This window comes from Afipia clevelandensis ATCC 49720, assembly GCF_000336555.1.
GTDB lineage: Bacteria > Pseudomonadota > Alphaproteobacteria > Rhizobiales > Xanthobacteraceae > Afipia > Afipia clevelandensis.
The window spans coordinates 455,788-506,816 of the sequence record NZ_KB375281.1; the positions used below are offsets into that span (position 1 = coordinate 455,788).

At 60.0% G+C, this 51,029-nt stretch carries 51 protein-coding genes, 1 tRNA gene and 3 pseudogenes (1 of these 55 running past the window's edge); 30 read left to right on the forward strand and 25 right to left on the reverse strand.

Annotated elements, in window-relative coordinates:
• The 3 genes from moaA to HMPREF9696_RS01965 form a co-directional block, all read right to left on the reverse strand.
• Window positions 1-668 carry the 5' portion of a GTP 3',8-cyclase MoaA gene (moaA, locus tag HMPREF9696_RS01955; protein ID WP_002711263.1) on the reverse strand. Its footprint begins 370 nt before the window's first position, so 668 of the gene's 1,038 nt are visible here — the first part of the coding sequence; it begins with the start codon at window positions 666-668; its stop codon lies beyond the left edge, outside the window.
• A gap of 113 nt (window positions 669-781) precedes the next feature.
• Window positions 782-1,231 carry a hypothetical protein gene (locus tag HMPREF9696_RS01960; protein WP_002711264.1) on the reverse strand — a complete coding sequence of 150 codons (450 nt, stop codon included), beginning with the start codon at window positions 1,229-1,231 and terminating at the stop codon, window positions 782-784.
• A gap of 159 nt (window positions 1,232-1,390) precedes the next feature.
• Complete coding sequence (locus HMPREF9696_RS01965) at window positions 1,391-2,068, reverse strand: HAD-IA family hydrolase (protein ID WP_002711265.1); 678 nt, start codon at window positions 2,066-2,068, stop codon at window positions 1,391-1,393.
• A gap of 165 nt (window positions 2,069-2,233) precedes the next feature.
• Between HMPREF9696_RS01965 and rpiA the strand changes: the two genes are divergently transcribed.
• From rpiA to HMPREF9696_RS01995, 6 genes are all read left to right on the forward strand, one after another.
• Window positions 2,234-2,932, forward strand: a complete 699-nt coding sequence (rpiA, locus tag HMPREF9696_RS01970; protein WP_002711266.1) for a ribose-5-phosphate isomerase RpiA — start codon at window positions 2,234-2,236, stop codon at window positions 2,930-2,932.
• A 33-nt stretch (window positions 2,933-2,965) separates the two neighbouring features.
• Complete coding sequence (locus HMPREF9696_RS01975) at window positions 2,966-3,472, forward strand: DUF2059 domain-containing protein (protein WP_002711267.1); 507 nt, start codon at window positions 2,966-2,968, stop codon at window positions 3,470-3,472.
• A 15-nt stretch (window positions 3,473-3,487) separates the two neighbouring features.
• Entirely contained in the window at window positions 3,488-4,873 is a 1,386-nt protein-coding gene (gene gor, locus HMPREF9696_RS01980) for a glutathione-disulfide reductase (RefSeq protein WP_002711268.1), read from the forward strand.
• A 172-nt stretch (window positions 4,874-5,045) separates the two neighbouring features.
• The gene (locus HMPREF9696_RS01985) at window positions 5,046-6,434 is read left to right on the forward strand and encodes a class II 3-deoxy-7-phosphoheptulonate synthase (RefSeq protein WP_002711269.1); all 1,389 of its coding nucleotides are present in this window, start codon (window positions 5,046-5,048) and stop codon (window positions 6,432-6,434) included.
• Window positions 6,435-6,448: 14 nt separating this feature from the next.
• Complete coding sequence (locus tag HMPREF9696_RS01990) at window positions 6,449-6,802, forward strand: diacylglycerol kinase (protein WP_040301747.1); 354 nt, start codon at window positions 6,449-6,451, stop codon at window positions 6,800-6,802.
• Window positions 6,803-6,857: 55 nt separating this feature from the next.
• Window positions 6,858-8,609: an NAD+ synthase gene (locus HMPREF9696_RS01995; protein ID WP_002711271.1), complete on the forward strand. Its 1,752-nt coding sequence runs from the start codon at window positions 6,858-6,860 to the stop codon at window positions 8,607-8,609.
• A 6-nt stretch (window positions 8,610-8,615) separates the two neighbouring features.
• On the opposite strand, the gene HMPREF9696_RS02000 is transcribed toward HMPREF9696_RS01995, so the two are convergent.
• Together HMPREF9696_RS02000 and HMPREF9696_RS02005 are read right to left on the reverse strand one after the other, a co-directional pair.
• A complete protein-coding gene (locus HMPREF9696_RS02000; protein ID WP_245259185.1) occupies window positions 8,616-9,677 on the reverse strand; it encodes a DUF2865 domain-containing protein in 1,062 nt (353 codons plus the stop codon).
• A gap of 207 nt (window positions 9,678-9,884) precedes the next feature.
• A complete protein-coding gene (locus HMPREF9696_RS02005) occupies window positions 9,885-10,178 on the reverse strand; it encodes a hypothetical protein (protein WP_002711273.1) in 294 nt (97 codons plus the stop codon).
• A gap of 290 nt (window positions 10,179-10,468) precedes the next feature.
• On the opposite strand from HMPREF9696_RS02005, the gene cysS reads away from it, so the two are divergent.
• The 4 genes from cysS to HMPREF9696_RS02025 all read left to right on the forward strand — a co-directional run bounded on the left by cysS (window position 10,469) and on the right by HMPREF9696_RS02025 (window position 14,518).
• Window positions 10,469-11,881, forward strand: coding sequence for a cysteine--tRNA ligase (cysS, locus tag HMPREF9696_RS02010; RefSeq protein ID WP_002711274.1), 1,413 nt, complete (start codon window positions 10,469-10,471; stop codon window positions 11,879-11,881).
• Window positions 11,882-11,996: 115 nt separating this feature from the next.
• On the forward strand, window positions 11,997-12,521 hold the full coding sequence (locus HMPREF9696_RS02015; RefSeq protein WP_040301086.1) for a GNAT family N-acetyltransferase: 525 nt from the start codon (window positions 11,997-11,999) through the stop codon (window positions 12,519-12,521).
• Window positions 12,518-14,116, forward strand: coding sequence for a citramalate synthase (cimA, locus tag HMPREF9696_RS02020; RefSeq protein WP_002711277.1), 1,599 nt, complete (start codon window positions 12,518-12,520; stop codon window positions 14,114-14,116). Before HMPREF9696_RS02015 ends, cimA begins: the two co-directional genes overlap by 4 nt.
• 15 nt (window positions 14,117-14,131) lie before the next feature.
• Complete coding sequence (locus tag HMPREF9696_RS02025; RefSeq protein ID WP_002711278.1) at window positions 14,132-14,518, forward strand: VOC family protein; 387 nt, start codon at window positions 14,132-14,134, stop codon at window positions 14,516-14,518.
• A 15-nt stretch (window positions 14,519-14,533) separates the two neighbouring features.
• Here HMPREF9696_RS02025 and HMPREF9696_RS02030 read toward each other — a convergent pair whose 3' ends face one another.
• Window positions 14,534-15,139 carry an LOG family protein gene (locus tag HMPREF9696_RS02030; protein WP_002711279.1) on the reverse strand — a complete coding sequence of 202 codons (606 nt, stop codon included), beginning with the start codon at window positions 15,137-15,139 and terminating at the stop codon, window positions 14,534-14,536.
• A gap of 213 nt (window positions 15,140-15,352) precedes the next feature.
• Between HMPREF9696_RS02030 and HMPREF9696_RS02035 the strand changes: the two genes are divergently transcribed.
• The 9 genes from HMPREF9696_RS02035 (at window position 15,353) to HMPREF9696_RS02075 (ending at window position 25,695) form a co-directional block, all read left to right on the forward strand.
• Window positions 15,353-17,326: an ABCB family ABC transporter ATP-binding protein/permease gene (locus tag HMPREF9696_RS02035; protein WP_002711280.1), complete on the forward strand. Its 1,974-nt coding sequence runs from the start codon at window positions 15,353-15,355 to the stop codon at window positions 17,324-17,326.
• 33 nt (window positions 17,327-17,359) lie between these two features.
• Window positions 17,360-18,058: a phosphatidylserine decarboxylase gene (locus HMPREF9696_RS02040; protein ID WP_002711281.1), complete on the forward strand. Its 699-nt coding sequence runs from the start codon at window positions 17,360-17,362 to the stop codon at window positions 18,056-18,058.
• An 80-nt stretch (window positions 18,059-18,138) separates the two neighbouring features.
• A complete protein-coding gene (gene pssA / locus HMPREF9696_RS02045) occupies window positions 18,139-19,023 on the forward strand; it encodes a CDP-diacylglycerol--serine O-phosphatidyltransferase (RefSeq protein WP_040301087.1) in 885 nt (294 codons plus the stop codon).
• A gap of 246 nt (window positions 19,024-19,269) precedes the next feature.
• The gene (locus HMPREF9696_RS02050) at window positions 19,270-20,043 is read left to right on the forward strand and encodes a motility protein A (RefSeq protein WP_002711283.1); all 774 of its coding nucleotides are present in this window, start codon (window positions 19,270-19,272) and stop codon (window positions 20,041-20,043) included.
• A 22-nt stretch (window positions 20,044-20,065) separates the two neighbouring features.
• Window positions 20,066-20,893 (forward strand): OmpA/MotB family protein, encoded by an 828-nt coding sequence (locus HMPREF9696_RS02055; protein ID WP_002711284.1) that lies wholly within the window; start codon window positions 20,066-20,068, stop codon window positions 20,891-20,893.
• Between the two features lie 155 nt (window positions 20,894-21,048).
• Complete coding sequence (locus HMPREF9696_RS02060) at window positions 21,049-22,950, forward strand: potassium transporter Kup (protein ID WP_002711285.1); 1,902 nt, start codon at window positions 21,049-21,051, stop codon at window positions 22,948-22,950.
• Window positions 22,951-23,069: 119 nt separating this feature from the next.
• The gene (locus HMPREF9696_RS02065; RefSeq protein ID WP_002711286.1) at window positions 23,070-23,414 is read left to right on the forward strand and encodes a rhodanese-like domain-containing protein; all 345 of its coding nucleotides are present in this window, start codon (window positions 23,070-23,072) and stop codon (window positions 23,412-23,414) included.
• Complete coding sequence (locus tag HMPREF9696_RS02070; RefSeq protein WP_002711287.1) at window positions 23,375-24,571, forward strand: aminotransferase; 1,197 nt, start codon at window positions 23,375-23,377, stop codon at window positions 24,569-24,571. Before HMPREF9696_RS02065 ends, HMPREF9696_RS02070 begins: the two co-directional genes overlap by 40 nt.
• Before the next feature lie 23 nt (window positions 24,572-24,594).
• Window positions 24,595-25,695: a polyamine ABC transporter substrate-binding protein gene (locus tag HMPREF9696_RS02075; RefSeq protein WP_040301088.1), complete on the forward strand. Its 1,101-nt coding sequence runs from the start codon at window positions 24,595-24,597 to the stop codon at window positions 25,693-25,695.
• On the opposite strand, the gene HMPREF9696_RS02080 is transcribed toward HMPREF9696_RS02075, so the two are convergent.
• The 11 genes and pseudogenes from HMPREF9696_RS02080 to HMPREF9696_RS21530 all read right to left on the reverse strand — a co-directional run bounded on the left by HMPREF9696_RS02080 (window position 25,696) and on the right by HMPREF9696_RS21530 (window position 35,184).
• Entirely contained in the window at window positions 25,696-26,628 is a 933-nt protein-coding gene (locus HMPREF9696_RS02080; protein ID WP_002711289.1) for a lipid A biosynthesis lauroyl acyltransferase, read from the reverse strand. It lies immediately after the preceding gene.
• Window positions 26,628-27,650: a zinc-binding dehydrogenase gene (locus HMPREF9696_RS02085; RefSeq protein ID WP_002711290.1), complete on the reverse strand. Its 1,023-nt coding sequence runs from the start codon at window positions 27,648-27,650 to the stop codon at window positions 26,628-26,630. Before HMPREF9696_RS02085 ends, HMPREF9696_RS02080 begins: the two co-directional genes overlap by 1 nt.
• 98 nt (window positions 27,651-27,748) lie before the next feature.
• On the reverse strand, window positions 27,749-29,026 hold the full coding sequence (locus tag HMPREF9696_RS02090) for a beta-ketoacyl-ACP synthase (RefSeq protein WP_002711291.1): 1,278 nt from the start codon (window positions 29,024-29,026) through the stop codon (window positions 27,749-27,751).
• 15 nt (window positions 29,027-29,041) lie between these two features.
• The gene (locus HMPREF9696_RS02095) at window positions 29,042-30,226 is read right to left on the reverse strand and encodes a beta-ketoacyl-ACP synthase (RefSeq protein ID WP_002711292.1); all 1,185 of its coding nucleotides are present in this window, start codon (window positions 30,224-30,226) and stop codon (window positions 29,042-29,044) included.
• Window positions 30,219-30,689, reverse strand: a complete 471-nt coding sequence (locus HMPREF9696_RS02100; RefSeq protein ID WP_002711293.1) for a 3-hydroxyacyl-ACP dehydratase FabZ family protein — start codon at window positions 30,687-30,689, stop codon at window positions 30,219-30,221. Before HMPREF9696_RS02100 ends, HMPREF9696_RS02095 begins: the two co-directional genes overlap by 8 nt.
• Before the next feature lie 11 nt (window positions 30,690-30,700).
• Window positions 30,701-30,982, reverse strand: a complete 282-nt coding sequence (locus tag HMPREF9696_RS02105) for an acyl carrier protein (RefSeq protein WP_002711294.1) — start codon at window positions 30,980-30,982, stop codon at window positions 30,701-30,703.
• A gap of 162 nt (window positions 30,983-31,144) precedes the next feature.
• Window positions 31,145-31,459 carry a hypothetical protein gene (locus tag HMPREF9696_RS02110; protein WP_002711295.1) on the reverse strand — a complete coding sequence of 105 codons (315 nt, stop codon included), beginning with the start codon at window positions 31,457-31,459 and terminating at the stop codon, window positions 31,145-31,147.
• A gap of 137 nt (window positions 31,460-31,596) precedes the next feature.
• Window positions 31,597-32,060, reverse strand: a pseudogene (locus HMPREF9696_RS02115) (MgtC/SapB family protein).
• A 28-nt stretch (window positions 32,061-32,088) separates the two neighbouring features.
• Window positions 32,089-32,670, reverse strand: coding sequence for a peroxidase-related enzyme (locus tag HMPREF9696_RS02120; RefSeq protein WP_002711297.1), 582 nt, complete (start codon window positions 32,668-32,670; stop codon window positions 32,089-32,091).
• 99 nt (window positions 32,671-32,769) lie between these two features.
• Entirely contained in the window at window positions 32,770-34,551 is a 1,782-nt protein-coding gene (locus tag HMPREF9696_RS02125) for an ATP-binding protein (protein WP_002711298.1), read from the reverse strand.
• 333 nt (window positions 34,552-34,884) lie between these two features.
• Window positions 34,885-35,184, reverse strand: a complete 300-nt coding sequence (locus HMPREF9696_RS21530) for a hypothetical protein (protein ID WP_157133473.1) — start codon at window positions 35,182-35,184, stop codon at window positions 34,885-34,887.
• 235 nt (window positions 35,185-35,419) lie between these two features.
• Between HMPREF9696_RS21530 and HMPREF9696_RS02130 the strand changes: the two genes are divergently transcribed.
• A tRNA-Gln gene (locus HMPREF9696_RS02130) sits at window positions 35,420-35,493 on the forward strand.
• A 391-nt stretch (window positions 35,494-35,884) separates the two neighbouring features.
• Here HMPREF9696_RS02130 and HMPREF9696_RS02135 read toward each other — a convergent pair.
• From HMPREF9696_RS02135 to HMPREF9696_RS21120, 4 genes are all read right to left on the reverse strand, one after another.
• Window positions 35,885-37,510 (reverse strand): recombinase family protein, encoded by a 1,626-nt coding sequence (locus HMPREF9696_RS02135; RefSeq protein ID WP_002711299.1) that lies wholly within the window; start codon window positions 37,508-37,510, stop codon window positions 35,885-35,887.
• Window positions 37,507-38,016, reverse strand: coding sequence for a DUF2924 domain-containing protein (locus HMPREF9696_RS02140; RefSeq protein ID WP_002711300.1), 510 nt, complete (start codon window positions 38,014-38,016; stop codon window positions 37,507-37,509). Before HMPREF9696_RS02140 ends, HMPREF9696_RS02135 begins: the two co-directional genes overlap by 4 nt.
• Window positions 38,013-38,465, reverse strand: a complete 453-nt coding sequence (locus HMPREF9696_RS21115) for a DUF3489 domain-containing protein (RefSeq protein ID WP_002711301.1) — start codon at window positions 38,463-38,465, stop codon at window positions 38,013-38,015. The genes HMPREF9696_RS02140 and HMPREF9696_RS21115 overlap by 4 nt, the downstream gene beginning before the upstream one ends.
• 104 nt (window positions 38,466-38,569) lie before the next feature.
• The gene (locus tag HMPREF9696_RS21120; protein ID WP_245259279.1) at window positions 38,570-38,833 is read right to left on the reverse strand and encodes a hypothetical protein; all 264 of its coding nucleotides are present in this window, start codon (window positions 38,831-38,833) and stop codon (window positions 38,570-38,572) included.
• A gap of 86 nt (window positions 38,834-38,919) precedes the next feature.
• Between HMPREF9696_RS21120 and HMPREF9696_RS02150 the strand changes: the two are divergent.
• Together HMPREF9696_RS02150 and HMPREF9696_RS02155 are read left to right on the forward strand one after the other, a co-directional pair.
• Window positions 38,920-39,711, forward strand: a pseudogene (locus tag HMPREF9696_RS02150) (patatin-like phospholipase family protein); the annotation flags it as partial.
• 76 nt (window positions 39,712-39,787) lie between these two features.
• The gene (locus tag HMPREF9696_RS02155) at window positions 39,788-40,570 is read left to right on the forward strand and encodes a TetR/AcrR family transcriptional regulator (RefSeq protein WP_245259186.1); all 783 of its coding nucleotides are present in this window, start codon (window positions 39,788-39,790) and stop codon (window positions 40,568-40,570) included.
• A 214-nt stretch (window positions 40,571-40,784) separates the two neighbouring features.
• On the opposite strand, the gene HMPREF9696_RS02160 is transcribed toward HMPREF9696_RS02155, so the two are convergent.
• A protein-coding gene (locus tag HMPREF9696_RS02160; protein ID WP_085946800.1) for an IS3 family transposase occupies window positions 40,785-41,887 on the reverse strand; the annotation gives its coding sequence in 2 pieces (ribosomal slippage) (window positions 40,785-41,641 and window positions 41,641-41,887; 1,104 coding nt in all).
• 79 nt (window positions 41,888-41,966) lie between these two features.
• Between HMPREF9696_RS02160 and HMPREF9696_RS02170 the strand changes: the two are divergent.
• A pseudogene (locus HMPREF9696_RS02170) lies at window positions 41,967-42,182 on the forward strand (transposase); the annotation flags it as partial.
• A 54-nt stretch (window positions 42,183-42,236) separates the two neighbouring features.
• Here HMPREF9696_RS02170 and HMPREF9696_RS02175 read toward each other — a convergent pair.
• Complete coding sequence (locus tag HMPREF9696_RS02175; RefSeq protein WP_002711306.1) at window positions 42,237-42,710, reverse strand: hypothetical protein; 474 nt, start codon at window positions 42,708-42,710, stop codon at window positions 42,237-42,239.
• 155 nt (window positions 42,711-42,865) lie between these two features.
• On the opposite strand from HMPREF9696_RS02175, the gene HMPREF9696_RS02180 reads away from it, so the two are divergent.
• The 6 genes from HMPREF9696_RS02180 to HMPREF9696_RS02200 all read left to right on the forward strand — a co-directional run bounded on the left by HMPREF9696_RS02180 (window position 42,866) and on the right by HMPREF9696_RS02200 (window position 48,668).
• On the forward strand, window positions 42,866-43,336 hold the full coding sequence (locus HMPREF9696_RS02180; protein WP_002711307.1) for a MarR family winged helix-turn-helix transcriptional regulator: 471 nt from the start codon (window positions 42,866-42,868) through the stop codon (window positions 43,334-43,336).
• Complete coding sequence (locus tag HMPREF9696_RS02185) at window positions 43,329-44,546, forward strand: HlyD family secretion protein (RefSeq protein ID WP_002711308.1); 1,218 nt, start codon at window positions 43,329-43,331, stop codon at window positions 44,544-44,546. Before HMPREF9696_RS02180 ends, HMPREF9696_RS02185 begins: the two co-directional genes overlap by 8 nt.
• Window position 44,547: 1 nt before the next feature.
• Window positions 44,548-46,089 carry a DHA2 family efflux MFS transporter permease subunit gene (locus HMPREF9696_RS02190; RefSeq protein WP_002711309.1) on the forward strand — a complete coding sequence of 514 codons (1,542 nt, stop codon included), beginning with the start codon at window positions 44,548-44,550 and terminating at the stop codon, window positions 46,087-46,089.
• 576 nt (window positions 46,090-46,665) lie between these two features.
• Window positions 46,666-47,358 carry a TetR/AcrR family transcriptional regulator gene (locus HMPREF9696_RS02195; protein ID WP_245259187.1) on the forward strand — a complete coding sequence of 231 codons (693 nt, stop codon included), beginning with the start codon at window positions 46,666-46,668 and terminating at the stop codon, window positions 47,356-47,358.
• 24 nt (window positions 47,359-47,382) lie between these two features.
• Window positions 47,383-47,796 carry a hypothetical protein gene (locus tag HMPREF9696_RS21995; RefSeq protein ID WP_245259188.1) on the forward strand — a complete coding sequence of 138 codons (414 nt, stop codon included), beginning with the start codon at window positions 47,383-47,385 and terminating at the stop codon, window positions 47,794-47,796.
• A gap of 212 nt (window positions 47,797-48,008) precedes the next feature.
• Window positions 48,009-48,668, forward strand: a complete 660-nt coding sequence (locus HMPREF9696_RS02200; protein ID WP_430642280.1) for a patatin-like phospholipase family protein — start codon at window positions 48,009-48,011, stop codon at window positions 48,666-48,668.
• A 482-nt stretch (window positions 48,669-49,150) separates the two neighbouring features.
• Here HMPREF9696_RS02200 and HMPREF9696_RS02205 read toward each other — a convergent pair whose 3' ends face one another.
• Window positions 49,151-49,450 (reverse strand): PilZ domain-containing protein, encoded by a 300-nt coding sequence (locus HMPREF9696_RS02205; protein ID WP_051053198.1) that lies wholly within the window; start codon window positions 49,448-49,450, stop codon window positions 49,151-49,153.
• A 166-nt stretch (window positions 49,451-49,616) separates the two neighbouring features.
• On the opposite strand from HMPREF9696_RS02205, the gene HMPREF9696_RS02210 reads away from it, so the two are divergent.
• Window positions 49,617-50,093, forward strand: a complete 477-nt coding sequence (locus tag HMPREF9696_RS02210) for a MarR family winged helix-turn-helix transcriptional regulator (RefSeq protein WP_157169985.1) — start codon at window positions 49,617-49,619, stop codon at window positions 50,091-50,093.
• 243 nt (window positions 50,094-50,336) lie between these two features.
• Here the strand turns inward: HMPREF9696_RS02210 and HMPREF9696_RS02215 are convergent, their stop codons facing one another.
• Window positions 50,337-50,642 carry a baeRF12 domain-containing protein gene (locus HMPREF9696_RS02215; protein ID WP_002711313.1) on the reverse strand — a complete coding sequence of 102 codons (306 nt, stop codon included), beginning with the start codon at window positions 50,640-50,642 and terminating at the stop codon, window positions 50,337-50,339.
• Window positions 50,643-51,029: the final 387 nt, after the last annotated feature.

Genomic DNA, 51,029 nt, shown 5'->3' on the forward strand with positions numbered 1-51,029 from the left:
GATAGCGGCAGGTACTGATCAATACGTCCTTCACCGATTTCGCCCATGGGCATCACCTCGATCAGGGTAAGGTCCATGTCCTTGCGATGGGCCCACTCCATGAGCGAGGGGATTTCCTCCTCGTTCATGTTCTTCAGCGCGACGGCATTGATTTTGACCTTGAGGCCCGCGTCCTGTGCGGCTTCGATACCGTGCAGCACTTTATCAAGGTCCCCCCAACGGGTGATCGCGCGGAATTTTTCGGCATCGAGCGTGTCGAGCGAGACATTGATCCGCCGGACGCCGTGAGCCTTGAGGTCAGACGCAAATCGCTCGAGCTGCGAGCCGTTTGTCGTCAGCGTGAGTTCGTCCAGTGCGCCGCTGTCGAGATGGCGGGAGAGGGACTGGACCAGCGACATCACATTGCGGCGGACCAGCGGCTCGCCGCCCGTGAGCCGCAGCTTGCGCACGCCCTTGGAAATAAAGGCCGAGCACAGCCGGTCAAGTTCCTCGAGGGTGAGAAGGTCGGATTTCGGCAGGAAGGTCATGTCTTCCGACATGCAATAGAAGCAGCGCAGGTCGCAGCGATCGGTGACAGACACACGCAGGTAACTGATCGACCGTCCGAACGGATCAATCATGGACGAAGTCACCGGGATGACCGTGGAACTTGAAACGGGTCCGCTCATGTCGCGCCTTGGTCTTGCTCACCCCGAGCCGGTTACGACGGCTGTGGCATGCCAGACCTCAATCTAGGCACGAAGCTGCACCGATACAATCCAATCTGTCCCCAAACCCCGGGTTAGCGGCCGGGCGGCGGCGGGAATGGTGAGTTGGCAGGTTCAGCAGGTGCTGCAGCAGCAGGCGCGGGCTTCGGCTTCTTAGCCTTTGGCGGCGCATGCCGCACGGCGCGCTTGGGCGGAGGGGCGATCTGCAATTCCGCGTAGACCGGATTCGGATCGACAGCGCTCGATGCCGGGCTTGCCGGGTCGCGGATGACCTGAACCGGCACGGTCTCGGGCTGATACTTCGGCAGTGTGAAAGTTACAGTGAAATCACTTTCGATCGGCACGGCGACCGCACACGGTGTTTTGCAGGTCTGACCGGTCGAGGTGCGCGCCTCTGCTCCGGCGGGGAGCGATTCCATCTGCACCGTTACCATCGGCGGCGCCGACTTGAACATTTCGGGCATGGAAAAAGATGAGCAGCCTGCGAGGCCAAGGCTCGCCGCAACAACAACGATGATACGCATGGTGCATCCGTCTTGTGATGCGGTGGTAGCCGCATAGTCCCCGCGCGGACCTTAGAAGTGTCGTATGCCACGCGCAACGGGGCGCGCCGGATTCGTTAAGTGAAGGTTAACGCGGTGCGCGAAACGATCTGTAGAAAATTAGTATTATATTTCAATGGTTTAAATAAGGGGCAGCAACGTTTCGACCGCGCCGGGCAACTCGCGCATGTGACCAATGAGGACATCAGGCTTCAGTTCGGCAATCGGCGTTTCCGTATAGCCGAAGGTCACTCCGATCACGGGGACACCGGCGCGCCGCGCCACGCCGACGTCCGGACCGGAGTCGCCAACCATGATGGCCCGCGACATGTCCCCGCCGGCTTGCGCGACGGTTTGGCGAAAAATGGTGGGATCCGGTTTCGCCACCCCAAACGTATCGGCACCGCAGATCGCGGCAAAGCGGCCGGTCATCTCCAACTGCGCGAGCAGGAGCCTTGAGAGGCCTTCCAGTTTGTTGGTGCAGACAGCGAACCGGAAGCCCCGATCCTCAAGCGTGTCGAGGGCCGCGTGCAGACCCTCGAACGGCAGCGAAGCGTCGGCGATATGGTCCTTGTAGTAGGCGATAAAATCCGCTGTGAGCCGATCCAGTTCCGCCACGCTGACCGTGCGGCCGTCCACTTCCAGACCGCGTTCGATCAATTTGCGCGCGCCGGCTCCGATCATGTTGCGGGCGGACGCCACCGGCACGAGCGGCAGACCCTCACGCTGAAGAACGAAGTTCAACGCTCCGACGAGGTCGGGGGCGGTATCGACGAGAGTGCCGTCGAGATCGAAGACAATGAGGGGGGACTTGGCCATGCCGGATCGCTACCGGGCAGGATGGGATCAGGCAAGCCCTGCGGTCGAATTGGTCTTATGTCGGCTCATTTTAGCTGTTTTTCGCCAGGAAGGCGGGTATCCACCGCCGCGAAAACCGCGCTATATGCCTCGCGTTCCCAAGGGAACGGAACATCGAGGGCCATGATGTCGATGGACGACTTGAAGCGGCAGGCGGCGGCGCGCGCGCTTGAACAGGTGCAGGACGGTATGAAACTGGGGCTCGGCACCGGTTCGACCGCGAAGCATTTCGTTGAACTGCTGGGCGAGCGCGTGAAGGCAGGCCTGAAGGTTGTCGGCGTCCCGACCTCGGAAGCGACCCGGGCGGATGCGGAGCGCTGCGGTGTCCCGCTGACCACGCTGGAAGACGTTGATCGCCTCGATCTCACGGTGGACGGGGCCGATGAAGTCGACCCCCATCTCGAATTGATCAAGGGCGGCGGCGGCGCACTGCTGCGCGAAAAAATCGTCGCAGCGGCGTCCGACCGGATGATCGTCATCGCCGACGACTCAAAGTGGGTTGACGCCCTCGGCCGCTTTCCGCTGCCGATCGAGGTCATTCCGTTTGGCCTCGGCGCGACGCGCCGCGCCATCGAGGCGGCCTTCGCGCAAAATGGCGTTTCCGGGCCCATGGATATTCGCAAGACAAAGGACGGCCACGTTTTCGTCACCGATGGCGGCCACTGGATTATCGACGCCAGGCTCGGCCGAATCCCGGACCCACCGAAGCTGGCGGCGTCGCTGAATTCGATTCCGGGGGTTGTCGAGCATGGCCTGTTTATTGGTCTCGCGCGCACGGTCGTACTTGCCGGAGCGCAAGGTATTCGCGTTGTTGATCGGCCCTAGGGATACTAGGCGCTGCAATCGAGGAGAATTGAGATGAAGAAGTTTTCGCATGTGTTGTTCGCGGTCGGCGCCGCGCTTGTCCTCACGATGGGCAGCGCAATGGCGCAGGCCCCGAAGCCGCCATCCCCGGCCGCCATCGGCTATGCCAAGGAAATCCTGGCGTCCAAGAATGTCAGCGCGATCTATCAGGGTGCGGTGCCCGGTCTCGTGCAACGGACCAAGGACGTGCTCCTGCAGTCGAACCTGAACTACCAGAAGGACCTCAATGAGGTTGCGGTGGTGGTCGCGAAGGAATTGGCCGGGCGCGAAAAGGAAATTGGCGAGGAAATGGCCCGCATCTACGCCAGCTCCTTTACCGAGCAGGAGCTGAAGGAGCTTGCTGCGTTCTACAAGTCGCCGCTGGGCGCAAAGGTCATCGCACAGGAGCCTGTGGCATTCACCACCGCGCGCCAATATATGGATCAGTGGGCGCAGAAGTTCGGCGAGGAAATCAATGCGAAATTCCGTGCCGAGATGAAGAAGCGCGGCAAGGACATTTAAGCGATCGGACACTCCATGGCGGACCGGGACGTTGACCTGTTTGTGATCGGCGGCGGATCGGGCGGCGTTCGTGCTGCCCGCATCGCGGCCGGCCACGGCGCGAGCGTTCTGGTCGCCGAGGAATACCGGATGGGCGGCACCTGCGTGATCCGCGGGTGCGTCCCCAAGAAGCTGATGGTCTATGCCTCCCATGTCCGGCATGAACTGGACGATGCCGCCGGCTTCGGCTGGACCATTCCGGAGGCGACCTTCGACTGGTCCACATTGATTGCCAACAAGGACAAGGAAATCGCACGGCTTGAAGCGGCGTATACGTTCAACGTCGAAAAGGCCGGCGCAAAAATCATCAAGGCGCGGGCCACCTTCGAGGACGCGCATACGCTTCGCCTGTCGACCGGTGAAACCGTCAATGCGAAGTATGTGCTGATCGCCACGGGCGGAACGCCAAATCACGGCGCGCCAATACCGGGCATCGAGCATGTGATTTCGTCCAACGAGGTGTTTCACCTCAAGACGTTTCCCAAGCGCATCGTGATCCAGGGTGGCGGTTATATCGCGCTCGAGTTCGCCTGCATCTTCGCCGGGCTTGGCGCCGACGTCACCGTGATCTATCGCGGCGAGAACATCCTGCGCGGGTTCGACGAGGACGTGCGCAAGCATGTCCGCAGCGAAATGGAGAAGTCCGGCATCACGATTCTGACCGGCTGCATTGTCACGAAGGTCGAGAAGCACGGCGAAGGATTCACCGCGCATATGTCGAACGGATCGAGCGTCGCCGGCGATCAGGTGATGTTCGCCGTCGGCCGCCATCCAAATGTCAAAGGTCTTGGACTGGAGACGGCCGGCGTCGCCCTCAATCCGGTCAATGGCGGCATCGCGGTCAACGAGTTCTCGCAGACCAGCGTCCCGAACATCTATGCCGTCGGCGACGTGACCCACCGGATCAATCTCACGCCGGTCGCCATCCGCGAAGGACATGCCTTCGCCGACACCGTATTCGGCAATCGGCCGGTGAGTGTCGATCATGCCGACATCCCGACGGCGGTCTTCACACAGCCCGAAGTCGGCACCGTGGGGCTGACCGAGGCGGAGGCGAGGGCGCAGTACACCCATGTCGATATCTACAAGACCGATTTCCGGTCATTGAAATCCACGATGTCGGGCAGCCAGTCCCGCGTGATGATGAAGCTGATCGTCGATGCATCGACCGACCGCATCCTCGGGTGCCACGTCGTGGGACCGGAGGCGGGTGAATTGATCCAGGTCGTCGGCATTGCGGTGAAGATGAAGGCCACCAAGGCCGACTTCGACGCCACCATGGCCGTTCACCCGACGGCGGCGGAAGAACTCGTGACCCTGCGCACGCCAAGTGCCCGCCACGTCCGCGAGGCCGCGGAATAGCGCGACGGCCCGATCCGCGCCGGGGAGGCCCGGCCCCGGGGGCTGGCCGAACAGTCCTGTTTGCCCGGCCAAGTGCCTGATCCGGCGTGCTGATTTGCAACTGGCAAGACCGTACCCACCTGTGTATAACCCGGCGCATTGTAGGATTGCCGTTTCCTGAGGAGTTTCAGTCATGTCCGAGCGGTGGACGCCCGATAGCTGGCGCAAGAAGCCAGTCATGCAGGTGCCGGAATATCCCGATGCGAAAGCATTGGCCGATGTCGAGGCGCAGCTTGCGACGTTTCCGCCGCTGGTTTTTGCCGGTGAGGCGCGCAATCTGAAGAAGGCGCTCGCCCGAGTCGCAAACGGCGAGGCTTTTCTCCTGCAGGGCGGCGATTGCGCCGAGAGCTTTGCCGAGCACGGCGCGAACAACATCCGCGACTTCTTCCGCGTGCTGCTGCAGATGGCGGTGGTGCTGACCTATGCCGGCGCGCTGCCGGTGGTGAAGGTCGGCCGCATCGCCGGCCAGTTCGCCAAGCCGCGTTCATCGCCGATGGAAAAGCAGGGCGATATCGAACTGCCGAGCTATCGCGGCGACATCGTCAACGACACGGCGTTCACGAAGGAAGCGCGTACGCCCGATCCGCAGCGCCAGTTGATGGCGTACCGCCAGTCGGCGGCGACGCTGAACCTGTTGCGCGCATTCGCGACCGGCGGCTTCGCCAACCTCGGCAGCGTGCATCAGTGGATGCTCGGCTTCCTGAAGGACTCGCCGCAGTCCCGCCGTTACAAGGAACTGGCCGACCGCATTTCCGAGGCGCTCAACTTCATGCGCGCCTGCGGCCTCGATCTGGAAAGCCATCCGGAACTGCGCGCGACCGATTTCTATACCAGCCACGAAGCGCTGCTGCTCGGTTACGAGCAGGCGTTCACGCGCGTCGATTCCACCACCGGCGACTGGTACGCGACCACGGGGCACATGATCTGGATCGGTGACCGCACCCGCCAGCTCGATCACGGTCACATCGAATACTTCCGCGGCATCAAGAATCCGATCGGCCTGAAGTGCGGCCCGTCGCTGAAGCCGGACGAACTGCTCAAGCTGATCGACGTGCTCAATCCCGACAACGAGCCCGGCCGGTTGACGCTGATCAACCGCTTCGGTTCGGACAAGGTCGATGCGCATCTGCCGCAGCTCATCCGTGCGGTGAAGCGGGAAGGGCGCTCCGTGGTCTGGTCGTGCGATCCGATGCACGGCAACACCATCACGTCCACATCCGGCTACAAGACCCGGCCGTTCGACCGCGTGCTGTCGGAGGTGAAGTCGTTCTTCACCATCCACGCAGCCGAAGGCACCCATGCCGGCGGCGTCCATCTGGAAATGACCGGACAGGATGTCACCGAATGCATTGGCGGCGCGCGCGCAATCACCGACGAGGATCTCAACGACCGTTACCACACGGTCTGCGATCCGCGCCTGAACGCCGAGCAGTCCATCGACATGGCTTTCCTGATCGCCGAACTCCTCAAGCAGGAGCGCGCGGGCAAGGTGAAGCCGATGCCGGCCGTCGCGGGATTCTGATGCTCCGCAAGGTGCTGTCGCGAATGTGGAGCGCCACAATCAATAGCCGGAACGGGCTGGCCTTTGCCTTCCGTTCCGAGCAGGCCTTCCGTGAAGAGGTCGTCGCGCTTGTTATCGCCGTGCCGCTGGCTCTTCTGGTCGGCGTTTCGCCGGAACGCAAGGTCCAGCTCATTTGCATCGTGCTGCTGTTGATGGTGGTCGAACTGTTGAATACCGCCATCGAGAAACTGGCCGATCGCCTGACCACGGACCATGACAAGCAGATCGGCCGGGTGAAGGACATGGGGTCGGCGGCCGTCGGCGTCACCTTGCTGATCGCCGGAGGGGTTTGGCTGTTCGCCATCGCCGAGCGCATAGGTCTCATCTGAATTGTGCTCATGTTGAGCAATTGCGGACATCCCGCCGGGCGGGCTAAATAAGGTCATGACCAAATCCCAGCTCACGATCACGCTCGCCCAGCTCAATCCCGTCGTCGGCGATGTCACGGGGAACGCAGCGAAGGCCCGCGCCGCCCGGAAGCAGGCGAAGGCAGACGGCGCCGATCTGCTGGTCCTCTCCGAGCTTTTTATCGCGGGCTACCCGCCGGAAGATCTCGTCCTCAAGCCGGCCTTTCAGGCGGCCTGCCGCGCGGAGATCGAGGCGCTGGCACGGGAAACCTCCGATGGCGGCCCGGCGGTGCTGATCGGCACGCCATGGGTCGAGGACGGCAAGCTCTACAACGCCTGCGCTTTGCTGGACGACGGGCGGATCGCGGCGCTGCGCTTCAAGGCCAATCTGCCGAACTACGGCGTGTTTGACGAAAAGCGCGTGTTCGCGCGCGGGCCTGCCGCGGGACCCGTGACGATCCGCGGTGTGCGGGTCGGCGTTCCCATCTGTGAAGACACCTGGATGGAAGAGTCCGGGGAATACGAGAATGTCGTCGAATGTCTCGCCGAGACCGGCGCTGAAATCCTGATCGTGCCGAACGGCTCGCCCTATACCCGCGAGAAGAACGACATGCGGCTGTCCGTATCCGTCGCGCGCGTGGCGGAGAGCGGGCTGCCGCTGGTTTATCTCAATCAGGTCGGCGGGCAGGACGAACTGGTGTTCGACGGTTCGTCATTCGGCCTGAATGCGGACCGCTCGCTGGCGTTCCAACTGCCGGGTTTTGAAGAAAACATCACCACGCTTCGCTTCGCCAAAGGCGAGGGCGGCTGGACCTGCAAGGGGCCTATCTCGCCTGTGCTCGATGGTGACAAGGGCGATTACGCAGCCTGTGTTCTCGGCCTGCGTGACTATGTGGGCAAGGCTGGTTTTCCGGGCGTGCTGCTTGGTGTCTCAGGCGGCATCGATTCAGCGCTGTGCGCCGCCATCGCGGTGGATGCGCTTGGCGCGGACAAGGTGCGCGGCGTGATGCTGCCGTTCCGCTTCACTGCGCAGGAATCGCTCGACGATGCGGCGAAGCTGACAAAACAGCTCGGCATCCAGTACGACGTGTTGCCGATCGCTGCGGCGGTTCATGGCTTCGAGGACATTCTCAAGCCGGTGTTCGAGGGCCGCGAGAGGGATGTCACCGAGGAAAACCTGCAGGCACGCACACGCGGCGTGCTGCTGATGGCGATTTCCAACAAGTTCGGTTCGATGGTGGTGACCACCGGCAACAAGTCCGAAATGTCCGTCGGCTATGCCACGCTCTATGGCGACATGAACGGTGGCTACAACCCGATCAAGGATATCTACAAGACGGAAGTGTTCCGGTTGTCGACCTTGCGCAATTCATGGAAGCCTGAGGGCGCGCTCGGTCCGTCGGGCGAAGTCATTCCGCCCAACATCATCACGCGCCCGCCGACGGCGGAATTGCGTGAGAACCAGACCGACCAGGACTCACTGCCGCCATATGATATTCTTGACGGCATTCTCGAGAGGCTGGTGGAGCGCGAGGAGTCCGTCGCGTCGATTGTGGCTGAAGGCTTCGACTACGACACGGTGACCCGCATCGCGCGCCTGCTCAACATCGCGGAATACAAACGCCGGCAGGCCGCGCCGGGCGTGAAGGTGACGCGGAAGAATTTCGGCCGCGACCGCCGCTATCCGATCATCAACAAGTTTCGCGATACCGGAAAGGCATTGCCCGCGCCGGATCATGCGCTGGTGACGCGGTCCAGCCGCGGTTCGGCGGAAGCCTTTGAAGGGTGAAGCGCCTTAGCGCGCCGGAATGAAGGTCGGTCCCACCGAGCGGATCGGCTTGTCGCCGTTGGTGGACGATGACGAGGCGGGTGGTGTGCCGGTTGGCAGGGCCTGCGCGTTCGGCGGCGTGGCGACGGAGCCCGCTTTCTTCTGTGCTGCGGGCGCGCCCTTCGGCTGCGACATCCGCTTCGAGCTTTCGTCGGTGACGATGATATCGCCCTGCTGCGCGGCGGAGGTCTTGTCGTCGATGTTCTTCAGCGCGTCCGACCAGGTCTGCCCGACAGCCTTGCAACTGCAGGACTTGTCGAATGACTGACGATATTTGAATGCGTTAGGCGATTGCGCGTAGGGCTGGCCGCTCATCGAGACCGCCTGATTCATGTCCTCGCCGGGATTGCGATAGGTATACAGCGTGGCATCCGCTGCCGGGCACAGCGCCTTGCAGGTTCGTTCGTCGTCGGCAAAACGGCTGGGCACCGTGGCGAAGGAAATCGGGAAATAGAAGCCGTCGCAGCTTCGCGCGCAGACCGTGCGATAGGTGCCGGAGGCCGCGCCGTTGTCCATCGGCGCAGCGCCGTTGTTGTTATTGCCGCCGAACAGATTGTCGAGGAATCCGCCACCGCCGCTGTTGCGCAACTGGGCGGCGTATTGCGGGCCGCAATTGTTCTGCGCCAGCGCCATCAGCACCGAGCGGCGCTGGTTTTCACGCTCGGAGTTGCCGAACCCGCCGCCGCGCAGCCGCTCGAGGTTGCTGGTGATCTGGTCGAGATTGGAGCGCATCTGCTGAATGCGCGTATTGATCGGGCCGCACTGGGCCGACTGGCCGGTGAACAGCGAGAAGAAGCCGGAACTGTCGCAGCCCTGACGCTTGGCCTGATCCTGAACCCGCTCCAGTTCGGCCTGTTGCCGGCTCTGGGCTTCGGCATAGCGCTGGATCTGTTCTGCCTTGGCGCTGTCGCCGCCGCCGCCATCAATGGCGGATAACTGGCCGACCAGCCGCTGACAGATGGGATTGGCTCCGGGCTGACCGCCGGGAGGCGGGGGAAAGCCCTGCTGCGCGGCCGCGCCATAGGTCATGATCGCTGCGCCCACGAGCGCCGCGCTGGCAAAGGTCCATCGCAAGAACAAGGAATTCGGCAAGCTGTCACGATCCTACACGATCTGACCGCGACGCGGCCGACGGAGGCTCACATACTCGCTTCCGGCGGCAAGGTCACGTCGATTCAGCCTGCAGATAAGTCAGAGAATCGTGACGAAAAGAAGCCCCGGGAAGGGGCCTTTCTGTCAGCGCTGACAGGTAATTGCGATGAATTCGCTGCCGGAACGGCCGGTGGACGCGGGAATCGCGCCAGTCACTTCATCGGGATCGACACGGCGGTAGCCGGTGGCCTGCGCGAACTCGCGGGACTGGCAATAGGCCCGCGCGGCATGGGCGCCGCACTTCTCGCCCTTGGCCAGGCACTCGTCGACGCCGTAACCGTCGGACTGGTTGGCGACGATGAAGACGCGGCTATCGGCGCGGGTTTCGGACGCAACAATCACGCAAACACAGGCAATCAATGTGAACAGAAATCGCATGGTGACACCGGTTTGGGAGAAGCACAGGCGCCTCCATCAATAAGCCGGAAGGGTTAAGAATGATTAAGGACGGCGATTCCGTGGCAGGCGGCCCTCTGGATGCCGAAATCCATCGGGTGTGACCTTGACGCGGTCCCCCCGGCTGGACCATTGTGCGGCCCATGAACGGTTCGATCTCCATTTTCGGCATTTGCCGCGAGATTATTAGCTAGCGATTCGCTGGCTGGAGCCGTCTTTTCTCAATCGAGATCATGGGACGACCCGGCCGCAAGGCAAGGGATTTTGTTTCCATGGAGCTGAAGCTCTACGACACGCTGACCAAGGAGAAGCAGCCGTTCCGGCCGCTCGATCCTAACGACGTGCGCATGTATGTGTGCGGGCCGACGGTCTATGACTTCGCCCATATCGGCAACGCGCGGCCGGTCATCGTGTTCGATGTGCTGTTTCGGCTTCTGCGTCACGTCTACGGCGCGGATCATGTCCAATATGTCCGCAACATCACCGACGTGGACGACAAGATCAACGACCGCGCGGCGCGGGACTATCCGGGCTTGCCGCTGAACGAGGCGATCCGCAAGGTCACCGAGCAGACCGAAAAGCAGTTTCATGAAGACGTCGATGCGCTCGGCTGCCTGCGGCCGACCGTGGAGCCGCGCGCGACCGAGCATATCGCCGAAATGTGCGCGATCATTGAAAAGCTGATCGCGGGCGGCAACGCCTATGTCGAGCAGGACCATGTGCTGTTCAAGGTCGCGTCCGATCCGAACTACGGCAAGCTGGCGCGGCGCTCGCTCGATGAAATGCTGGCGGGGGCGCGCGTCGATGTTGCGCCCTACAAGCATGACGCGATGGATTTCGTGCTGTGGAAGCCCTCGAAGCCGGGCGAGCCGTCATGGCCGTCGCCGGGCGGGATCGCCGCGCAGGGACGCCCGGGCTGGCACATCGAATGCTCGGCGATGGCGTGGAAACATCTCGGCGAACAGTTCGACATTCATGGCGGCGGTATCGACCTGGTGTTTCCGCATCACGAAAACGAACTGGCGCAATCGTGCTGCGCGTTCCACAAGGACCGCATGGCCAATGTCTGGATGCACAACGGCTTCCTGCAGGTCGAGGGCGAGAAAATGTCGAAGAGCCTCGGCAACTTCGTCACCATCAGGGAGTTGCTGACAGGCTGGCGTGGCCGTTCATGGCCCGGCGATGCGCTGCGGTTTGCGATGATGCAGACGCATTATCGCTCACCGATCGACTGGTCGCTGGCTGCCTGCGACAATGCTTTCAATACGCTGAAGGACTTCTTCAGCGTGGCGGCTGCTGCGGGATCGGGCGAGGTGCCTGCGTCCATCGTGGACGCGCTGGCCGACGATCTGAATACGCCGAAGGCCGTGGCGGAATTGCACGCCTTGCGCAAACAGGTTCACAGTAAGGGTGACAAGGCCTCGGTTGCGCTGGGCAATGCGCTTGCGTTTCTTGGCATAGACGCTGCGCGGTTCGCGGCATGGGTCTCCATGGCCGATGCCAAGGCTGTGTCGAAGGCGGGCAATGTCGATGAACTGATCGAGACTCGTCTCGCTGCCCGCGCGCGCAAGGATTTCAAGGAATCCGACCGCATCCGTGACGAACTCGCCGCGCGCGGCATTGTGCTGAAAGACGGTAAGGACGCGAACGGCAATCCCGTGACCACGTGGGAGATCGCGCGATGACCAGGCCGGACACGCCGTTTCCGAAACACCGCTACTACTACATTGCGCTCAAGTGGGTGCTGATCGCCGCTGCCGTCGCGCTCGCGCTCAAACTGGTCAACGTCTGGTAAAGCTCATGGGACAGTCCATGCCCAAAGTCGGCCTGCGGCCATTCCTCTCCGAAGACACGCCGGTGCTCGCGGCGATTTTTGTCGCCAGCATCGAAGAACTGGCCGAGGACGATTATTCCGACGCGCAGCGCGAAGCCTGGGCGAGCGCGGCCGAGGACGAAGCCAATTTCGGCAAGCGTCTGGCCAATCAGCTCACGCTCGTTGCCACGATTGGCGGCTCGCCCGTCGGCTTTGTGTCGTTGAAAGGCAAGGATCATCTTGATCTGCTTTACGTGCTTCCGGGCTTCGCGCGGCAGGGCGTCGCCACGGCCCTGTGCGATGCGCTCGAGAAACTGGCCGCGGCGCGCGGCGCGACGGCGTTGACCGTGGAAGCCAGCGATACGGCGGAGCCGTTTTTCGCCCGGCGCGGCTACGCGGGCCAGCAGCGCAACACGGTGTCGATTGGCGATGAGTGGCTTGCCAATACGACGATGAAAAAATCACTGGGCGGCGACGCGCCGCGCGGCCAAATGCCAGGAACACCATCATGAGCCGCGAACGCCTCTATCTGTTCGACACCACCCTGCGCGACGGCGCGCAAACCAATGGCGTCGACTTCACGCTGCACGACAAGCAGATCATCGCCAACATGCTCGACGACCTCGGCATCGACTATGTCGAGGGCGGCTATCCCGGCGCGAATCCGTCCGACACCGAGTTCTTCGCAAGCAAGCCGAAGTTCAATCATGCCAAGTTCACGGCGTTCGGCATGACCCGGCGCGCGGGACGTTCCGTTTCGAACGATCCGGGTGTCGCAGGGCTACTCGAGGCCAAGGCCGACGCGATCTGTTTTGTGGCGAAGTCGTCGGAATATCAGGTGCGCGTGGCGCTGGAGACCACCAACGAGGAAAATCTCGCCTCGATCCGAGACAGCGTCAGCGCTGCAAAGGCGGCCGGTCGTGAGGTGATGCTGGATTGCGAGCACTTTTTCGACGGCTACAAGGAAAATCCACAGTTCGCGCTGGCCTGCGCCAAGGCGGCTTATGACTCCGGCGCGCGCTGGGTCGTGCTGTGCGATACCAACGGCGGCACCATGCCGAACGAGATCGAAGCCATCGTCGGCGAGGTGGTCAAACACATCCCCGGCGATCATGTCGGCATCCACACCCACAACGACACCGAGCACGCGGTGGCGAACTCGCTGGCCGCGGTGCGCGCGGGCGCGCGTCAGATTCAAGGCACATTGAACGGGCTTGGCGAACGCTGCGGCAACGCCAATCTCTGTTCGCTGATCCCGACACTGAAGCTGAAAAAGGAGTTCGCTGACAAATTCGAGATCGGCGTGTCGGACGAGAAACTTGCGACGCTGGTCCATGCCTCGCGGGCGCTGGACGATATCCTCAACCGCGCGCCTGACCGGCATGCGCCCTATGTGGGCGAGAGCGCGTTCGTCACCAAGACAGGCATTCATGCCTCGGCGGTGCTGAAGGACCCCCAGACCTATGAGCACATCGCGCCGGAAGCGGTGGGCAATCATCGCAAGGTGCTGGTGTCCGATCAGGCAGGGCGCTCCAACGTCATCGCAGAACTGGAGCGCGCCGGAATTCCGTTCGACAAGAACGATCCGAAGCTGACGCGGCTGGTCGAGGAGATGAAGGAGAAAGAGGCGGCGGGCTACGCCTACGAATCCGCCAATGCCTCGTTCGATCTGCTGGCGCGCCGCACGCTCGGCAAGGTGCCGGATTATTTCAAGGTCGTGCAGTTCGATGTGAATGTCGAGCAGCGCTACAACGCGCTGGCCCAGCGGGTCACGGTCGCGATGGCCGTGGTGAAGGTCGATGTCGCCGGCGAAACCCTGATCTCGGCGGCGGAAGGCAACGGTCCGGTCAACGCGCTGGACGTCGCCTTGCGCAAGGACCTCGGCAAGTATCAGAAATACATCGAGGGCCTGAAGCTGGTGGACTACCGCGTGCGTATCCTCAATGGCGGCACGGAAGCGGTGACGCGCGTTCTGATCGAAAGCGAGGATGAGGCGGGCGAGCGCTGGACCACGGTCGGCGTCTCACCCAACATCATCGACGCATCGTTTCAGGCGCTGATGGATTCGGTGGTCTACAAGCTGGTGAAGTCGAACGCGCCGGCGTAGCGGGAAGGGCGGCTCATGATTGATCACGTCTCGGTGGGAGTGGCTGATCTTGAGCGGGCCGCACGATTCTACGAGGCGGCTTTCGCGCCGCTGGGACTGACCCGTCTGGTCACCCGTCCGGCGACCGTGGGGTTTGGGAAGACCTATCCGGAATTCTGGATCAATCTGCGTGCCGGCATGGCGAGGGTGCCGCCGGAAAGCGGGGTCCATATTTGCCTGCGGGCGAAGACGACCGAAGAGATCGAAGCATTTTATCTTGCCGCGCTGAAGGCCGGCGGCACCGACGACGGCCCGCCTGGCATTCGCCCTCATGATCGCGTCAAGTATTTCGCGGCGTTTGTTGCCGATCCCGACGGCAATCGGATCGAGGTGGTGACGTTCCCCAAGGACGAGCCCGCCTGACCGCAAAGCCTGAAGTTACAGCCGGCTTGCGACCTGATCGTCCATCATCTTCGCAGCCTGCGGTGTCTTCGCCGCTTCCGCGCGCAGTTTCGGCAGAATATCCTCGACCCGATCGGCGGTCAGAACGTCCACCCAGAGATTGGCACGGATGAATTCCGTCTGCTTCATGTGATCGATCAGCACCAGCAGGGGATTCCAGAACCCGTCGATGTTAGCGAGCAGGATCGGCTTGCTGTGGCGGCCGAGCTGTGACCAGGTCATTTGCTCGACGAGTTCTTCCAGGGTGCCGACGCCGCCGGGGAAGGCGACGAACGCATCTGAATGCTCGAACATGAGCTGCTTGCGCTCGTGCATATCCTTGGTGACGATGACTTCCTGCGCGTCCTTCAGCACATGCTCGCGCCGGGTCAGGAAGGTCGGGATGATGCCGGTGACCTTCCCGCCGTGAGCGAGGGCGCCCGCCGCGACCGCACCCATCAGGCCGATGGAGCCGCCACCATAGACCAGACCGACGCCGTTTTCGGCGAGGGTTCTGCCAAAGGCCGTGGCCGCGTTGACAAATTCAGGATTGGTACCGGGACCGGAACCGCAATAGACGCAGACGTTCTTAATCGTATTCATAGTCGTTATGTGGCGATTTCCTGCGACATCTTCAAGACGCGCGTTTCGCAGTGCAGGGTAGAAAGGTCTCAAAAGCCCTGATTTTGGGGGAAAGAATTGGCCGGAAAGGGTGCGAAAGCCACCCAAACGCTCTATATGACGGGACATGATCACACCCCCGAACAGGCGCCGCGCGCGGCGTGCGGTTTCGCAAGGCAAGGCGGCTGACGTTTAATGGCCGACCTTCATCCTGCTGCGCCTGATGACGTCTCCAATGATGTCACGCCGCCAACACCCGCCGATCTGAAAGCCGAGAAAGCGACGCTGTTCGGAACGCTTGCGCATCTATGGCCCTATATCTGGCCGGGCGATCGCGCCGATCTGAAGATGCGCGTGGTCTGGTCGATGGTGCTGCTGCTGATCGCCAAGGTGGCGACGCTGTTTCTGCCGTTTACCTTCAAGTGGGCGGTGGATGCGCTGACAGGCGCCGATACGGCGCCGGTCGAATCCTCGAACTGGATGCTGTGGCTGATCGCATCGCCGCTCATCATGACGCTCAGCTACGGTGCGGTTCGTATCGTCATGATGGTGCTGACCCAGTGGCGTGACGGTCTGTTCGCGAAAGTCGCGATGCATGCCGTGCGCAAGCTGGCCTATCTCACCTTCGTCCACATGCATGAATTGTCGCTGCGGTTTCATCTGGAGCGCAAGACCGGCGGGCTGACGCGCGTTCTGGAGCGCGGACGCACCGGCATCGAGACCATGGTGCGCATGGTAATCCTGCAGCTCGCACCGACCATTGTCGAGCTCGTGCTGATGATGGGCGTACTGCTGTGGCAATTCGACTGGCGCTACGTGCTGGTGACATTCATCACGGTCGTGGTCTACATGACCTTTACCTACTATGCGACCGAATGGCGGATCGACATTCGCAGGCGCATGAACGAGTCCGATACCGAAGCAAACACCAAGGCGATCGACTCGCTTCTGAACTATGAGACGGTGAAGTATTTCGGTGCCGAGGCGCGCGAGGCGTTGCGCTACGACAAGTCAGTGGAGCGCTATGAGCGGGCCAGCGTCCATACCTATACATCGCTCGCGGTGCTCAACACCGGACAGGCGGTGATTTTCACCATCGGCCTCACTGCGACAATGATGATGTGTGTGGCCGGTATTCGCAACGGCACCAACACCGTCGGCGATTTCGTCATGATCAACGCCATGATGATCCAGCTTTACCAGCCGCTGAACTTCATGGGCATGGTCTATCGCGAGATCAAGCAGGCGATCATCGACATTGAAAAGATGTTCGGCGTTCTGTCGCGCAATCCGGAGGTAAAGGATATTCCGAGCGCGCAGCCGCTGAAAATTTCAGCCGGCGCGGTTCGCTTCGAGGACGTGCGGTTTGCCTACGATCCGGAGCGTCCGATTCTGAAGGGCCTTTCTTTCGAGGTGCCGGCGGGCAAGACCGTTGCCATCGTCGGTCCCTCCGGAGCGGGCAAATCGACCATCTCCCGGCTGCTGTTCCGGTTGTACGATGTGAGCGGCGGCAAAATCACCATCGACGGCCAGAACATTCGGGATGTGACGCAAGCCTCGCTGCGGGCCGCGATCGGGATGGTGCCGCAGGACACCGTGCTGTTCAACGACACCATCCGTTACAACATTCGTTACGGTCGCTGGGATGCGAGCGATGCCGAAGTCGAAGCCGCGGCGTCGATGGCGCAGATCGACAACTTCATTCGCATGTCGCCGCACGGCTATGAGACTGAAGTCGGCGAGCGCGGGCTGAAACTGTCGGGCGGCGAGAAGCAGCGTGTCGCGATTGCGCGGACGATTTTGAAGGGCCCGCCGATTCTGGTTCTGGACGAGGCGACATCGGCGCTCGATAGCCACACCGAACGGGAAATTCAGGAGCAGCTTGAGAAGGTCGCGCGCGGCCGGACGTCGCTGGTGATCGCGCACCGGCTGTCCACCATCGTCGGCGCAGACGAAATTATCGTGCTGGATCAGGGCCGCATCTCCGAGCGCGGCACCCACGCCCAGCTTCTGGCGGCGAATGGCCTTTACGCGAGCATGTGGAACAGGCAACGTGAAGCGCAGGAAGCGCGGGAAAAGCTGGCCATGATGGCCGACGAGAACATCGCGCCCAATCGCGAACCGCCGCCGGTCGACGATCCGCTGTCCGCGCCGGAAGCCGCCGAATAGTTTTGGTCACACCCAACGCAGGTTTTTCAAGTCATGTCCGTCGTGAAGTCCATCCGCGATCAAGTTCCTCCAATTCATCCGGAGGGCTATCCCTTCATCGGCGCCTTCGCCTTCGCCAGCCTGATCCTGTTCTGGATCTGGACGCCGCTCGGCTGGATCGGATCGGCGCTGACTGTCTGGTGCGCGTTGTTCTTCCGCGATCCGGTGCGGGTGACGCCGGTGCGCGAGGGCGTGGTCGTGTCGCCCGCAGATGGCCGGGTGTCGATGGTGGTGCAGGCTGTGCCGCCTGCCGAGCTTGGGCTGGGCGACAAGCCGCTGCCGCGCATTTCGATCTTCATGAGCGTGTTCAATTGCCATGTGAACCGCAGCCCGGTGGCGGGGCGTGTTGATCGCATCGCCTATCGTCCCGGCAAGTTTCTGAACGCCGATCTCGACAAGGCCAGCGACGACAACGAGCGCAATTCGCTGGTCATCTCGACCCCGGCCGGGCGGATCGGTGTGATCCAGATCGCGGGCCTCGTGGCGCGCCGGATTGTCTGCTTCGTGAAGGAGGGACAGGTGCTGGGAGCGGGCGAGCGGTTCGGGTTGATCCGGTTTGGCTCCCGGCTCGATGTCTTCCTGCCCGAAGGCGCCAAGGCCCTGGTCTCCGAAGGTCAGACCGCGATCGCGGGCGAGACCGTGCTGGCCGATTTCAAGATCGGCGATGGCGGGCGGAGCTACCGGCTGGATTAACCACGCGCCCGGCGGGCTTTTCGCCACAATGGTGAAGCAGGGTGGGGACTGTTATATAAGGTCCTGTCTCACAAGGTCCTATGGCCATGCTTCCCGACCCCAGAACGCCCGACCTGCGCCGCCGCCGGTTTCGCCAGATTCCGATCCGGATGCTGGTGCCAAACGTCATTACGTTGCTGGCGATCTGCGCCGGTCTGACCGCGATCCGGCTGTCCATCGAGGGCCGCAACGAACTGGCGCTTGGCGCCATCGTGTTCGCTGCGATCCTCGACGGCATCGACGGCCGCGTCGCGCGGATGATCAAGGGACAGTCCCGCTTCGGCGCCGAACTCGACAGCCTTGCGGATTTCGTCAACTTCGGTGTCGCGCCGGCGCTCATTCTGTACTTCTGGCAGTTGCACGATCTGAAGAACGTCGGCTGGATCGCGGCGATGATCTTCGCCATCAGCGGCGGACTGCGGCTGGCGCGTTTCAACGCCACCATGGACGATCCCAACAAGCCTGCTTTCGCCGGAAACTATTTCACCGGCGTGCCGGCTCCGCTGGGCGCGCTTTGCGTGCTGTTGCCGATGTATCTGGTGTTTATCGGCGCACCGCAGTTGCCTGCGCCGATCACGGCGGCGTTTACCCTGTCGATCGCATTCCTGATGGTTTCACGTCTTCCGGTTTTTTCCGGCAAGATGCTCGGCGGCAGGATCGCGCCGGATATGGTGCTGCCCGTCGTCGTGCTCGTGGTGTTGTTCATCGCGGTCCTGATCAGCTACCCATGGCACCTGCTGACGTTCGGTTCGATCATCTATCTTCTCAGCCTTCCGATTGGATGGTCTTCGTACCGGGCGCATGAGCGCCGCGCGCGGGAAGCCGCAGCGGCAACCGCGACCGGGAGCGCCGAACCGGCGGCAAATTCCGAATTCAATGTCGCAGCCCAGCCGGTCGAAGACGAGCGCCCGCCGCGCTTGAACTGATCCATGCCGGGCGCATGCGGCCCTGATGGTTAACGAATTCCTGAAAATTGCATCGGACGGATGCCCGCACAGCTCAAGCCGCGCGGGAATCGCTACCATTTGACCGTCCTGAGGACGCGCGATCCGATTTATCGCCGCGCAGCGGGCATCAATTCGATAACCTTTACCCGACCTTAATGGCCCGACCCTAGTGTTCCAAATGCGCGCTCAGAATGGGCCGCGCCGTTGGTTGCGTTGGAGTCGGTCATGGATATCGCTACCGGAGCCGGATTGCTCGCGGGCATTATCGTTCTTTGTACGCTTATCCTGATGGGCGGCGATTTCCGGATGTTCTACGACGTCCACGCCGTCATTATCATTTTCGGCGGCTCGTTCGCCGCCACACTGATCCGCTTTCCCTTTTCCGCGATTATCCACGGCATGCCGCTCGGCGCCAAGTTCGCCTTCACGATGAGCCGCCTGACCGCGCGCGATCTCGTCGATGAACTGGCGCGTATCGCGGAAGTTGCCCGCAAGCAGGGGCCGGTCGGTCTTGAAAAGATCGAAGCTGACGATCCGTTCCTCGCCAAGGGCATTCGTTATATCGCGGATGGTTACGACCTTGAGTTCATACGCGACAATCTCGAGCGCGATCGTGACAACTTCCTGATGCACCTTAACGAAGGCTCCAAGATTTATCGTGCGATCGGCGACTGCGCGCCGGCATTCGGCATGATCGGAACCTTGCTCGGCATGGTGCAGATGTTTTCCAACATGTCGGACCCGTCAAAGCTCGGCCCGTTCATGGCGGTGGCGCTGCTGGCGACGCTCTACGGCGCGCTTGTGGCGAACCTGATCTGTCTTCCCATCGCCGACAAGCTGCACGTCAAGCTGCTGGACGAAGAGACCAACCGCACCCTGATCATCGACGGAATCCTGATGATCCGCGACGCGAAGTCGCCGACGCTCGTTCGCGAGATGCTGCTGGCCTATCTGCCCGAGAAACATCGCCACGAAGAGGGCGAGCCTGTTCCTGCATAACGGCTGAAGCGGATTCGACGGGATGGCCAAGAAGAAAAAAGAAGAGGCGCATGGCGGTCACGGCTGGTTCGTGACCTTCGCCGACCTGATGGCGCTGCTCTTGAGCTTCTTCGTCATGCTCGTGGCGTTCTCCAATCAGGATTCCAACAAGCTGAAGATCGTCGCTGGATCAATGCGCGAGGCGTTCGGCATCCAGACCCATTCCCGCTTTTCCGGCATCATCGAGTCCGACGGACTTCCGACGCGTCCGCGGCTCAAGCACACGACACACGTTCCGCCGGAGGAGCCCACCAACAACCCGACGCCGGATCAGGAAGACCAGTTCAAGATCGCCGGCGCCCGCATGAAAACGGACCGCGAGTTCGCGCTCGCGTCGGCTTCGCTGCGTCAGGCGCTGCAGGACCTGCCGGAAATCTCCGAACTGTCCAAGCACATCATGTTCGAGGAGACCAAGCAGGGTCTGAACCTCGAGATCGTGGATCAGGACGGCCGCTCGATGTTTGCCGACGGCTCGAAACAGCCGCTGGAGCGGACCCGCCGCCTGCTTCAGAAACTTGCAACGCCGCTGAAGGTGACGCCGCTGCGGGTGGTAATTGTGGGACATACCTCCGCGGGCTTTGTCCCGTCGCGATCGGGGTATGACGGGTTCGATCTGTCTGCTGACCGGGCCAACGTGGTTCGCCAGATTCTCGAGCGGGAAGGGCTGCCGACCTCCCACATCTTTTCTGTCGCCGGGAAGGCCGATACCCAGCCGCTGTTTCCAGACGATCCCTCGCTCGCCGCAAACCGGCGTGTCACCATCACATTGATGAGGGAAGACCCGCCACTACCCCCCAACCTTAGGCCTTGAATTTGGGTGTATTATAATACCGTTAATGCGATGTTTCTGGGGTTCCATGCCGGTGTCGCAGTGGACATCGGATGGCAGTGATATAAGAAGCGCCACTCTCGTGTGATCCCGGCCGGCCGGGATCCAAGGACATCCTCAGGGCGTTTCTTTCGATCATGGCTGCAAGCGACTTACCCGCCGATACGCCCCAAGAGGTGCCGGTAACCACCGGCTTTTGGGCTCTCACTATCGGAAGCATCGGCGTTGTGTTCGGGGACATCGGCACGTCGCCGCTGTATGCCTTTCGCGAAGCCGTCCACAATGCGTCGGGGGGCGGGCCGGTCTCCCGCGAGATCGTGCTCGGCGTCCTGTCGCTCATCCTGTGGTCGCTGATCGTCGTTGTGACGATCAAGTATGTTCTGTTGTTGCTGCGTGCCGACAACAACGGCGAGGGCGGGACGCTCTCGCTGATGGCGCTGGGTCAGCGCGCACTCGGACGGCGAAGCTGGCTGCTTCTGGCGCTGGGCGTTATCGGCGGCTCGATGTTCCTCGGCGACGCCATGATCACGCCCGCGATTTCGGTGCTCTCCGCAGTCGAAGGCTTGAAGATCGCAGCGCCCGCGCTGGAGCATGTGGTTGTCCCGGTCGCCATCGTCATCCTGATCTGCCTGTTCGCGGTCCAGAGCAGGGGCACGGCCATGGTGGCCAGCGCCTTTGGTCCCGTGATGATTGTCTGGTTCCTGACGCTCGGCGTCATGGGCCTGATGCACATCAGCGATGATCCCGGCATTGTGCATGCGATCAACCCGATTTTCGCGGTCGAGTTTCTGCTCACCCATGGCGTGATCGGACTGGTGATTCTCGGCGCGGTCTTTCTCGCCGTGACCGGCGGCGAAGCGCTGTACGCCGATCTCGGCCATTTCGGCCGCAAGCCGATCCAGACCGCCTGGTTCTATTTCGTGCTGCCGTGTCTTCTGCTCAATTACTTCGGACAGGGTGCGCTGGTTCTCTCGCATCCCGAGGCCATCGAAAATCCCTTCTACCGCATGGTGCCGGACAAGGTGCTGGTCCCGCTGATCTGCCTTGCGACGGCCGCCACCGTGATCGCCAGCCAGGCCGTGATCACCGGCGCGTTCTCGCTGGTGCGGCAGGCGATTCAGCTTGGTCTGCTGCCACGGTTCGAGGTTCGCTACACTTCCGAGACCCATGCAGGACAAATCTATCTGCCGCGCGTCAACATCATGCTGTTGATCGGCGTGCTGCTGCTGGTGGGTCTGTTCCGGACATCGAGCGGTCTGGCCTCGGCCTATGGCATCGCCGTATCCACCACGATGGTCTGCGACGGCATCATGTGCTTCGTGGTGATCTGGAAGCTGTGGAACTGGCGTGCTGCGACGGCGGCGGCATTGATTCTGCCGCTGGTGGTGATCGACCTGACCTTCCTGACGGCGAACCTTCTGAAACTTCTGCAGGGCGCGTGGGTGCCGGTGCTGTTCGGAATCATGATGGCCGGGCTGATCTGGACCTGGCGGCGCGGTGCCGCGATTCTGGTCAACAAGACCCGGCGCACTGAAGTCCCGCTGCTTGATCTGATCAAGAGCCTTGAGAAGCGCCCTCCGCATATCGTCAAGGGGACGGCTGTGTTCCTGACCAGCGATCCCGAATATGTCCCGACTGCGCTGCTCCACAATCTCAAGCACAACAAGGTCCTGCACGAACACAATGTGATCCTGACCATTCACACGGCCGAGACGCCGCGGGTCGATCTGGCCGACCGGGTCAAGATGGAGACGGTCAGCGACAAGTTCTCGACGGTCCGGTTGTCCTTCGGCTTCATGGAATCGCCGAACGTGCCCAAGGCGCTGGCTGTCGCGCGCAAGCTCGGCTGGCAGTTCGACATCATGTCCACATCGTTCTTCGTGTCGCGGCGCTCGCTCAAGCCCGCCGCGCAATCCGGCATGCCGAAGTGGCAGGATCACCTGTTCATCGCCATGAGCCGCTCGGCGAACGACGCCACGGACTACTTCCAGATACCGACGGGCCGGGTGGTGGAAGTCGGCACGCAGGTCACGATTTGACCGCGCAGGCCTTTGCTTGCGCTTGATTTTCCTGCCGCAAAAAGACAGGTTGTGCGCGGTTCGCGCATAATGTTGGGGCGCGTGCCTGCGTTTCTGACATCTGCTCGGAGCGCGTCCCGATGGAGGTCGATGTGTCTCAGGCTGACAAGGTCCACGATTTGACGGCGGAAGAGGTTGCCGCGGGAATCGAGCAGGGGAAGTATCTTCTGATCGACGTCCGCGAACCGAATGAAGTTGCAGCCGAGGCCTACCCGAACGCTCTGGTCCTTCCGCTCTCGACCTTCAATCCGGACGAAATTCCCGACCCGCAGGGCAAGACGGTGGTTTTCGCCTGCCGCTCCGGCAAGCGTTCGGTCACCGCGTCGCTGGCCGCGCAGGCCGCGGGCAAGCCCTATGACTCGCATCTCGCGGGCGGGATGCTGGGATGGAAGGCAGCCGGGCTGCCATCGAAGACCGGCGGCTGATTGCCGTGAACCCGATTTTCGCGGATCTGCCGAACACCATTTTCGACGTCATGTCGCAGGCCGCGCGTGACCTCAACGCTATCAATCTCGGTCAGGGTTTTCCGGAAGACCCGGGGCCGCTCGACGTCCGGCAGAAGGCCGCTGATGCGGTCCTGAACGGCTACAATCAATATCCCTCGATGATGGGCATCCCTGAGCTGCGGCAGGCCATCGCCATCCACTACGCGCACTGGCATGGCCTGCAGCTGGATCCCATGAGCGAGGTGATGGTCACCTCCGGCGCCACGGAAGCGCTCACGGGCTCGATCCTCGGTCTGGTGCAGCCTGGCGACGAGGTGCTGCTGTTCCAGCCGATGTACGATTCCTACGTTCCGATCATCCGGCTGGCCGGCGGCATTCCCAAGTTCCTGCGCCTGGAGCCGCCGCACTGGCGTTTGCCGGAGGAGGCGATCCGCGCCGCGATCACGCCGAAGACGCGCTATGTGATGCTCAACAATCCGCTCAATCCGGCGGCTGTGGTCTACCCGCGCGAAGATCTCGAAATGCTCGGACGGATTTGTCAGGAGCACAACCTGATCGCGATATGCGATGAGGTCTGGGAGCACGTCGTATTCGACGGGCGGGAGCATATTCCGCTGATCACCATTCCTGGCATGCGAGATCGCACGGTGAAGATCGGGTCGGCCGGCAAGATTTTCGGATTGACCGGCTGGAAGATCGGGTTTGTCTGCGCCGCGCCGCATATTTTGCGCGTGCTCGCGAAAGCGCATCAGTTCATCACCTTTACGACCGCACCGAACCTTCAGGTCGCCGTGGCCTATGGTCTTGGCAAGCCGGACGACTATTTTCATCAGATGCGGGCAGAACTTGCGCGCAGCCGTGATCGACTGAGCAAGGGGCTATCCGGGCTTGGCTTCCCGGTGCTGCAATCGCAGGGGACATACTTTCTGAACGTCGATCTCGCGCCGCTCGGCCTGAACGAGAGCGATGTCGCGTTCTGCAAGCGCATCGTGCACGAGCACAAGGTGGCCGCGATTCCCGTGTCGGCCTTTTATGAAGAGAACCATGTGACGTCGGTCGTGCGCTTCTGTTTCTCGAAGAGCGACGCCACGCTCGACACGGCGCTGGAGCGTCTGACGCACGTCCTTCACGGTTGAGGAGAAAACCGGTGTCTGTCGACATGAAAAGGGGGCTGGCCGTCGCGGCGGCCGTTGCAGGCTTTCTTTCTGCTAGCGCGCCGTTGGCACAGGCGCAGCAGCGCAGCGTCAATTTCTACAACTGGTCGAACTATATGGCCCCCGGTGTTCTTGAGGAGTTCACCAAGGAAACCGGCATCAAGGTCACGTACGACACGTTCGACGCCAACGAAACCGTGGAGACGCGCCTTCTCGCAGGCAAGTCAGGTTACGATGTCGTAGTGCCGACAGCCTATTTCCTGCAGCGTCAGATCGCGGCCAACATTTTCCAGAAGCTCGACAAGTCGAAGCTCCCCAATCTCGCCAACGCATGGCCCGAGGTGACCAAACGCCTCGCGATCTATGATCCCGGCAACGCTTTCGCCGCGAATTACATGTGGGGCACCACCGGTATCGGCTACAACGTCAAGAAAGTGCAGGAAATTCTTGGGCCTGAGGCGAAACTCGATTCATGGTCTGCCGTGTTCGTTCCGGAGAACCTTGCGAAGTTCAAGGATTGCGGCATTCACATGCTGGATTCCGCGGACGACATCCTGCCGGCGGCGCTGAACTATCTTGGTCTCGACCCGAATTCGACCAAGCAGGCCGATCTCGAAAAGGCCGCGGAGCTTGTCAGCAAGGTGCGGCCTTATGTGCGCAAGTTTCACTCGTCCGAATATCTGAACGCGCTCGCCACCGGCGAAATCTGTTTCGTGGTCGGATGGTCGGGCGACATCAAGCAGGCGCAAAGCCGCGCCGCAGAAGCCAGGAACGGCGTCGAGATCGGATATACGATCCCGAAAGAGGGCGCGCAGATGTTCTTCGACAACTTCGCCATCCCGGCGGACGCCAAGAATGTCGCCGAGGCGCACGAACTGATCAACTATCTTTACCGGCCGGATGTCGCTGCGAAGAACTCGGACTATCTGTCCTATGCCAACGGCAACCTTGCCAGCCAGAAGCTGATCGACCCGAAGATCATGAACGACAAGACGATCTATCCGGACGATGCGACGCTGAAGCGCCTCTTCGTGATCACCGCGCGCGATCCCGCCACCCAGCGCATCATCAATCGCCTGTGGACGCGGGTGAAGACCGGGCGATGACTATCGCCAGCGGCGATGCAGCCAGAGCCATTGCTCTGGATGTTCGCGGACCCATCCCTCGATCACGCCGTTGATGGCCTGTGTGGTGCCTTGCACGTCGATCTTGCCGTCGGCATCGCGCACCGGTTTCACCTCGTCCGACATCTCGATGCGGAAGCGGTGATTCGGAAGGCGCATGATCCGGACGCCGTGAATCGGGACTTCGATCTGCCGGGCAAGACGCGCGAGGAGCGGGTTGGCTTTCGTCTTTCGCCCAAAGAATGTGATATCAACGCCTCGCCCGAAATGCTGATCCACCAGCATGCCGACATGGACACCATTCTGCAGCGCCTGCGCCAGACGTAACGGCGCATCGTGCGTGGTCGCGACCATCGTGCCCATGTTGACGGAGCGGATATCCTGAACCGCGCGGTCAACAGCCGCGATGTTCGGACGGCGGAACAGCACGGCGGATTCGAGACCGTAAGCCGGGGCGGCGAGGGCAGGCAACTCCCAGTTGGCGAGATGCGACGCGAAGATCAATGCGCCTTTGCCATCGTCACGCAGCGCCACGAATTTCTCGATGCTGCCGGGAGCCGGTTCGATGCGTCCGCTCTCCCAGTTGTCGGGATTGAGATCCCACAGATGGTCGATATGTGCGAATTCCGCGCCGACGCGGCCGAGATTTTCCCAGACGCCCATCAGGATCGTGTCGATCTCGGCAGGTGACTTTTCCGGAAAGGCCGCGGTCAGGTTGGCGCGGCCGATCTTGTGCTCGCGCAGCCACGGACCCACGGTGCGTGTCACCGAGCCGAAGAAATTGGCGGTCTTGTCGGGATCGAAATAGCGGGTCGCGCGCAGCAGGCCGACCGCAATCGCGCCGACCATGGCGTCCGTCACGGGTTTGAACGCATCGCGCAGGATCGCTCGGGTGCGGAGGAGGACGCGGCGCATCAGAAAGTCACGACGATCTTGCCGAACACCTGCCGGCTTTCCATTCGCTTCAGCGCGGTTTCTACATCGCTGATCGGGACTTCGGTATCAATCACGGGCTTCATGCCTTGTGCCATCTTGTCGAGGCTGTCAGCGATATTCCTGATGGTCGCGCCGAACGACCCGAAGATGCGGTATTGCTGCTGAAACAGCTGCATCAAATTGATCGTGGTGGTGGGGCCGGAGGTCGAACCGCAGGTCACCAGCCGTCCGCCGCGCTTCATGCAGAGCAGCGAGCCGTTGAAGGTGTCCGCGCCGACGTGCTCAAACACCACGTCGACACCCTTCTTTTTTGTGATCTTGCGCGTCTCGCCTTCAAAACGATCCTTGCGATAGTTGATGACGTAATCGGCACCGAGCTTCTTCACGCCTTCGATCTTTGAGTCGTCGCCGACAGTCGTAATGACGGTGCAACCGATCGCCTTGGCCATCATGATCGCCACTGTGCCGATGCCGGAGCCGCCGGCATGAACCAGCACGGTTTCGCCGGGCAGTAGTCTGGCGTTGTCGAACAGCATGTGCTGGACGGTCGAATAGGCAATCGGCGCGCAGGCTGCGTCGCGGTCCGAGACACCATCCGGAACGGGAATGACCAGCCGCTCATCGAGGTTCATCAGTTCGCGCGCGAAGCCGTCGACATGAAAGCCCATGATACCCGCGACATTTTCGCAGAGATTGTCGCGGCCTGCCTGACATGCCGGACAGGTGCCGCAGGTCAGCGCGCCATACATCACGACCTTCTGTCCCGGCCTGAAGCGCGTGACGCCTGCGCCGACCGTGGCAATCTCGCCCGAGGCTTCCGCGCCAACCACGAGCGGCAGCTTGCGCTTGGCGAAAGCCATGCCGCGATAGCCCCACACATCGATATGGTTGAGAGCGACGGCCTTGACGCGGATCTGCACCTCGCCCGCGCCGGGCGGAGGGGGAGGCGGTGCATCCGCGACCACAAGCTGGCGGTCGGCAACGAGGGTGAGCGCGCGCATCAAGGCGTCCTGGAAGGCTGATTTTTCTTGCAGAATTGGACGTCGGTATCGCCGGTTCGGCGCAGGCCGTCAACCGCCGGACCCCTTACCGCGAGCCTTCAGACCGGCTCGCGGGTGAGGATCAGGGAAGCGTTCTGACCGCCGAAACCGAATGAGTTCGACATCACCCCGGTCACGCGCGCGTCGCGCGCCTTGTTGGGCACCACATCGAACGGAATGGCCGGATCCGGCACATCGTAGTTGATGGTCGGCGGGATGCGCTGGTTCTCCAGCGTAAGCAGGGAGACCACGGCTTCCACAGCGCCTGCTGCCGACAGTGTGTGTCCGATCATCGACTTGTTGGACGAGACGGGAATCTGCTGCGCGCGCTCGCCGAACACCGTGGAGATGCCAAGATATTCCATCTTGTCGTTTTCCGGCGTGCTGGTGCCGTGGGCATTGATGTAGTCGATCTGTTCGATCCCCATACCGGCGTCCGACAGCGCATTCTTCACGCAGCCGACGATCGGCTTGCCGTCAGGGCTCGAGCGCGTGCGATGGAAGGAGTCCGCCAACTCGCCGCATCCTGCGACGACGCCGAGAATCTTCGCGCCGCGCGCGGTTGCGGACTCGAGACTTTCCAGCACGAGCGCGCCTGCGCCTTCGGCCATCACAAAGCCGTCGCGGTTCTTCGAGAACGGACGTGCAGCCGCTTGCGGCGGATCGTTATGGGTCGAAAGCGCCGACAGAAGCGAGAAGCGGATCAGCGCTTCCGCATTCACCGAGCCGTCCGTTGCCACGCAGAGCGCGGCATCGGTTTCGCCGCGGCGGATCGCTTCGACACCGAGCTGGATCGCGGTTGCGCCCGAGGCACAAGCCGTCGACAGCGAAATTGGAGAGCCCTTGGTGCCGAACGTCTCGATCAGATGGTCGGCCACGGAGCCGAACAGGAAGCGGCGATGCAGACCGGTGAAGCGGCCATTGCCGCTGACCTTGAGCAGTGCGTCGTAGTCGATGCCTGCATCCAGTCCGGTTGCGCGCGCGATGTCGTTGCGCGGCTCCCATTCGAGTTCGATGGGGGCGACCGCGAGAAACAGCGGGCCGGGGAAGTCGCCCTTGCTGCCGATGCCGGACTGCGCAACGGCTTCCTCGACAGCCATATCGGCCAGCCGCTCCGAAAGCGATGTCGAGGAGAACGGCTCGACCGGGATGAAGTCGACAGTCCCGGCAATTGTCGTCTTGAGGCCATCGGTCGGAAAACGGGTGATGGTGCGGATACCGGATTCGCCCGCAGTCAGTTTCGCCCAGTTATCGGCCTTGCCGGCGCCGAGAGAGGTCACGACGCCCATGCCGGTGACAACAACAATAGGCCGTCCGAATTTGTCGCGAGTCGCCATCGTGTGTTTCCCCGCCTAAACGGCTTCGACCAGCGCCATGCCTTCGCCGCGCCAGTGACCGGCCCCGATCACAACAATCTGGGATGGCGCCTTGGTCGTTTCAATCTCGACGCCGCTATTATCGTTCGCCGGGAACAGGCCGCCGCGGGAGAGCGAGAGGGCCGCCAGCGCGAGGCCAAGCGGAAACTGCGCTTCGACCACATGACCGAAGGCGGTGCCGGTGCTGCGCACGGGCACATCGCGGTGCTTTTCAAGGAAGGCGCGTTCTTCACCGGTGACAGGGGCGGCACCGGTCGCGCCGGTGATGATCGCAGCGTTCGAGTCCGGCTTCAGTTTCGACCACAGGCCGTCGAGCGATGCGGTGACATCGCCAGTGGTCTTGCGCCGCGCATGATCGGAGACGACGTTGGTGAGTTTCGCGTAAGGCTTGGCGCCGCGCGCGAGCGCGTGCTCTTTGGACTCGATCACGAGAAACACGCCGCCGGACCCGAGCGCGAAGCCGTTGTCGCGCTCCCAGACCGGCTTGAACTTGTCTTTCAGGTTGAAGTCGCCGAACTCGTAGAGCATCAGCATTTCCTTGCGCTCGCTGTTCTGTGCAGCGCCCACAAGGGCAATGTCGCTCTGGCCGGAGGCGATCCGCGCCAGTGCGATCCGCGCGGCATCGAAACCGGCTGCTTCCTCGCCCATGAAGGTGCGGGACGATCCGGTCACGCCATGGACGATGGAGATGTTTCCGGCGAGCAGGTTGGACAATTGCGCCAGAAACAGCGTCGGCCGCAGATCGTTCATCAGCCGCTCGTTGAACAGCGCAGGATTCGCGTTGCCCTGGATGTTCGCGTTGACGATCGATGAGTCGACGGCAAGGTCACGTTCACCCCCGCCGGCGGCGACGATCATGTCCATGCGCGAAAGAATCTCGGCATTGCCTTTGACGCCCGCGGAGTCGAGGGCAAGGCCGGCCGCATAGGTGCCGATGCGCTGCCATGCTTCCATCTGACGCTGATCGCCCTTCTTGGGGATCTGCGCGTCGAAACTCAGCTTCGTCATCGGGTGGACGATGTAGGGCGCGAACGTCGTCTCGTCGACATTCACCGTCTTGGCCTGCAGCGCGGCCCAATGTGCATCCAGTCCTTCGCCAAGCGAGGTCGCAAGGCCGATGCCTGTGATCCAGGCTTCACGCGATGGGGAAGTTTCAGCCATGAGCGACCTGTTCGGGAAAGCCGATCCGCTTGGCCATGGCTTCCATGTGGACGCGCAAATCGGGATGCGGAAACGGGGTGTGCCGGAAGGTCAGCGTCGCGTTGCACTTCATCTTGCCGGCAACGTGGACCTTGGCGTCGGTCACGGCGAAGCCGGAGCCGTCATGAACAAGGCTGGCATCAATCGTCAGCAATTCGCCGGGCTTCACGAAGTCGCGCATCTTGGCTTCCTTGACGCTGGCCAGGAAGGGCATGCGCTCGAACTTCAAAAGCGCGATCAGAAGCCAGCCGGAGGTCTGAGCCATGGCTTCGGTCAGAAGCACGCCGGGCATTAACGGATAGCCGGGGAAGTGCCCCTCGAAGACCGGGCTGGTTTGCGGGACCTGCGACTCGACACAAATGGTCCGCTTACCGATGTCGAGATCGGTAATGCGGTCCACCATCTGGAAGTATTCGAGCTGCATGGCCGGGCGCGTCAGGCGCCCTTGGCGGCGACCAGTTCGTCGATGCGCGCGCTGAGGTTCTTCAGAACAAAGTACTGCTCGGTCGTCGCCTTGCCGTCGTTGACCTCCTGGGTCCACTTTTCCAGCGGGAGCTTGATACCGAATGCCTTGTCGATGGCGAAAGCGATGTCGAGGAAGTCGAGGCTGTCGATGCCCAGATCGTCGATGGCGTGGCTTTCCGGAGTGATCGTGTCGCGGGGAATGTCGCACGTTTCCGCAATGATCGTGGCGACCTGATCGAATGTAGACGACATGCTAAACCTTTGAGATTTTTGAGAAAATGCCACTTTTTGGCGTGGGTCGCGGGCTTGGAACAGATGCCACGACCCTCTCAGGACGGGTTGAATCCCCGTATAACGGAGCGGTGAGGCGAGTTCAATGGCGCAGCGGGGCCGGAGGGGAACCGGTTTTCGAGGCTAGTTGTGGCGAATCAGATCGATCTTCTGAGCCGAAATATGGGCGCAGTCGCGCCGGCCCATCAGGACGCAATCCTGGGCGTTGCGCAGATCGGCGAGAGTTATCGCGAGCCAGACGCCGAGGCCGGTCAGGAGGGCCGTAAAGCCAATTGCGGCGGCATTGGCGACCATGCGCTGCCGGTAATCGTCACGGCTCTCGCGCGGCATTTCATAGCGGGACAGGTCAGGCGCCAGATGTCCCGCACGCTGAAGCGCGGGCAGCGGAGTATGGGTGCGGGGGCGATATTTCAGTATGCGATGCTCGCCTTCAATCATCGGCAACAGTCCCAAATCAGCACGCGCAGGGCGGTTTTCCCGCCACGTTTCTTGGGCGATACGATAGCCCCGCAATATCAAAAAGGATAGAAGGAACGAAATCTATCGGCTGGACCTGCGGCGCGATCAGGGGGCAGTTAGTCTTCCGGGTTTTGGTCAGGCTCGCCGCGGAGAATGCGATGCACGGCGCGCTCTATCGGGCCGCCGAGCGCAAGGAGCAGCAGTGCGATCAAAAGGGCGACAAGGACCAGCCGCCACAGTCCGAGACCGCATACAATTCCGATACAAGCCGTGAACCAGACGCAGGCAGCGCTGGTGAGGCCCTTACCTTCGACTGATCGGCGTGGACGATTACGCCCGCGCCGAGAAATCCGATTCCGGTCAGCAGCCCCTGAATGACCCGGCTTGTTCCGTCGGACAGCCGCCCGGCTTCCAGCGCCGCAGGGCTTGCGAGCAGCACGACAGTTGCGGTGGCAAGGCCGACGAGACCCAGCGTGCGAAGGCCGATCGGCTTGCCGTGCAGATCCCGGTTCAGGCCAATAACTCCCGACGCCAGCGTCGCGACGCCGAGCCGCAGGATGATGTCCCACCAGTCAAGCACTGCAACAGGCCTCTAGCTCGGGGGCCGTTTACGCCTTCGGCACGCGGCCCATCATATAGAACTCGTCGTTCGGCCGCATCTCGGTGATGCTCGCCATACGGTTCGACAGCGCGAAAAACGCGGCGATCGCCGCGATATCCCAGATATCGTCGTCGCTGAAGCCATGACCGCGCAAGGTGTCGAAATCCTGCTGCGAGGTCTTTTGTGCTTCAAGGCAAACCTTGATCGCGAAATCCAGCATGGCGCGCTGACGCGGTGTGATATCGGCCTTGCGGTAGTTGTTGGCGATCTGATCCGCGATCAGCGGGTTCTTCGCGCGAATGCGCAGGATTGCACCGTGCGAGACGACGCAGTAGTGACATTGATTGGCGGCGCTGGTCGCGGTCACGATCATTTCGCGCTCGGTCTTGCTGAGGCCACCGTCCTTCTCCATCAGAGCGTCGTTGTAGGCAAAGAACGCGCGAAATTCGTCCGGCCGATAGGCCAGCGCGAGAAACACGTTCGGCACGAAGCCCGATTTCTCCTGCACGCCGAGAATCCGGGTGCGGATGTCGTCCGGTAGCGTATCGAGTGCGGGAACAGGGAAGCGGCTGATGGGCGGTGTGGTCATGGCGGTGTCCAGTGCAGGCAACGGAATGTCTGCATGGACCATAATCGAGGATAGCACCGGCGCAAGCGTCCGCCTGCGCAACGCAGGGCTACGTCTGCCTTAACGCAGCGGCTTCTTCAGAAGCGAGAAGCGGTCCGGATCGAGACCGAGCGAGGGTTGCAGCAGCGGCGCTTCCGGGACACGCGGAATAGGCCGATCCATGCCAAGGCTTCGGTCAAATCCAGGGCTGCGGTCGAATGTCGGATCGTTCGGCGTTTCGCGGTGTGAGGTCGCGCCACGCCAGCGCTCCAGCACGGAACTGACGAAATTGATGTCATGACCGCCGAACGTTGAGGGTGTCGTCGCGATGGTTGCCTCGCTCCGCGGCAACTGATGCACCGGGACCTCCTTGAAGCGAAGCCGTGTCGGCAACGCAACGCCTTCGCCGAAGGCCAGCACTTCGCGGGTGCCGAGCGATGGCACGAATGACAGCAGGTTGGCGGCGGCATCGGAGACAGCGGAGCGCAGCAAGGCCTGGTCGCGGTCGTTGGCGAGCCGCATCGCGAATAGCGTGTTGCACTGGGAGATGATCGTTGCGTCCAGTTCCGCCGGACGCTGTGTGATCAGCGCCAGATGGACGCCATACTTGCGGCCTTCCTTGGCGATGCGGGATACGGCCTTGCGCGTTGGGCCGAAGCCGACACCACGGTCGGCGGATGCATAACGGTGCGCTTCCTCGCAGACGAAGAGAAGTGGCGAGGCGCCATCGCTCCACAGTCCGAAATCGAAGGCCATGCGGCACAAGACCGAAACGACGGAATCGACGACTTCGGCGGGGAAGCCGGCGAGCTGCATCACGGTCATGGGACGGCCATTCGCCGGCATGCGGAACAGATGACTGATGACTTCCGCCATCGTGTCGCCGCCGACATTGGCGTTCTCGAACATGAAGGCGTAGCGCGGATCGTTCTTCACGGTTTCGATGCGCGTAATCAGCTTGTGGTAGACAATGCGCGACGAGCGGTTTTCAAGTTTGCCCATGCGTTCGTCGATCAGCGAAATCAGATCGACCAGCCGATAAGGCACAGGTGTATCGGCGGTGTAACCGACAGTTTTCGGGTCAATGCGCTTCAGGCCGACGCGATCCGTGTTCTGGTATTGGATATAGGTCGCCTTCGCCACCGGAATCAGTTCGACGAGGACTTCGAGTTCTTCAGGAACGCCCGGGCGTCCACCGAAGATCACGTCCACGAACTCTTCAAAATTGAACAGCCAGAACGGCAGCTTCAGATTGCGGGGGTTGAGCACCAGCGATTTGTCGCCGAAGCAACGGCCATATTCGTTATGCACGTCGAGCAGGAACACGCGCAGGTTCGGCCGAACGCGCAGCACTTCGTTGAGCAGCAGCGACACGCCGCTGGATTTGCCGACGCCGGTGGAGCCGAGCACGGCGAAATGCTTGCTCAGCATTTCCTCGACGTCGACATAGGCGATAACCGAGGGATCCTGCTGCAACGTGCCGACGTTGATCTGCTCGGCTTTCGACGGTGCATAGACCGTGCGCAGTTGCTGATTGGTGAGAACGTCGACCAGATCGCCGATAGTCGGATAGCTTGTGACACCGCGTTGAAATCGCCCCGACGGACCAGCGGCGATTTCGCCGAGCAGGTCGACGGAGGCGATCGCGATATAGTTGTCTGTCGTCGGCAGGTTTTCCCGGCTGACCTCGGTAATCATCGCAACGATAATCGTCGTGGACGTGCGAATGCCGAAGAACTGACCGACGGTGGCGCGGACGTTGGAATCGTTGATCTGGCTTGTGGCCATCAGGCCGACGCGCGCCTGTGAACCGCGCACCGAGATGACACGTCCGAGCGAGGCGGGCTGGGGTGAAGTCAACATGGATAGCCTGTCGTGAGGGGCGGATTTCCCTCGACTGTACAAAGGCTTGTTGCAGGAATTGTTAAACAGCCTGGCGGCTTTGCGCGCATCCGCGGCATTGGCCGGCGCACCGGAGGGCGCCCCGGGGCCGCTAAGACCCGATGATTCAAGGGGTATTTTTATATTGGATGGCGACCGCCGGAATTTGCACCGGTCAGAAATTAAGCGTCTGTTTACCTTGCATTGTTGCTGGCGGCGCCGTTGTCCGGAGTGAGGCGTGGGCAGTTCTGTCCGGGTGGACCTGTTCGTCTGGCTGATGGCCCGCCCGGCTTGGCGCGGAGCGGGCCATTTTCATTAGAGCGCAGGCTCTTCATGCTCAGGATGATGGCCGGTGCCGCACAGCGAGCCGTGGGCGCAATCGCATCCGCTGCCGCAGTCGCTATCGACGCGGCAATATCGGGCTGCGCAGGTCGCGGCCATGTCTTTCTGTGGCAGCAATTTTTGCACCCGGCTCTCCGCAGTTACAGGAACAGCGTAGGGCGCAAACAAGACCGGACTCGCATTCTTGGGCGGGAAAATCTGTTGTGTCCCTGCCGTCGCAGGAAGAACAAAGGCCAGGCAGATGGTGGCAATAATCGCAAATACTCGCTTCACTATAGCCTCCCTCAAATCGCCGGCGGACTGCCGGCTCGTTTGAGTATGAGGCAATATAATACCTCGCGCCAGCCTTTGACTGCGTCGGCCGGTCAGCGCTCTCTGGTCGCCACGCCAAGGTCCTGTTGCAGTTGACTAGATCAGGCGACAGCGCCATAAGGGCGAACCGCGAACGGGATTGGCAGATCGCTTGACCGCGATTCATAAAACCACTTTCTAAGTGGTTGAAATCCTTTGGGGAATGGTGTAACGGTAGCACAACAGACTCTGACTCTGTTTGTCTAGGTTCGAATCCTAGTTCCCCAGCCAGCCAGTTCAGTCTCTCGGATAGAAACTGGCTCTGCCTAAGAGCGCTTTATTTTTCAGCGGGTTAGCGGGCATCGGACCGGTCTCTGCGACGGATTCGGCCGCGTCGGTCTCCCATTGGAGGCTGTTTGACACATAAATCTCTGGCGTCGATTTTTGATATCCGAATTTCGACGTCTTGGACCGCTGAGACTGGTTCGTTTTCGCGTGAGACCGGGTTTGAAATAGCGATTTGAGCGCGAAGGCGGCACTCAAAGTGCTGAGTGAGCAATTGCAGGGGTGATTGGCCCGCGCACCAGCTGGAAGTGAGCCCAGCTTCCAGTTCGGCTCGACGGTCATGACCGCAGGCACACTGGTGAACGTCACTAAATGTGTTGTGTCGGCGATTTTTACATCAACGTTTTGAACTGACCTTTAGCAGGTGGTGTTGTTGGCGCCAGGAATGCACGGACGATTTTGCCAGTTCGGTGATTGTGAGGTTGGCAGGCGCCGTCCCTTCGATGATTGATTGCACGATGGATGGCGCGACAAACGCAAGCGGCGCAAGCAGGCGGATGTGACGTTCAACCTTTTTCTCTTTTGTGGCGATGTCTGCGAATGATTTCACACGTCCCGACGTCATGTCGCCGACCCATTGCCGCGCCTTGGCAATCGCGTTCAGGAGCGCGTCACGCGTGTCCGGGGTCAATGTAGGACCGGTCGGATCCGGTGCGTAAGCGATTCCTTTCACCGCGGAGAATACTTTGGCGGTCCAGGGGATTGAGATCGTATTTGAGCTTGCTGATGGCGAGTCCTTTGTTTTGCGAATTCCTGGAATGGTGTTCCTTAATGCGGATTCGGTCTCAAGAAGTTTGATCTCAAGGACCTCCCGTCTCACGACTATTTTTTCAATATGCGCAATGATAGCTTCCTGATCCGAGGGAGCGTCCGGATTGCAGCTGGATAAATTCTGCCGAACCGCCTGCAGGACGAGGTTTTCTATCTCGGTTGCAGGAACGCGATTGACGGAGCCTGCATCACGTTTGCGTCCCTGGATTAATGCGTGTGAGACATAATACCGGTATCGCACGCCGCGTTTGTTTGAATGGCTCGGCGTCATCCGATTGCCGATGTCATCAAAAATACGCCCCATCAGGAGCGCAGGTGAACCTTTGAGGCGCATTGCACGATCGACCGTGTTCTTCGTCAGCTTTTCCTGAACGTTGTCGAAAAGCGCATGGTCGAGAATGGCCTCGTGCTCTCCAGCGTGGATCTCACCACGATAATCGATCTCGCCGGTGTAAAATCGATTACGCAGCAAATGGGCGAGGGCACCGACGCCGAATGGAATCCCGCCCCGGCTTTCTCCATTCGACAGAGGCCTGATTTTTGTCCGGATTCCCTTGCGCTCCAGGACTTCAGCAAGAGCTGCGATTGAATCGGCTTCAAGATACAATGCAAAAATCAGACGTACGATTTTCGCTTCCGCCGGAACGACAACAAGCTTCTTGTTCTCAGTGGCATAGCCGAGCGGCACGGGTCCGCCCACCCACAACCCCTTACGCTTGGACGCCGCGATCTTGTCCCGAACCCGCTCGCCAATGACCTCTCGTTCGAACTGGGCAAACGACAGCAGCACGTTAAGGGTCAGGCGGCCCATGCTGCTTGTGGTGTTGAACGACTGGGTAATCGAGACAAAGGAAACGCCGTGCTGATCGAACAGTTCGACCAGCTTGGCGAAGTCGGCAAGCGAGCGTGTCAGTCGATCGACCTTATAGACCAAGATGATGTCGATCTTGCCATCGCGCACGTCGTCGAGCAATCGTTGCAGCGACGGTCGGTTGAGGGACGCGCCCGAGAGTCCGCCATCGTCAAAATGATCGGGAATGAGTCGCCAGCCTTCATGGGCCTGGCTCTTGATATAGGCCTCGCAGGCTTCCCGCTGCGCATCGAGTGAGTTGAACTCAAGGTCGAGGTTATGTTCGGTGGATTTTCGGGTGTAGATCGCGCAGCGCTGCCGTTTTGGCGATTGAGGCGTCATCGGGCGCTCCCCCTGCCGCGACGAGGAGAACTCCGCGCTGCCTTCTCTGTTTTGTCCACTTCGCTGATGCCCAATCTCAGGCCAAAGAATTTTGGACCGTTCCAGTTGGTGCCGGTGATCAGGCGCGCGATGATCGAGAGACTGGCATAGGTTTCCTCCCTCCAGACGAATCCGTCCGATGCCACGACCACTGAATGCCGCTCGCCTTGGTATTCTCGAACCAGAACGGTGCCGGGCTTCAAGCGTCGTTGCGCTGTTTCGACCGCGGATTTACCCCGTCCGATGTCGTTCAAAATTCGCTGCGACGCCCGGCTTAAACTGCCGAGCGCCTTCTCTTGCATGTGGAAGCAGATCATGCGCCCCAACATGTCCTTGCCGAACGCGGACGGTGGGGACGATTTAAACGTCTGCCGCCAAATTATCCGAAGCTGATCGACCGGCAGAGATCGGATCTGTTCGATCTCTGCCTCAAGCGCCGCTTCGCTCTTACTCGATATGTCGCTCATACCTTCTGGGATGGCCTGTGGTCGGCGATCCGGTACGATCGTTCGCTGCCGGATTTATCTGACACCAGATTCAAACTCAGTCGTTTGCGGACGACCCCAGCAAAGAAGCCGCGCACCGAATGCTGCTGCCAGCCGGTCGCCTTCATAATGTCGGCAATGGTCGTGCCTTTTGGCTGGCGCAGCATCGTGAGCACAGTGGCTTGCTTTGAAGAGTCGCGTGCGGGCTTTGCCACTGCGGGGTGGAGAGAAGGTCCTTTGGCTGGCTTCGACTGAGGGGCAGTTTCGAAGGAGCGTGCGGAGGGCTGTTCAGCGACGCCTCGAACGCGGGAGCGTGCTGCCTTGTCTGAACGAGTTGTTTTTACCACCTTCGATGGTTGTCGTACCGTGACAGCGGGTTTGCGCGTTACACCTGCTTTGCGGGCAGTACCTTTAGCTTTCTGGATGTTCATGGAATCTCCTGTGGGTCAACGGCAACATCGGGTGCTGCCACTGACCCGGCCCGCCGATCGCAATGCGAGGGCGGGGGGAGGGTCCCAGCTAGGGAAAACGCTGACTATGCGGTCTCAGCAAACAGGTTGCGTTTGATTGTCAGCGCTGCCTTGAACAGGTCCCGTGCCTCATGCACCAGGCCCTCAAAGTCCATCAGGATCTGTACCGCGCGATCCACGCTGCCATCGCGCGCGCAGCTTTCTGCGGCTTTCGCGATACTAAGAGTTTCTTCCAGCTTGCCGCGGATTTCCGTTACGAGTGCGGGGCGACCACGATATTTGCGGCGACATCGGTCATCAGGGTGCTCTTTTTGCGTACCACCACACACGCTCCGTTCGCCGCCGAAGTCGAGCGGATTGTGAGCAATCTTGTGGCTCTTATCGAACGGTTCGGATCACAAAATGCTCGGGGTTAGCTTTCCTTGGATCTGACTACGATGACGTGCTGCAGGAAGTCTATACAAGCGGCATAGCGGAAAGACTCGTCGACAGCCCCAATTTTCTGCACGTATTGTTTGGGGCAGGGTTGTTCGGCAATACCCGATTGCGGGAGCTTGTTGCTCGCTATGTCGGCCAAGAGGCTCTGGCGGCCGTCGCCGAGGAATCCGCTAAGGGCCGACGATTGCTTGTCGCGACGACCGACCTTGATACTCAGCGCACAGCGATTTGGGATATGGGCCGTATCGCCGAGGTTGGGACGGCCGAAGCACTCAGCCTCTTTCGTGATGTCATGGCTGCATCTGCGAGCATACCGCTCGTGTTCCCGCCGATTTTGATAAGCGCGAAGGCTGATGGTAAAGAGTTCCAGGAGATGCACGTCGATGGTGGCGTCACGGCACCGATCCTGACGTTACCCGATGCGTTTTTATTGGAGGGGCGTTCACTTCCCGCAGGTCATCGGCTCAACATTTATCTTCTCTTGAACAACAAGTTAGAACGGGACTTCGAGCTTGTCCCGAATAGTACAATTGATGTTGCGTCGCGCGCTATCTCTTCGGTTACGAAATCCCAAACTCGGTCCATTGTTTTTTCAACTTATGAGTTTGCTCGTCGCAATCGACTAGACTTCCACCTGACTTTTATCGATCGCAAGATCCCTTCGCCTTCGTCGCCAGGCTTCGATACGACTTATATGCGCGGGCTTTACCAATACGGCTACGAAAAGGCGCGTGGCGATCATGCTTGGACGGGCACCCCTCCAGGGTAACCCTCCAGATAAAGGCGTGGGGTGTAACAAAGTCGCAATATTCTCGACATTTTCACGGTATCCCGATGAAAAGCCGATGACCCCGGCCGCGAAGCACGATATCGATTACCGGCAAACGCCACTCAAACAACAAGCGGGATCCCTAGGCATGGGCGCTAATCACTATGCAGCGAAGCCTAGACAGGCGGTGAAGCGAAAATTCAGTGGTGGCCGCCCCACAAGGGACGCTGCAGCGTTGCGTGACCAGCATCTCCTTGCTGTAGCCACGGCACTGTTTCTAGAGCGCGGGTTCGATGCGACATCTATAGATGCAGTCGCTGAGGCTGCGCATGTGAGCAAGCCGACGGTCTATGCGCAATATCAGGATAAACGGGGCCTGTTCAGCGCAGTGCTAAGGCAACAGATAGGGCAATTTCTTGCCCCCCTCGCTACCGCAGCGGAAATGCCGGTCAGCGCGCGCTCTAAGGCGTCTGTCGAGAGGACATTAATCGATCTCGGCCGCAAGCTACAAGCGATCACCAGCGGAGCGCGTCATGCGTCTGTCCGCCGAATCCTCGCGGCACAGGCGGCTAACTTCCCCGAGCTTGCGTTATTGGCACATGAGGAAGGGTGGTCAAAAGCTGTTAAAACCACGGCGCGCTTTTTTGACCATCTTGTCGCCGAAGGCGTTTTGGAATTGTTCGATTCGGAGATTGCAGCGGAAAATTTTCTCAACATAGTGATGGGTCACACTACGCGTTTCGTGCATTACGGTATCGCGATTGATCCAAAAGAGCAGGACCGGCGCCTGCGTCTCTCCATTCGCATGCTCCTTACGGGCTTTTCCGCAAAGGCAGTAAGGGCGCTGGGGGACCGTTAACGGTTTGAAACGCCATCAACTTGCGGATTCTTACCGATGTGCAAATCGTTGACAATCAAAAAACAACACATATCGTTTTGTTATCTGCTCCTGTCAGAATAAGCGTACGCATAGCGTGATGCTGTGGACCGATGGTGCCGCTCCCCAAATTCACGGCCGGCTAGGATGAATGCAAGGTGCCATTTTGGAGCTGCCCCGTTTTGTGGTCCAGGTTCTAGGCAATTTCTCGGACTGTTTGAGTTTGTCGTGCGAACTCGTTCGGCGTCAAGTTGCCAAGCGAGGTATGGGGTCTGTCGTTGTTGTAGTGGCACCTCCATTCTTCGATCCGGTCGGTGGCGTCTGCCATCGACAGGAACCATGATGCGTTGAGACACTCTGCACGTACGCGACCATTGAAGGCTTCACAAAATGCATTGTCGGTTGGCTTTCCTGGCCTGGAGAACTCGATCTCAATGCCGTTAAGATAGGCCCATTGATCGAGCATCCTGCCGGCAAACTCCGGACCGTTGTCGCAGCGAACAGTTTTTGGCTTGCCGCGCTCCTTTGCCAGCCGCTCAAGAACATCGACGACCTGGAAGGCCTTGAAGTTCGCTCTCGGAACGATCGCAAGTGATTCTCGTGTGTGGCAGTCGACAACCGTCAAAAGCCGGAATGAGCGGCCGTCGAACAGCGCATCCGACATGAAGTCCATCGCCCAGCATTGGTTCTGGTCTGCGATCTCTGGCCGACCTGAACGATAGCGCCAGGCTCGCTTGCGCTTCGGGGCTTTGGACCTGATGGAGAGCCCTTCTTCGCGATAGAGCCGATAGATTCGCTTGTGGTTCAAACGGTAGCCTTCGCGCAGAAGCAGCACATGAAGACGCCGATAGCCGTAACGTACGCGACTGGCCGCGAGGTCCCTCAACCGAATGCGCAGTTCAGTTTGTGGATCGCCGCGCGACTTGTAACGCTGCGAAGAGCGATGGAAGCCGGTCGCCTTGCAGGCCCGTCGTTCGCCGATATCGTAGACCTTCTGAAGATGATGCACGATCTCGCGTCGGACGGCGGGCCTCACCATTTTTTTCTTAAGACATCCTGCAGCATCGCTTTGTCCAGCGTCAGATCCGCCACCACACGCTTCAGCTTTGTGTTCTCATCCTCAAGCTGCTTCAGCCGTCGGATCTCGGCCACACCCATGCCGGCGTAGACTTTCTTCCAGCGATAGAATGTCGGCTCCGACACCCCCATCTTGCGGCAGATCTCCTCGATCGTCGTGCCGCTCTCAGCTTGCCTCAATGCAAAGGCAATCTGCTCCTCCGAAAACCGCTTTCGCTTCATGGCATCCTCCCTCCATGGGGTTCAGAATGCCCGAAAAAATTGCCCTCAACATGGACCAGTTAGATGGGTCAGGATCACGCTCGCGGCACGCGACATCACAGCCGTGATCCCGCCCAAAGCCAACCGCAAGATTCAGCGCCGATGTGATTTCGCGCTTTACCGCGAACGCAACCTCGTCGAGCGCTTCTTCAATAAGCTCAAGCAATTTTGTGGCATCGCCACCCGATATGACAAGCTCGCCAGAAATTACCTCGCCGCAATTCAATTGGTCGCTGGTACTATGCTCCTCAACTGAAGACACGCCCTAGTGGAGTCCGAGGCGATGCCGGTTCGAATATCTCACAATCAACTAGGCCTTCACCATCGTAATTGACACGCTGCGGATCTCGCCCTTGGAAGTGATGGAAACGGACTGTTGTTGGCCGCGTGTGATGATTGAGAGGTTCGCAGCGAAGCCGGCAGCCTCGACAAAAACGGTAATTCGTCCCCCATCGACACGGCCTTGCAGGTTGCCATGGATGTTGCGGCTTGCTTCGCTCCAGGTTCCCGACAATGCTCCAGCCTGGCTTGAAACGTCGCTGCTGAGATCGAATTTGTAGCTGTCACTCGCGCATCGAAGCGCCAGTGTCAGTTTGTCGCCTGTTTCATCTGCTTTGTGATTTGCCCGGCAACGAATTTTTTCCTTAGACCCGTTGGCCAGCGAAACCGTTCCCGCTCCCGACCATGATCCGTCAAACTGCTTGAAAGGTCCTGCTTGCGCAGATGCCGTTGCTGCAAGCATTGTTAGTGCTGCAACCGTCATTGAGATGATCGTGGTTTTCATCGAAAACTCCTGTGTCGGCCTAAGCGTAAGATTTCTGGACCCATTCAGTTCCCGGGTGCGACGCAATAATCTCTCGTGCCAGAATTTTTCCCGCACCCTTGCCAAACCGTTGTGTCACCATATAGTAAGCACGCTTACTATATTGGAGCGGCCTGATGGAAGCAAATTCCCCGACACTTGGGTTTTTACTGCATGATGTCGCCCGGCTTTTGCGCCGCAGGTTCGAGCAGAACGCGCGCGGCTCGGGGCTGACTAGGTCGCAATGGCAGGTGCTCGCCTATCTGGCCCAGAACGAAGGGATCAACCAGACCGGGCTTGCCGACCTATTGGAGATTGAGGCGGTCACTCTAGGGCGAATTGTTGACAAGCTCGAAACGCAGAGACTGGTCGAACGGCTGCCGCATCCCATCGACCGCAGGGCATGGATTCTTCGTCTAACGCCCGCCGCGCGTCCGGCGCTGGCACAGGTGCGCCGACTCGGGGACATGACGCGCGGTGAGGCGCTGGCGGGGTTGTCAGAAGCGGACACTCGGCATTTGTTGAACACACTGCAAATGCTGAAGGCCAATCTGGCGCACGCATGCGAGGCGCCGGTCGTCACTCAAAAGAGAGCAAGCCATGGCTAATCCGAGCGACAACGAAAGTTTAATCGGCGACGACAAGATGCGTTGGCTCAATCGTCGCGTCGAGACCGTAAATGCACCGGGCGCTCAACGGCCGGAGTTGAAAGCGCCGGGCGAAAACCGGACGCCGCCGCCGGAGTCCGACGAAGGGCCTAAATCGCCAAGGAAATCGCTGAAGCGGCCTTTGATGTTCGCTCTTCTGCCAGTGGCGCTGGTGGTTGCCACATACTTTTATGTCACCGGCGGCGCCGTGATGTCGACGGACAACGCCTATGTTCAGGCCGACATGGTCGGATTGTCGACCGACGTGTCCGGAATCGTGCGAGAGGTGCTGGTGAAAGATAACCAGACCGTTGCGAAAGACGACGTGCTGTTCAAACTGGATGATTTACCCTTCCGTCTTGCGCTGCAGAAGGCCGAGGCGCAGGTTGGCAACACGCGTAACGACCTTATCGCGCTCCAGACCAGTTACCGCAACATGCAGAGTCAGGTCGAGCAGGCCAAGAAGGACGTTGATTTCAACGAAGTCAACTTCAAGCGCCAGCAGCAGCTGATCGCCAACAATTTCACCCCGCAGGCCTCGTTCGACGCCGCCCGCAATACACTGCAGGGCGCCCAACAAAAGCTTGCCTCGCTGACGCAACAGCTGGCCGGCATCGCGGCCAATCTCAACGGGGACCCCGATGCCCCGGTCGAGGATCATCCGCGCTACAAGGATTCGCTTGCCTCGCGCGACGAAGCGGCGCGGCAGCTTGCGCACACGACTGTGCGCGCGCCGTTTGCCGGCATCGTGACCAACGTGCCGTCGCTGCAACCCGGCCAGTACATGGCAGCCGCCACCACGGCCTTCAACATCGTCTCGTCCGATCACGTCTGGGTTCAGTCGAGTCCGAAGGAAACCGAACTGACCTATGTCAGGCCGGGTCAGCATGCGGTGATCGAAGTGGACACCTATCCGGGTTTCCAGTGGAACGGCACGGTAGACAGTATCAGTCCGGCATCGGCATCGAGCTTCTCGCTGCTGCCTGCGGAAAACACCAGCGGCAACTGGGTCAAGGTGGTGCAGCGCATTCCGATGCGTGTGCGCGTCGAGAACGCGCCTGGCAAACCGCCGCTGCGCGTGGGTATGAGCGTGGCACTGAGCATCGACACCGGTCATCCGCGCGGCTTCCCGTATTTTCTCAGCGCGATGTTTGGCGGTTCGGGAGCCTGATATGCCGACCGGCAACGCAGCCACGCAGCACACGGCCAACCGGGCGGCGATTACGGCCTGCATCATTCTGTCCGTGATCATGCAGGCGCTTGATACAACGATTGCCAACGTGGCGCTGCCCTACATGCAGGGCAGCGTATCGGCCAGTGCAGATCAGATCAATTGGGTGCTGACATCCTACATCGTGGCCGCGGCGATCATGACCCCGCCTTCGGGATTCTTCGCCAACAGGTTTGGCCGCAAACGTGTGTTGATGGTTGCAATCACCGGCTTCGTTGTGGCGTCCGTGCTCTGCGGAATCGCGCAATCGCTGTTTCAGATTGTCGCATTCCGTCTGTTGCAGGGAATGTTCGGCGCAGCGCTTGTGCCTATTGCGCAATCGATCCTGCTCGACATTTACACTCCGGAGGAGCGCGGCTCCGCGATGGCGCTATTCGGCGTATCGGTCATGGTCGGGCCGGTGCTCGGGCCGGTAATCGGCGGATGGCTGACCGACCATATGTCATGGCGATGGGTGTTCTACATTAACGTTCCCATCGGGGCGCTCGCATTCCTTGGCATCTCGCTTTACATGAACGAAACGAAGATCGCTGCCGAGACAAAATTGGATTGGCTCGGTTTCGGCAGCTTGAGCGTCGCCATTGCGGCTATGCAGGTGTGTCTCGACCGGGGTTCGCAGCTTGATTGGTTTTCGTCATTCGAGATTTTAATCGAAGCGGTTGTCGCAGCGTCGGCGTTCTACATCTTCCTCGTCCACACATTCACGGCAAAGCGATCATTCGTAAATCCGCGATTGTTTCTCGACCGCAATTTCGCGGTGGGAATGTTTTTTATTTTCATCGTCGGCGTGACCTACCTGGCGTCGATGGCGTTGATGACACCCTATCTCCAGACGCTGATGGGCTATCCCGTCGTCACCGCTGGGCTCGTTATGGGCCCACGAGGATTGGGCACCATGGTCTGCATGTTCATGGTTGGCCGCCTGATCGGCAAAGTCGATACACGGTTTTTGCTCATGACCGGCCTGCTGCTGACCGCATGGGCGATGTATGACATGACCGGTTGGACCCCCGACGTTTCGCAGTGGACCATCGCGGTGACCGGTTTTGTCCAGGGGGCCGGGCTGGGATTTTTGTTCGTCCCGCTCACCACCGTGACATTCGCGACGCTCGCGCCCGAGAGCCGTGCGGACGCCACGGGTCTGTACAATCTTTCGCGCAACGTGGGATCGAGCGTCGGAATTTCTGTTGTTTCCTATTTGTTGGTCAGGAACAATCAGATCAACCACGCAACCATCGGAAGTCATGTGACTGCGGTTAATCGTGCGTTCAACGATGGCGCGGTGATGAAGGTTCTAAGCCCCTGGACGGCGAGCGGTCGTGCGGCTTTGGATCTTGTGATCCAGAAGCAAGCCGCGATCATTAGCTACATGAACGATTTCAAACTCATGATGATCCTGAGCCTCGCAGCCATTCCGCTGTTGCTGTTGCTGCGGGGTGCTTCGCCGGCAACAGGAAGTGATCATGCAGTAGTAATGGAGTGAGCCTCCGAAACGGCAAATGGCCATCGCGGACGCTTACTTTAAACTTCGCGCGATATGAATCCAGAAAGGCCATCGGTCCGGCGAATTCGTTCTCTCGTTCACAAGAGAAGACAGATGAAGATCGCGACCAACGCGGCAATCATGCCAAGCATCGAAATAAGCACGACCTGCACGGCATAGCGCCCGACGCGTGGACGAACTGTTTCACTCACCGGTCTCGTCCCATAGCAACGAAATGCTCGAACCCTGGACGAAGAAACGGCCGGTCTGCGGATGGGACTGCAATCCGCTGACCGGCCGCGTCACGACGCTGTCCTTACGGGCGTTTCCAGATCAGCTGTCGTGCAGCACTCCGGCAGGCCGCGCGATTTTTGTTTCTTGGAATCGCTTCGGACCCGACCGGAATGCCGATCTCGTGAATGGCGTTTGGTGGTTGTGAAAAAACAGCCCAAGCTCGGGACTTGTTGGCCGGCAGCGTCCTCGGAGAAGGTCCTGGGACAATGAATCATGACTAGCCTCATAAGAAACTATACTGTATCGTTTATATAATCGGCGTTCGGATCTGCAAGGAAAATTGTGACGAACACGCAAAGAGATGCTGATTTGCCCCATTCTGCTGCGTTGCAGCGGAAGAAATCGGGAGGGCGACCAACCCGCGAGGAAGCAGTGCGCCGAGATGCCCGGCTGCTCGACATCGCCACGACATTATTCATGGAGCGGGGTTTTGACGGCACATCGATCGATGCCGTCGCGGAATCGGCGGGCGTAAGCAAGCCCACCGTTTACAATCGATACAAGGACAAGCGCGATCTGTTCGCCGCCGTGCTGTGCAGCAGGATCAGGCTTTGGCTGGCTCCCATATCCGCTGCCGCCGAAAGCCAAATGAAGGCGACCGGCGTTGAGAGCGTTGAGGAGACCCTGCATCAGCTTAGCCTTGACATGCTGGCGCATTCGATGACGCCCGACGTCGCAATGTTACAGCGGGTTGTGGCGGCGCAGGCGATGCGATTCCCCGAATTGGCCACGTTGGCGCATGAAGAAGGATGGCTGCGCGCCGTCCGGGGCGTTGCAACGCTGCTGCGTCATTTTGGGAGACTTGGCCAGATAAAGGCCGATGACCCGGCAGTCGAGGCGGACCTTTTTCTCAATCTTGTACTCGGTCACGCCAAGAGACTCGCACTTTTCGGTATCGCGGTCGTTCCTGCGGAGGAAGAGGTGCGCAGACGTAAGGCGGTCGAACTTTTTCTCAATGGCACAAGAACACGCTGACCTATTTTTCCGCCTGAATTACCGATGAAAGTGCATGACATGTCTTGCGCAACCGATCATGGCCATGCCTGGATACAGACAGAACAGCGCGGCGGAACGAACGAAACATGTGATCCGCACCAGAAAAATGCTGGCTGGATGACCAACCAAGCCCTTGCTGTATTGTCGGAGGGTCAGTCGCTGGCGGTAGGTGACCGGGTCAGAATGAGCTCGCGCGGGAGAGCGCGACATCCTAAATACGGCGATCGCGAAGGTTTCATTGTCAGCAAAGGATCCCCAAGTAGCTGGCGCGTCAAATTCGACGAACGTAAATCAATCCAGAGCATCCATCGCGACTATCTTGAGAAAGTGGATAGCGCAGATCATTCGTGGCAAGCGGATTGTGGGTTTGGAGATCTCGATAAAGCGAGACCGCAATCGTACGGAACGCCCGGTTGATCTTTATTCAGCGCCCAGGGCGTCAGAAGTATGCAGCGTATGTCCTCTCGTTGGCTTTTCTGACAGGATGTAGCTCTCTTCCCCGAACGCCCTATACGGAGGTCGATGCTACAACGTCGCAGGTCTTGAATCTGGCTGACGTGCGCAGATACGCCGATGAGCCTGCGGCGAGCTTCATCGATAACACGTCTCAGCCATATCGCAGGGGTCCGTTGACCTATCTCGCGCTATCGGGTGGAGGAGCGGACGGTGCATATGGTGCCGGCGTTCTCAACGGGTGGACCGCATCGGGAACGCGTCCGACGTTTTTAATCGTGTCGGGTGTGAGTACGGGTGCCCTGATCGCACCGTTCGCTTTTCTAGGTCCGCAATACGACGAGACCTTGCCCGATATCTATACTAGCGGCGTCGCCGCAAGCCTGATCGATACGCCAAATGTGCTCAACGCACTTTTTGGTGGGGGCCTTTCAGGCAATAGCCGACTGCGCGAACTGGTCGCGCAGTATGTCAATCAGGAAATGCTTGTCTCGGTCGCTGCGGAATACGCCAAGGGAAGGAAATTATTCATTGTCACGACCAACCTCGACACCCAGCGCACCGTGATCTGGGATATGGGCCGTATTGCGAAAGTAGGATCGCCTAAAGCGCTGAGTTTGTTCAGGGACGTTGTTGCGGCGTCGGCAAGCATCCCGGTAGTGTTTTCGCCGATGCTGATCGATGCGCAAGCGAACGGGAAACAATTCCAGGAGATGCACGTGGACGGCGGCGTGACGGCGCCCGTTCTACGGTCCGGAGGCATTTTTGCTTCAGAAGGCAAGCCCAGGGAGCGACCTCCGGCTGGCGATATATGTCATATGTCCTTATCGATGTAAGTCAGGTTGAAACCGAAACGGTTGCGGCGGGTAAAATCATAAGTTTCCTGTAAGATCGAGCGAACCTGCGTCTTCGTCACGGACGCCGAAGCTCGCGCGGCAATGTCGGCCGTCATGTCATCATAAACTACAAGGTGGAGCGTGACTTTCAGTTGGTCGACAACATACCGAAGTCGAGCTCGTTGGGGTTCCAGGCCGAGTATATGCGCGGACTTTATCAGTACGGATTTGAGAAAGCTCAAACGCCTGGATTTTGGTCAATGCGCCTCCGACCGACGGCCGCTTGCCATCCGCCCGCCTTCGTGCCTCTGCAAAAATGTAAAGTTTCGCGTGGCCGCACAGCTGAACATGCCGTTGCCGACGGCGCCTCCCTCCGGCGCACCTTTGCGCAAGAGAATCAAATCAAGCAGGGTAGATTTTCCTAGCGGGAAGTCGGTTTGGGTGTTCGGAGGATGATTCATTCAAGTGATTGAACGCCGAGCCTAGCGGATGTAGCTCGCGGCTTCCACGAACGTTATGCCAATGCGCTTTTCTTTGCGCCATACGACATGAGCGTCACGGCGGAGAGGCTCGCCTTGGATGTGCAGCTCAAATGTTTCTGGAATGCCGATGGGGCTAATGACCTCCAGCGAAGCGCCGGAATCTGAGATATTGCGCACCACGCAACTAATACTTCCGCTGCCTTTGAACACGATGGTCCCCGGCTTCAGGACGCGTTGCCGCCGCACACGTCGTTTGTCAGTCGCGGCTAAACTGGTTGGCAGATCTGTCGGGCGCTTCATCGTTTATACTTTGATGCAGATGTTATATCGTATCCCAAATTGGTATTCTGAGCGATCCGTATCAACCCTTACCGATTCGATTAGACGGTGTGGCAAAGCGGACTTAACGGTAATGAGGCAATCTTATTGTAAGATGCCTTCCAATCTCTTAAGGAGCGGTACCAAAGTGGCTGACGGCAATGTTATTAAGGACGATATCGCATTCGCAGCAGGTGAAATCACACGGAACCTCAGGCGTACCTTCGATGCCCGTATGCGGCCGATGGGCCTATCTCAGACAAAATGGCGGCTTTTAATTCATCTGCAGCATAGCGACGGTCTCAACCAGACCGAACTGGCGCAATTGCTGGAGCTTGAAAGGCCGAGCGTTGGACAGGCAATCGACGACCTTGAAAAACTGGATATGGTGAAGCGAAAGGCGTCCGCAACCGACCGCAGGGTCTGGCGCGTCCATCTCCGGCCGGCGGCGCGGATGATCTTAAAACGGATGCGCCGCGAGGCTGACGACATCTATGAGACGATGTGGGCCGGATATTCACTATCAGATCTCCGAACGCTTCGAACTAGTTTGCAGCGTGTCGCATCTCAACTTGCCTCGATAGATCAAGAGGCTGTCGGCGTACCCAAATCGAGCAAAAGATAATCAGAAAGTAGCGCTGTCAACGAGGGCAAGGTACGAAGTTTGGGCTTTATTGCATATTCACGAAATGCACGGCACGGCGAACCTGATCCAGATTGAGTGACGGAGACAGCGAGTTTATTGCGTACTCATTCTGGCCGATTTTAACTTCGCGACAGCCTACATTATCTCGCCCGCAGTACAGCGCTGGCTCCAAATAAGTTACCCGCATAAGGCGTTGCACACCGTTCAGCGGCTAGTGCAATTCTAGGCGGCAGCAATTGCCTTCTCGATATCGTGCAACGTGTGACCAGTTAGGTCCTTCGAGATTTCGCCGCGAAGCACTTCCAACAGCTTTTTATGGTAGCTCTTGGGAAGCGCGCCAAGGGTGCGAGGGGCGGCGATAATAAGGAGATCGGAAATCTCTCCGTCAAGAATGCGCTTATTTAGAAAGCTTGCGATTCCGCCGGCAAAACCGTCTTCCGCGGCTTGGCTTTCATCGGGGTTTCCAAAGTTACTCTGATGGCGCGCGCCCGCTCCTTTATTTACGCTTTCTATTTCCGGTTCGGGCATCGCCGTCAACGCTGGGTTTATTCCGTCTCCAGTATTGCGAAACAGACTGAACTTTCTCCGTCTGCGACGGCCACGATTGATCCTTGAGGCAACAGCATGAATTCTCCGGAATATGAGAGGGTTACAAAGACAGGCTTAACTTCAATCTGTCAGAGCGCACTAAGTTCCTTAGCGGTCTCTCTCTCAAAATAGGGTGATGCTCATATATCAAGTCTATTCCTGGCAAATCCTGTTGGACGTTGTATTCACAATTCGACTGTGGTTGATCAGCGGCAACAGGATCGACTTAATACCGTAAGCGTCAATTCCTTACACGTGGGCTTAGTGGAGGGTGTTGGAAGGCCGCCAATTCCAGGGCAGGATTTCGTCGAGCCGGTTCATCGGATA

Coding starts and splice junctions, on each gene's coding strand:
- HMPREF9696_RS02125 (WP_002711298.1), bottom strand. CDS start 34,551: ATGTTGACTTCACCCCAGCCCGCCTCGCTCGGACGTGTCATCTCGGTG.
- HMPREF9696_RS02095 (WP_002711292.1), bottom strand. CDS start 30,226: ATGGCTGAAACTTCCCCATCGCGTGAAGCCTGGATCACAGGCATCGGC.
- HMPREF9696_RS02110 (WP_002711295.1), bottom strand. CDS start 31,459: ATGATTGAAGGCGAGCATCGCATACTGAAATATCGCCCCCGCACCCAT.
- HMPREF9696_RS02055 (WP_002711284.1), top strand. CDS start 20,066: ATGGCCAAGAAGAAAAAAGAAGAGGCGCATGGCGGTCACGGCTGGTTC.
- HMPREF9696_RS01965 (WP_002711265.1), bottom strand. CDS start 2,068: ATGGCCAAGTCCCCCCTCATTGTCTTCGATCTCGACGGCACTCTCGTC.
- HMPREF9696_RS21115 (WP_002711301.1), bottom strand. CDS start 38,465: ATGAACATCCAGAAAGCTAAAGGTACTGCCCGCAAAGCAGGTGTAACG.
- HMPREF9696_RS02105 (WP_002711294.1), bottom strand. CDS start 30,982: ATGTCGTCTACATTCGATCAGGTCGCCACGATCATTGCGGAAACGTGC.
- HMPREF9696_RS02135 (WP_002711299.1), bottom strand. CDS start 37,510: ATGACGCCTCAATCGCCAAAACGGCAGCGCTGCGCGATCTACACCCGA.
- HMPREF9696_RS02065 (WP_002711286.1), top strand. CDS start 23,070: ATGGAGGTCGATGTGTCTCAGGCTGACAAGGTCCACGATTTGACGGCG.
- HMPREF9696_RS02080 (WP_002711289.1), bottom strand. CDS start 26,628: ATGCGCCGCGTCCTCCTCCGCACCCGAGCGATCCTGCGCGATGCGTTC.
- gor (WP_002711268.1), top strand. CDS start 3,488: ATGGCGGACCGGGACGTTGACCTGTTTGTGATCGGCGGCGGATCGGGC.
- HMPREF9696_RS01985 (WP_002711269.1), top strand. CDS start 5,046: ATGTCCGAGCGGTGGACGCCCGATAGCTGGCGCAAGAAGCCAGTCATG.
- HMPREF9696_RS02090 (WP_002711291.1), bottom strand. CDS start 29,026: ATGGCGACTCGCGACAAATTCGGACGGCCTATTGTTGTTGTCACCGGC.
- HMPREF9696_RS01995 (WP_002711271.1), top strand. CDS start 6,858: ATGACCAAATCCCAGCTCACGATCACGCTCGCCCAGCTCAATCCCGTC.
- HMPREF9696_RS01975 (WP_002711267.1), top strand. CDS start 2,966: ATGAAGAAGTTTTCGCATGTGTTGTTCGCGGTCGGCGCCGCGCTTGTC.
- HMPREF9696_RS02015 (WP_040301086.1), top strand. CDS start 11,997: ATGGGACAGTCCATGCCCAAAGTCGGCCTGCGGCCATTCCTCTCCGAA.
- HMPREF9696_RS21995 (WP_245259188.1), top strand. CDS start 47,383: ATGAAAGTGCATGACATGTCTTGCGCAACCGATCATGGCCATGCCTGG.
- HMPREF9696_RS02050 (WP_002711283.1), top strand. CDS start 19,270: ATGGATATCGCTACCGGAGCCGGATTGCTCGCGGGCATTATCGTTCTT.
- HMPREF9696_RS02040 (WP_002711281.1), top strand. CDS start 17,360: ATGTCCGTCGTGAAGTCCATCCGCGATCAAGTTCCTCCAATTCATCCG.
- pssA (WP_040301087.1), top strand. CDS start 18,139: ATGGCCATGCTTCCCGACCCCAGAACGCCCGACCTGCGCCGCCGCCGG.
- HMPREF9696_RS02180 (WP_002711307.1), top strand. CDS start 42,866: ATGGAAGCAAATTCCCCGACACTTGGGTTTTTACTGCATGATGTCGCC.
- HMPREF9696_RS02205 (WP_051053198.1), bottom strand. CDS start 49,450: ATGAAGCGCCCGACAGATCTGCCAACCAGTTTAGCCGCGACTGACAAA.
- HMPREF9696_RS02085 (WP_002711290.1), bottom strand. CDS start 27,650: ATGCGCGCGCTCACCCTCGTTGCCGACCGCCAGCTTGTGGTCGCGGAT.
- HMPREF9696_RS02175 (WP_002711306.1), bottom strand. CDS start 42,710: ATGAAAACCACGATCATCTCAATGACGGTTGCAGCACTAACAATGCTT.
- HMPREF9696_RS02025 (WP_002711278.1), top strand. CDS start 14,132: ATGATTGATCACGTCTCGGTGGGAGTGGCTGATCTTGAGCGGGCCGCA.
- HMPREF9696_RS02000 (WP_245259185.1), bottom strand. CDS start 9,677: ATGACCTATGGCGCGGCCGCGCAGCAGGGCTTTCCCCCGCCTCCCGGC.
- HMPREF9696_RS01960 (WP_002711264.1), bottom strand. CDS start 1,231: ATGCGTATCATCGTTGTTGTTGCGGCGAGCCTTGGCCTCGCAGGCTGC.
- HMPREF9696_RS02070 (WP_002711287.1), top strand. CDS start 23,375: ATGGAAGGCAGCCGGGCTGCCATCGAAGACCGGCGGCTGATTGCCGTG.
- HMPREF9696_RS02100 (WP_002711293.1), bottom strand. CDS start 30,689: ATGCAGCTCGAATACTTCCAGATGGTGGACCGCATTACCGATCTCGAC.
- HMPREF9696_RS02120 (WP_002711297.1), bottom strand. CDS start 32,670: ATGACCACACCGCCCATCAGCCGCTTCCCTGTTCCCGCACTCGATACG.
- HMPREF9696_RS02185 (WP_002711308.1), top strand. CDS start 43,329: ATGGCTAATCCGAGCGACAACGAAAGTTTAATCGGCGACGACAAGATG.
- HMPREF9696_RS02060 (WP_002711285.1), top strand. CDS start 21,049: ATGGCTGCAAGCGACTTACCCGCCGATACGCCCCAAGAGGTGCCGGTA.
- rpiA (WP_002711266.1), top strand. CDS start 2,234: ATGTCGATGGACGACTTGAAGCGGCAGGCGGCGGCGCGCGCGCTTGAA.
- HMPREF9696_RS02030 (WP_002711279.1), bottom strand. CDS start 15,139: ATGAATACGATTAAGAACGTCTGCGTCTATTGCGGTTCCGGTCCCGGT.
- cysS (WP_002711274.1), top strand. CDS start 10,469: ATGGAGCTGAAGCTCTACGACACGCTGACCAAGGAGAAGCAGCCGTTC.
- HMPREF9696_RS02155 (WP_245259186.1), top strand. CDS start 39,788: ATGACCCCGGCCGCGAAGCACGATATCGATTACCGGCAAACGCCACTC.
- HMPREF9696_RS02190 (WP_002711309.1), top strand. CDS start 44,548: ATGCCGACCGGCAACGCAGCCACGCAGCACACGGCCAACCGGGCGGCG.
- HMPREF9696_RS02215 (WP_002711313.1), bottom strand. CDS start 50,642: ATGCCCGAACCGGAAATAGAAAGCGTAAATAAAGGAGCGGGCGCGCGC.
- HMPREF9696_RS02035 (WP_002711280.1), top strand. CDS start 15,353: ATGGCCGACCTTCATCCTGCTGCGCCTGATGACGTCTCCAATGATGTC.
- cimA (WP_002711277.1), top strand. CDS start 12,518: ATGAGCCGCGAACGCCTCTATCTGTTCGACACCACCCTGCGCGACGGC.
- HMPREF9696_RS02005 (WP_002711273.1), bottom strand. CDS start 10,178: ATGCGATTTCTGTTCACATTGATTGCCTGTGTTTGCGTGATTGTTGCG.
- HMPREF9696_RS02140 (WP_002711300.1), bottom strand. CDS start 38,016: ATGAGCGACATATCGAGTAAGAGCGAAGCGGCGCTTGAGGCAGAGATC.
- HMPREF9696_RS02075 (WP_040301088.1), top strand. CDS start 24,595: ATGAAAAGGGGGCTGGCCGTCGCGGCGGCCGTTGCAGGCTTTCTTTCT.